The sequence below is a fragment of the Actinokineospora sp. NPDC051303 genome (genome assembly GCF_055586285.1).
Window position 1 is genome coordinate 1 of the sequence record NZ_JBVJIN010000022.1, and the last position, 54238, is coordinate 54238.

48 protein-coding genes and 1 pseudogene are annotated in these 54238 nt (G+C 71.8%); 19 read left to right on the forward strand and 30 right to left on the reverse strand.

The annotated features are described in order from the left end of the window. Positions 1–176 precede the first annotated feature (176 nt). The 3 genes from ACZ6SD_RS18250 to ACZ6SD_RS18260 all read right to left on the reverse strand — a co-directional run bounded on the left by ACZ6SD_RS18250 (position 177) and on the right by ACZ6SD_RS18260 (position 4539). Positions 177–2096 carry an aminotransferase class V-fold PLP-dependent enzyme gene (locus ACZ6SD_RS18250; RefSeq protein WP_465318115.1) on the reverse strand — a complete coding sequence of 640 codons (1920 nt, stop codon included), beginning with the start codon at positions 2094–2096 and terminating at the stop codon, positions 177–179. A gap of 101 nt (positions 2097–2197) precedes the next feature. Further along, entirely contained in the window at positions 2198–3424 is a 1227-nt protein-coding gene (locus tag ACZ6SD_RS18255) for a protein kinase family protein (protein ID WP_465318116.1), read from the reverse strand. A 173-nt stretch (positions 3425–3597) separates the two neighbouring features. Continuing rightward, on the reverse strand, positions 3598–4539 hold the full coding sequence (locus tag ACZ6SD_RS18260) for a DUF389 domain-containing protein (RefSeq protein ID WP_465318117.1): 942 nt from the start codon (positions 4537–4539) through the stop codon (positions 3598–3600). A 295-nt stretch (positions 4540–4834) separates the two neighbouring features. On the opposite strand from ACZ6SD_RS18260, the gene ACZ6SD_RS18265 reads away from it, so the two are divergent. After that, positions 4835–5824 (forward strand): helix-turn-helix domain-containing protein, encoded by a 990-nt coding sequence (locus tag ACZ6SD_RS18265; RefSeq protein ID WP_465318118.1) that lies wholly within the window; start codon positions 4835–4837, stop codon positions 5822–5824. A 39-nt stretch (positions 5825–5863) separates the two neighbouring features. Here the strand turns inward: ACZ6SD_RS18265 and cobA are convergent, their stop codons facing one another. Further along, complete coding sequence (gene cobA / locus ACZ6SD_RS18270) at positions 5864–7081, reverse strand: uroporphyrinogen-III C-methyltransferase (protein ID WP_465318119.1); 1218 nt, start codon at positions 7079–7081, stop codon at positions 5864–5866. A 49-nt stretch (positions 7082–7130) separates the two neighbouring features. Then, entirely contained in the window at positions 7131–7646 is a 516-nt protein-coding gene (locus tag ACZ6SD_RS18275; protein ID WP_465318120.1) for a winged helix-turn-helix domain-containing protein, read from the reverse strand. Positions 7647–7902: 256 nt separating this feature from the next. Here ACZ6SD_RS18275 and ACZ6SD_RS18280 point away from each other — a divergent pair, with 256 nt between their 5' ends. Together ACZ6SD_RS18280 and ACZ6SD_RS18285 are read left to right on the forward strand one after the other, a co-directional pair. Further along, the gene (locus tag ACZ6SD_RS18280) at positions 7903–11481 is read left to right on the forward strand and encodes a carboxypeptidase regulatory-like domain-containing protein (protein WP_465318121.1); all 3579 of its coding nucleotides are present in this window, start codon (positions 7903–7905) and stop codon (positions 11479–11481) included. A 115-nt stretch (positions 11482–11596) separates the two neighbouring features. Then, positions 11597–12229, forward strand: a pseudogene (locus ACZ6SD_RS18285) (caspase family protein); the annotation flags it as partial. On the opposite strand, the gene ACZ6SD_RS18290 reads toward ACZ6SD_RS18285, so the two are convergent. After that, positions 12214–12453, reverse strand: a complete 240-nt coding sequence (locus tag ACZ6SD_RS18290; protein ID WP_465318213.1) for a hypothetical protein — start codon at positions 12451–12453, stop codon at positions 12214–12216. The pseudogene ACZ6SD_RS18285 and the gene ACZ6SD_RS18290 overlap by 16 nt on opposite strands. Positions 12454–12500: 47 nt before the next feature. Between ACZ6SD_RS18290 and ACZ6SD_RS18295 the strand changes: the two genes are divergently transcribed. Continuing rightward, positions 12501–13085: a hypothetical protein gene (locus ACZ6SD_RS18295; RefSeq protein ID WP_465318214.1), complete on the forward strand. Its 585-nt coding sequence runs from the start codon at positions 12501–12503 to the stop codon at positions 13083–13085. 42 nt (positions 13086–13127) lie between these two features. On the opposite strand, the gene ACZ6SD_RS18300 is transcribed toward ACZ6SD_RS18295, so the two are convergent. Beyond that, positions 13128–14546, reverse strand: coding sequence for a DEAD/DEAH box helicase (locus ACZ6SD_RS18300; RefSeq protein WP_465318205.1), 1419 nt, complete (start codon positions 14544–14546; stop codon positions 13128–13130). A gap of 776 nt (positions 14547–15322) precedes the next feature. Here ACZ6SD_RS18300 and ACZ6SD_RS18305 point away from each other — a divergent pair. Further along, entirely contained in the window at positions 15323–15547 is a 225-nt protein-coding gene (locus ACZ6SD_RS18305) for a hypothetical protein (protein WP_465318122.1), read from the forward strand. A gap of 9 nt (positions 15548–15556) precedes the next feature. Here ACZ6SD_RS18305 and ACZ6SD_RS18310 read toward each other — a convergent pair whose 3' ends face one another. The 6 genes from ACZ6SD_RS18310 to ACZ6SD_RS18335 form a co-directional block, all read right to left on the reverse strand. After that, entirely contained in the window at positions 15557–15955 is a 399-nt protein-coding gene (locus ACZ6SD_RS18310; protein WP_465318123.1) for a DUF6292 family protein, read from the reverse strand. A 79-nt stretch (positions 15956–16034) separates the two neighbouring features. Continuing rightward, positions 16035–16946 (reverse strand): hypothetical protein, encoded by a 912-nt coding sequence (locus ACZ6SD_RS18315; protein WP_465318124.1) that lies wholly within the window; start codon positions 16944–16946, stop codon positions 16035–16037. A 50-nt stretch (positions 16947–16996) separates the two neighbouring features. Beyond that, positions 16997–17803: an alpha/beta hydrolase gene (locus ACZ6SD_RS18320; RefSeq protein WP_465318125.1), complete on the reverse strand. Its 807-nt coding sequence runs from the start codon at positions 17801–17803 to the stop codon at positions 16997–16999. 248 nt (positions 17804–18051) lie between these two features. Next, positions 18052–18876 carry a S1 family serine peptidase gene (locus ACZ6SD_RS18325; protein ID WP_465318126.1) on the reverse strand — a complete coding sequence of 275 codons (825 nt, stop codon included), beginning with the start codon at positions 18874–18876 and terminating at the stop codon, positions 18052–18054. Positions 18877–19104: 228 nt separating this feature from the next. Beyond that, complete coding sequence (locus ACZ6SD_RS18330; protein ID WP_465318127.1) at positions 19105–20316, reverse strand: bifunctional cobalt-precorrin-7 (C(5))-methyltransferase/cobalt-precorrin-6B (C(15))-methyltransferase; 1212 nt, start codon at positions 20314–20316, stop codon at positions 19105–19107. Positions 20317–20354: 38 nt separating this feature from the next. Continuing rightward, positions 20355–21422: a cobalt-precorrin-4/precorrin-4 C(11)-methyltransferase gene (locus tag ACZ6SD_RS18335; protein WP_465318128.1), complete on the reverse strand. Its 1068-nt coding sequence runs from the start codon at positions 21420–21422 to the stop codon at positions 20355–20357. Between the two features lie 75 nt (positions 21423–21497). Between ACZ6SD_RS18335 and ACZ6SD_RS18340 the strand changes: the two genes are divergently transcribed. Together ACZ6SD_RS18340 and ACZ6SD_RS18345 are read left to right on the forward strand one after the other, a co-directional pair. After that, the gene (locus tag ACZ6SD_RS18340; protein ID WP_465318129.1) at positions 21498–22661 is read left to right on the forward strand and encodes an 8-amino-7-oxononanoate synthase; all 1164 of its coding nucleotides are present in this window, start codon (positions 21498–21500) and stop codon (positions 22659–22661) included. A gap of 56 nt (positions 22662–22717) precedes the next feature. After that, entirely contained in the window at positions 22718–23542 is an 825-nt protein-coding gene (locus ACZ6SD_RS18345; protein ID WP_465318130.1) for a class I SAM-dependent methyltransferase, read from the forward strand. Positions 23543–23562: 20 nt separating this feature from the next. Here the strand turns inward: ACZ6SD_RS18345 and ACZ6SD_RS18350 are convergent, their stop codons facing one another. Together ACZ6SD_RS18350 and ACZ6SD_RS18355 are read right to left on the reverse strand one after the other, a co-directional pair. Further along, complete coding sequence (locus ACZ6SD_RS18350; protein WP_465318131.1) at positions 23563–24012, reverse strand: GNAT family N-acetyltransferase; 450 nt, start codon at positions 24010–24012, stop codon at positions 23563–23565. 13 nt (positions 24013–24025) lie between these two features. Further along, a complete protein-coding gene (locus ACZ6SD_RS18355; RefSeq protein WP_465318132.1) occupies positions 24026–24841 on the reverse strand; it encodes a S1 family peptidase in 816 nt (271 codons plus the stop codon). Between the two features lie 363 nt (positions 24842–25204). On the opposite strand from ACZ6SD_RS18355, the gene ACZ6SD_RS18360 reads away from it, so the two are divergent. Beyond that, positions 25205–25888, forward strand: coding sequence for a M15 family metallopeptidase (locus ACZ6SD_RS18360; RefSeq protein ID WP_465318133.1), 684 nt, complete (start codon positions 25205–25207; stop codon positions 25886–25888). A gap of 5 nt (positions 25889–25893) precedes the next feature. Continuing rightward, entirely contained in the window at positions 25894–26226 is a 333-nt protein-coding gene (locus ACZ6SD_RS18365; protein ID WP_465318134.1) for a YnfA family protein, read from the forward strand. A 9-nt stretch (positions 26227–26235) separates the two neighbouring features. Here ACZ6SD_RS18365 and ACZ6SD_RS18370 read toward each other — a convergent pair whose 3' ends face one another. Then, a complete protein-coding gene (locus ACZ6SD_RS18370) occupies positions 26236–27336 on the reverse strand; it encodes a M48 family metallopeptidase (protein WP_465318135.1) in 1101 nt (366 codons plus the stop codon). A 168-nt stretch (positions 27337–27504) separates the two neighbouring features. On the opposite strand from ACZ6SD_RS18370, the gene ACZ6SD_RS18375 reads away from it, so the two are divergent. From ACZ6SD_RS18375 to ACZ6SD_RS18385, 3 genes are all read left to right on the forward strand, one after another. Then, positions 27505–28041, forward strand: a complete 537-nt coding sequence (locus tag ACZ6SD_RS18375; protein ID WP_465318136.1) for a YbhB/YbcL family Raf kinase inhibitor-like protein — start codon at positions 27505–27507, stop codon at positions 28039–28041. 142 nt (positions 28042–28183) lie between these two features. Beyond that, a complete protein-coding gene (locus tag ACZ6SD_RS18380; protein ID WP_465318206.1) occupies positions 28184–29587 on the forward strand; it encodes a mycothione reductase in 1404 nt (467 codons plus the stop codon). 372 nt (positions 29588–29959) lie between these two features. Continuing rightward, positions 29960–30637 carry a FadR/GntR family transcriptional regulator gene (locus tag ACZ6SD_RS18385; RefSeq protein ID WP_465318137.1) on the forward strand — a complete coding sequence of 226 codons (678 nt, stop codon included), beginning with the start codon at positions 29960–29962 and terminating at the stop codon, positions 30635–30637. On the opposite strand, the gene ACZ6SD_RS18390 is transcribed toward ACZ6SD_RS18385, so the two are convergent. Next, positions 30630–32177 (reverse strand): cobyric acid synthase, encoded by a 1548-nt coding sequence (locus ACZ6SD_RS18390; RefSeq protein WP_465318138.1) that lies wholly within the window; start codon positions 32175–32177, stop codon positions 30630–30632. The genes ACZ6SD_RS18385 and ACZ6SD_RS18390 overlap by 8 nt on opposite strands. Before the next feature lie 49 nt (positions 32178–32226). On the opposite strand from ACZ6SD_RS18390, the gene ACZ6SD_RS18395 reads away from it, so the two are divergent. Further along, the gene (locus tag ACZ6SD_RS18395) at positions 32227–32937 is read left to right on the forward strand and encodes a hypothetical protein (protein ID WP_465318139.1); all 711 of its coding nucleotides are present in this window, start codon (positions 32227–32229) and stop codon (positions 32935–32937) included. 4 nt (positions 32938–32941) lie between these two features. Here the strand turns inward: ACZ6SD_RS18395 and map are convergent, their stop codons facing one another. From map to dxr, 6 genes are all read right to left on the reverse strand, one after another. Then, positions 32942–33799 (reverse strand): type I methionyl aminopeptidase, encoded by an 858-nt coding sequence (map, locus tag ACZ6SD_RS18400; protein WP_091449588.1) that lies wholly within the window; start codon positions 33797–33799, stop codon positions 32942–32944. Between the two features lie 69 nt (positions 33800–33868). Then, on the reverse strand, positions 33869–35677 hold the full coding sequence (locus ACZ6SD_RS18405; RefSeq protein WP_465318140.1) for a penicillin-binding transpeptidase domain-containing protein: 1809 nt from the start codon (positions 35675–35677) through the stop codon (positions 33869–33871). 44 nt (positions 35678–35721) lie between these two features. Further along, positions 35722–36579, reverse strand: coding sequence for a GNAT family N-acetyltransferase (locus ACZ6SD_RS18410; RefSeq protein ID WP_465318141.1), 858 nt, complete (start codon positions 36577–36579; stop codon positions 35722–35724). A gap of 43 nt (positions 36580–36622) precedes the next feature. Further along, positions 36623–37783, reverse strand: a complete 1161-nt coding sequence (gene ispG / locus ACZ6SD_RS18415; RefSeq protein WP_465318142.1) for a flavodoxin-dependent (E)-4-hydroxy-3-methylbut-2-enyl-diphosphate synthase — start codon at positions 37781–37783, stop codon at positions 36623–36625. Between the two features lie 21 nt (positions 37784–37804). Next, complete coding sequence (locus ACZ6SD_RS18420; protein ID WP_465318143.1) at positions 37805–39028, reverse strand: M50 family metallopeptidase; 1224 nt, start codon at positions 39026–39028, stop codon at positions 37805–37807. Between the two features lie 2 nt (positions 39029–39030). After that, positions 39031–40293 carry a 1-deoxy-D-xylulose-5-phosphate reductoisomerase gene (gene dxr, locus ACZ6SD_RS18425; RefSeq protein WP_465318144.1) on the reverse strand — a complete coding sequence of 421 codons (1263 nt, stop codon included), beginning with the start codon at positions 40291–40293 and terminating at the stop codon, positions 39031–39033. Between the two features lie 182 nt (positions 40294–40475). Between dxr and ACZ6SD_RS18430 the strand changes: the two genes are divergently transcribed. After that, the gene (locus ACZ6SD_RS18430; protein ID WP_091449583.1) at positions 40476–40745 is read left to right on the forward strand and encodes a GlsB/YeaQ/YmgE family stress response membrane protein; all 270 of its coding nucleotides are present in this window, start codon (positions 40476–40478) and stop codon (positions 40743–40745) included. Positions 40746–40856: 111 nt separating this feature from the next. Continuing rightward, positions 40857–41126, forward strand: a complete 270-nt coding sequence (locus ACZ6SD_RS18435; protein WP_465318145.1) for a DUF2631 domain-containing protein — start codon at positions 40857–40859, stop codon at positions 41124–41126. A 342-nt stretch (positions 41127–41468) separates the two neighbouring features. Here ACZ6SD_RS18435 and rlmN read toward each other — a convergent pair whose 3' ends face one another. After that, positions 41469–42572 (reverse strand): dual-specificity RNA methyltransferase RlmN, encoded by a 1104-nt coding sequence (gene rlmN, locus ACZ6SD_RS18440; protein WP_465318146.1) that lies wholly within the window; start codon positions 42570–42572, stop codon positions 41469–41471. Positions 42573–42748: 176 nt separating this feature from the next. On the opposite strand from rlmN, the gene ACZ6SD_RS18445 reads away from it, so the two are divergent. Next, positions 42749–43444, forward strand: a complete 696-nt coding sequence (locus ACZ6SD_RS18445; protein ID WP_465318147.1) for a PadR family transcriptional regulator — start codon at positions 42749–42751, stop codon at positions 43442–43444. A 69-nt stretch (positions 43445–43513) separates the two neighbouring features. Here the strand turns inward: ACZ6SD_RS18445 and ACZ6SD_RS18450 are convergent, their stop codons facing one another. Continuing rightward, positions 43514–44266: a class I SAM-dependent methyltransferase gene (locus ACZ6SD_RS18450; protein ID WP_465318148.1), complete on the reverse strand. Its 753-nt coding sequence runs from the start codon at positions 44264–44266 to the stop codon at positions 43514–43516. A 112-nt stretch (positions 44267–44378) separates the two neighbouring features. Here ACZ6SD_RS18450 and ACZ6SD_RS18455 point away from each other — a divergent pair, with 112 nt between their 5' ends. Continuing rightward, entirely contained in the window at positions 44379–45230 is an 852-nt protein-coding gene (locus tag ACZ6SD_RS18455) for a VOC family protein (RefSeq protein WP_465318149.1), read from the forward strand. 490 nt (positions 45231–45720) lie between these two features. Further along, the gene (locus ACZ6SD_RS18460) at positions 45721–49089 is read left to right on the forward strand and encodes a fibronectin type III domain-containing protein (protein ID WP_465318150.1); all 3369 of its coding nucleotides are present in this window, start codon (positions 45721–45723) and stop codon (positions 49087–49089) included. Between the two features lie 88 nt (positions 49090–49177). Here the strand turns inward: ACZ6SD_RS18460 and ACZ6SD_RS18465 are convergent, their stop codons facing one another. After that, complete coding sequence (locus tag ACZ6SD_RS18465; protein ID WP_465318151.1) at positions 49178–50335, reverse strand: MFS transporter; 1158 nt, start codon at positions 50333–50335, stop codon at positions 49178–49180. A gap of 132 nt (positions 50336–50467) precedes the next feature. Between ACZ6SD_RS18465 and ACZ6SD_RS18470 the strand changes: the two genes are divergently transcribed. Then, the gene (locus ACZ6SD_RS18470) at positions 50468–50923 is read left to right on the forward strand and encodes a MarR family winged helix-turn-helix transcriptional regulator (RefSeq protein ID WP_465318152.1); all 456 of its coding nucleotides are present in this window, start codon (positions 50468–50470) and stop codon (positions 50921–50923) included. A 9-nt stretch (positions 50924–50932) separates the two neighbouring features. On the opposite strand, the gene ACZ6SD_RS18475 is transcribed toward ACZ6SD_RS18470, so the two are convergent. The 4 genes from ACZ6SD_RS18475 to tsf all read right to left on the reverse strand — a co-directional run bounded on the left by ACZ6SD_RS18475 (position 50933) and on the right by tsf (position 54089). After that, positions 50933–51775, reverse strand: coding sequence for a phosphatidate cytidylyltransferase (locus tag ACZ6SD_RS18475; RefSeq protein WP_465318153.1), 843 nt, complete (start codon positions 51773–51775; stop codon positions 50933–50935). A gap of 78 nt (positions 51776–51853) precedes the next feature. Continuing rightward, positions 51854–52411 (reverse strand): ribosome recycling factor, encoded by a 558-nt coding sequence (gene frr / locus ACZ6SD_RS18480; protein ID WP_465318154.1) that lies wholly within the window; start codon positions 52409–52411, stop codon positions 51854–51856. Positions 52412–52455: 44 nt separating this feature from the next. Beyond that, the gene (gene pyrH / locus ACZ6SD_RS18485) at positions 52456–53187 is read right to left on the reverse strand and encodes a UMP kinase (protein ID WP_465318155.1); all 732 of its coding nucleotides are present in this window, start codon (positions 53185–53187) and stop codon (positions 52456–52458) included. 83 nt (positions 53188–53270) lie between these two features. After that, the gene (tsf, locus tag ACZ6SD_RS18490) at positions 53271–54089 is read right to left on the reverse strand and encodes a translation elongation factor Ts (protein ID WP_465318156.1); all 819 of its coding nucleotides are present in this window, start codon (positions 54087–54089) and stop codon (positions 53271–53273) included. Positions 54090–54238 lie beyond the last annotated feature (149 nt).

Consider the following 54238-nt stretch of genomic DNA (forward strand, 5'->3'; position numbering starts at 1 on the left):
ATGCCTTCGGCCTCACACGTGCGGAGCCAGCTTAGCGATCTTCCTTCTCCCCCGAAGAAACCACTCCACCCCATCGAGCACCTGGCAGCGTTGGGCTTCTGTTGGCAGGAACGTGGGTTCGCCGTTTGGCCCATCCCATCGGGTATTTGGCAGGGGCGTGCGTGCGTGCTCTGCGTTCACATGGCGCGGCGTAGGGCGGCGAGGATCAGTTCTACGCGGTCTGGGCGGGCGTTGTGGCCCATGAGGCCGATGCGCCACACGGAACTGGCGAAGGCGCCTGCGCCTGCGCCGATTTCTATGCCGTATTCGGTTAGTAGGATTTGCCGCACCTTTGCTGAGTCGACGCCGTTGGGGACGCGGACTGTGGTCAGTTCTGGGAGGCGGTGGTTCTCGGCGGCGAACAGTTCCAGGCCTAGATCGGTGAGGCCTGCATGCAATCGCTCCCCTGCCGCTCGGTGGCGTTCGTGGACGGCGTCTAGGCCTTCCTCCAAGATCCGGCCGAGAGCGGCGTGTAGAGAGGCGATCAGGGCCACTGGCGCGGTGTGGTGGTAGGTGCGTCCACCTGTGCCGTCTACGTAGGCGCCGATGAGGTTGAGGTCCAGGTACCACGTTGGTGGGCGTTTGACGCGGCGGTCCCAGGCGCGGTCGGAGATGGTGAAGGGGGACAGGCCTGGGGAGACGCCTAGGCATTTTTGGGTGCCGGAGTAGGCGATGTCGACGCCCCAGGCGTCGATCTCGACTGGGATGCCCGCCAAGGAAGTCACGCAGTCGGCCAGTACCAGTGTGCGCTGGTCGCGCTTGTGGACGGCGGTGGCTAGCGCCTTGATGTCGCTGCGGACGCCGGTCGAGGTCTCGGCGTGGACGGCGGCGACTAGGGACGGCTCCGGGTGCGCGGCAAGCATCCGCTCGATGTCGATTGGCTGGCCCCAGTCGTGGTCGACGCGGACGACGTCGGCGCCGTAGCGGGCCGCGACGTCGACCATGCGTTCGCCGAAGAGGCCGTTGACGCCGACGACGACTACATCGCCGGGCCGCGCGAAGTTGGCGAACGCGGCCTCCATGCCGATCGAGCCGGTGCCCGACAGCGGCAGTGTGCGGGCGTTGTCGGTGCCCCATACCCGGCGTAGGCGCGCGCAAGTCTCGTCCAGCACGCGCAGGAACTCCGGGTCCAAGTGCCCCAGCAGCGGCGCGCACAGCGCCGCGGTGGCCTCCGGATACGGGTTGGACGGTCCCGGCCCGAGCAGCACTCGTTCGATCGTCGCCATGCCCCGCACTTTACGGACGCGCGGCACGGGCTCCGTGGACAGCGTGCCGCTGGGCGGGGCCGAGCGCAGCATGAGGCCGATGGCGTAGGGCACCAGGTCGCGGCCGCGCCGCCACAGCCACGGGATGCCCTTCACGATCAGCCACGCGACGTGCGCGAGCGGGCCCGCGCGCAAGCCGCCCTCGCAGACCAGGCTGACCGGGCGCGGGATCTCGCAGCCGCCCTCGGCCAGCAGCCCGGCCAGGCCGTTGGCCAAGATCCGGTGGCCGTACTCCGACGGGTGCAGCCGGTCGACGCTCCACGTGGGCGGCTCGTACGCACCGGGGAGACGGTCGAGGTCCAGACAGGGCGCGCCGGTCGCGGCGACCACAGCGTCGATCACCTCGTTGAGCCGGTCGATCCGGAACCGCAGCGCGCGGCGCAGCGAACCGGGCAGCCGGAAAACGCGGCCGTGGTCGTGGTAGCGGACCAGCACGACGACCGAGCCCGCCTGGTTCAGCGCGGTGACCACATGGGTCAGGTCCGCGCACATCTTGTCCGGGTCGAAGTCCGACCGCAGCGTGTCGTTCATGCCCGCGATCACGATCGCCGCGTCCGGGTGGGCGCGCAGCGCCTCGGGCAGTTGCCGGTCCCGGACACAGGCCAACCGCGCGCCGGTGAACGAGACGTTGTGGACGCGCGCGCCGAGCGCGGCGCCGAGAAGCGGGCCCACGCCGCGCCACCCGCCGCCGGGCAGCGGGTCGCCGACGCCCACCGTGGTCGAGTCCCCGAGAACGGCGAGCGTGCGCGCCGACCAACCCGGAGACGTGGATGTGGTGCGTTGTATCCCCACCGCTGTCACGGCACAACCATGGCGCGTGCGGGCTCATGCGCGGTGAGTTCGCGGTGTCCGGACAGAGTCAGACCGGAGAAAATCCGGTGCTAGCACAGGTGCTAGTCGAACGCAGGGTAGAGCGGGAGCGAACGACTACCGAAACGGACGGTGAGGGCGGCGACAACGGTGTCGGCGTGGTCGGCGACCGCGTCCGCGCCCGCGCGCCGCGCGGACTTCGCCAAGCCCGCCCACCGGGCCACGAGCACGTCGGCCTGGTGCGGCCGGGCGACCGACCCGCCCGAGCCCAACTGCTCGACGTCGGGGACGGTGAGGAACTGCCACGTGGTCAGCCACACCCAGAACAACTGCGCGTCGAGCAGCTTGGGCAGCAGCACCGCGTCGTCGGCGAGATCGGGCCACATGGTCCGCACCTCGGCCCGCCACGCGGCGAGCATCGCGTCGGTCATCCCCGGCGGCAGCGCGTAGGCGCACCAGCAGGACGGGAACGGCACGGTCAGGTAGGCGGCGTCGAACATCATGTTCCGCACGCAGCCGCCCTCGAAGTCGAGGAACCGCACGCCCCGGTTGGTGATGAGGTTGTTGTCCGGGCAGGAGTCGGACGGGCTGAACGCGCGGTGGCGGGCCGCGTCGAGCAGCGCGAGCGTCGCCTTGGCCGCGTCCACCACCTCGTCGGGGGTCTCGACGTCGTAGACGGCGCGCAGCAGACCGGGCAGCGCGGCCATGGCGGCGGGGCCGTCCACGGTCAGCGGGTCCTTGGACGTGGGCGGGCTGAGCCTGCGCAGCAGCGCGTCGAAGTCGGCTTCACGGCCCGCGGTGCTCGCGTGCAGCTTGCCCAGCGACCGCGCCCAGGACAGCAGCGCGCCCTCGGCGGCGCGCGCGTCGGACCCGTGCAGCTTCTCGGCCAGCGTGGGGGCGCGGCCGAGGTCTTCCATGACGAGCAGGTTCGTCCCGCTGTCGTGGGCGAACAGCTCCGGGCACATCCGGTCTTCCGCCGCGAGCGCGGTGAAAAGCTGGTAGCTGACCGCCTCGCGGACCCAACTGTCGCGTGGACTGGTGCCCGGGGGCTGCACATAGCGCTTCACCGCGAGAGTGCGCGGGAGCGAGAACGGACTGGCGGCGACCTTGACTCTGAGCACGATCGATCGCTCGCTGCCGCCGAGGTCTTCCGGCTCGGCGAGGCTGATGCGCGCCCCGAAGCGCTTGCTGAGCACGGACTCCGCGGCCACGACCGTCGCCAGCACCTCTGCCCGCGCGGAGTGGTCGGCGTCGCCGGTGCCGTCCGGATCGCCGGTTTCCGGCGGATCGGCGGCGATCTCCACACTCATCTCCTCTGACCCTACTCCCGATCGTAGGTGGCCCAACCGGGCCCGGTCAGCACTTCGCCCATATGACCGTAGTGCTGTCAGTCGAAACGACGCGACACACCTGGCAAAAACTCACGAGGTCAATCGTGTTTCAGTGTGACGCCCACGGAGAGTCCTCCTCTGGCAGGAAGGAGTCACCCCGCGGACAACGGTCTTCCCGTATCGCCCGAGACCGTTCCGCGACGGCGCAGCAGCAGCACGACGGCGGCGGCCAGCACGATACCTGTCAAGTTGACCGCCAACTGCCCCGCCGAGCCAAGCACTTTCGCCCATTCGCCCAGAATGGCGGCCACGCCGATGTACCCGGCCGCGGGCACGGTGGTGACCGAGATGAACACCCCGACCAGCGCGGCGGACTTCGCCGAGGTCATCGACAGCATCCCCGCCGCGCCCGCGAGCACCGCGACGATCAGCGACCACGGGCCGACCTCGTAGACGAAATCGACCTGGTGGTCGCCCGCGATCGCGCTCGCGTCGAACAGTCCGGCCAGGTTGCCCAGCCAGGTGCCGCCCGCGGTGATGGCGATGGCCAGCGGGAAGCCGACCAGCAGCGCCATCGTCGCCCGGCGGGCCAGGTCCCGGCGACGGCGCACCAGGCCGACGGCGAGCGCGGCGAGCGGCCCGAACTCCGGGCCGACGACCATGGCGCCGACCATCGTGACCGGCGAGTCGGTGATCACGCCGACCGCGGCGAGCAGGCAGGCGATGGTCAGGAACGACAGATAGGTGACGTTGAGCCGGGACTCCTCGCCGGTACGCGCGACCAATTCCTCCCACACCACGGCGTCGGCGGCCTCACCGGGCGCGGCTTCCTCGGCGCGGTCGGCGGCGTCGGACAGCGCGGTGTCGATCTGCTCCAGGGTGATGCCGCCCGCGCGGTCGATCCCCAGCCCGCAGAGCTTGCCCAGGATCTCGTCCGCGGCCTCGCGGGCGAGATCGGCTTCGACCACGTCGCCCACCGGGTCGATGGCCGCGTCGGGGAACACCACCAGGTGCGTCGCGCCCGCGTGGCCGCGCAGCACGGCTAACGCGTCCTCGGTAAGCGTGGTCGGGCAGACGATTCTGAGGTGCAGCACCTATCGCTCCCGGGTCAGGACACTGTGCGCCGGTCAGGCTAGTCACCCGCGCAAGAGGGAACCTCATCAGGCTTGTCCGCGACCCCGGTAAGCCCTCACTGTCCGGGACGGGGGGATAGATCCTTTCGGCCGTCCCTCCTGGACCAAAAGGGGGTATAACGACGGACCCGATCGGGTCATCTTGTGACTGCGGGCAGTGAGGTGGTTACCCATGAATTAACACTACGGCTACCCAGCGGCGTTCTCAGGACGTAATGTGCACGTCAGGGCGTATGGGGTTAGCCAGGGAGTGAACATGGGTAGCGGTATCACCCGCGAGCCAGTTCGTGAACTTCACCAGAACGGGAGTGTTCGCCAGGCGATGACGGCCGGTGGGCCGGAGTCGGCGGCCGCCGACGCGTTCCCCGCCGCGCTGCGGTCCGCGATCCAAGCGAGCGGCCTGAGCCTGGACCGCATCCAGTACCGGCTGCGGGCCCGCGGCGTCTCGATCAGCGTGACGGCGCTGAGCTACTGGCAGTCCGGCAGGCGCAGGCCCGAGCGCGCCGAGTCGCTGGCCGCGCTCGGCCACCTCGAAGACGTCCTCGGCGTGTCCACCGGGTCGCTGATCGCCCTGCTCGGCCCGCCGCGCCCGCGCGGCCGGGTCAACCGGGAATCGTCCCGGCTGACCGTCGAGGCGCTGTGGGGCAACAGCGAGCCCGTCTCGCACCTGCTGCGCCGCATCGACTTCACCACCGACACCGCGCTGGCCAAGCTCAGCCAGCACGACAAGATCGAGATCGCGGGCAACCGGGGCGAGAAGGCCATCTCCATCCGGCAGGTCTTCCGCGCCGAGCGCGACGGGGCCGACCGGACGCTGATGGTCTACGACCTCGAACTGCCGGGCAGGCCGTTCCCCGAGATCACCGCGGGCGACACGTGCCGGATCGGCCGCGTGGCCCAGGACCCGGGGGCGGGCCTGATGGCCGCGGAGATCCTGCTCGACCAGCCGCTCAACCGGGGCGAGACGACGATCGTCGACTACGTCCTGCGCCACCCCGGGCCGCCCTACTCCCGCGGCGACGACAGCTACTGCCGCAAGTTCACCAGCCCGGTCCGCGAGTTCGTGCTCGAACTGCGCTTCGACCCCGCGGCGCTGCCGGTCTACCTGGAGCAGTACACCGTCGACACCGACGAGCAGGTCACAAACCGGCGCAAGCTAGAGCTCAGAGCGGACGGGCGGGCGCACGCGATCGCCCTCGACTTCGGCCCCGGCATCCAGTGCGTGCGCTGGGAGTGGCCGGACTAGCGCGCCCGCGAGCCCGGCCCAGCCCCTCAGCCCAGCCCCTCAGCCCAGTTCCGCCGCCAAACCGGCGACCGGCCCGATGATGGTGACCGCGGGCGGTCGGATGCCCTCGGCGAGGACGTCCTCGGCGACCGAGGCCAGCGTGGAGCGCAGGACGCGCTGGTTGCGGGTGGTGCCCTCCTGCACGACCGCGACCGGGGTCGCGGCGTCCCGGCCGCCCGCGACGAGGGCCGCGGCGAACTGGTCGAGCTTGTCCACGCCCATCATCAGCACGATCGTCCCGCTCAGCTTGGCCAACGCCGACCAGTCGGTGAGCGAGGCCGGGTCGTCCGGGCCGACGTGCCCGGACACGACGACGACCTCGTGCGCCACGCCCCGGTGCGTCACCGGGACGTCGGCGACCGCGGGCACGGCGAAGGCCGAGGTGATGCCCGGCACCACCGTGACCGGGACCCCAGCCCGCACGCAGGCGATCAGCTCCTCGAAGCCGCGGCCGAACAGGTACGGGTCGCCGCCCTTGAGCCGCACCACGAACTTGCCCGCCTTAGCGTGCTCAATCAGGGCGTCGTTGATGGCGTCCTGGCTCGCCGAGCGGCCGTAGGGGATCTTCGCCGCGTCGATGACGGTCACGGTCGCGGGCAGCTCGTCCAGCAGCTCACGCGGGCCGAGACGGTCGGCGACCACGACGTCGGCGCGGGCCAGCAGCCGCCTGCCGCGCACGGTGATCAGCTCCGGGTCGCCGGGGCCGCCGCCCACCAGCGCCACGCCGGGCAGCTCCGGGCCGCGGGCCTGGTCGGCGACCCGGCCCTCGCGCAGCGCGTCGAGCAGGCCGTCGCGGACCGCGGCCGAGCGCTGGTGGTGCCCGCCCGCGAGGACGCCGACCAGCAGGCCCTCGTACTCGCCGCTGGCCGGGGTCACGGCGCTGCCCGCGCTGCCCGCGTCGGCGCGCACGCAGAACACCCGCAGCCGCTCGGCCTCCTCGGCGACCGCGGCGTTGACCTCGGTGACCGAGGTGCAGCAGAGCACGTACCAGGCGTCGGCGAGATCGCCGGACCGGTAGGGCCGCTGATGCCAGGTGATCTCGCCCGCCTCGGCCATCGCCTGCACGGACGGGGTGACCTCGGGCGAGACGACCTCGATCGACGCGCCGGAGCCGACCAGCCGGGGCAGGCGCCGCTGCGCCACGGTTCCACCGCCGACCACGACGACGCGGCGGCCCGCGAGATCGAGGCCGACCAGGTAATGCTGCTCTGCTGCCATGGGGGACAGCATGCCGGGTCAGCGCCGCCGATCAAGTCGGCGGCGTTCGTCAGTGTGACGGAAGTGGCACCCCGCCGACCTCGCCGACGGTCAGGCGGTAGCCGACGCCGCGCACCGACTCCACCCGCACCTCGGACGCGACCTCCCGCAACTGGCGGCGCAAACGCTTCACCGCCGACCCGACCGCCTGGGTGTCGCCCACGTACGGCCGCCCCCAGACGTGCGTGGTCAGCTCGGCGAACGACCAGACCCGCCCCGGGTCCGCGGCGAGGGCGAACAGCAGGTCGAACTCCCGGGAGGACAGCGGGACGCCGCCGCCGCGCCAGGTGGCCTCGCGCAGGTCCGCGTCGAGCCGCAGCTTGCCGTGCTCCACGACGCGGTGCGCGGCGGGCCTCGGCGACGGCGGCGCGGCCAGAGCGGCGCGCAGCGCGCCCGCGTCGGGCAGGTAGAGCACCGCGGCGCGGCCGCCGGTCGCGGCGGCCACGGCGGCCAACTCGTCCGCGCTGGTCCCGACGCACAGGATCAACGGCGAGTCGAACTGCCCGAACACGTCCACGGCGTCCACCGAGCGCCCACCCCCACCAGATCCGGCGATCGTCATCACTAACCGAGACGTCCTCGATAAGGGTTGGCGCGTTACAAGAACGGGGGTCAAGGCAGGGCGAAATCTGCTCCTTGCCCGCTAAAAGCCCCGATACCGCCCGGTGCGACGCCTTCACGCGGCCCACGTGATCCGGCAGCGTCAATGGGAACCGGCAGTCATCGATCGACTACCGAAGGTCACCCGCGCGACACCCCGCCGCGAGATCGGAGCAATCGCCTTGCGTCCCCACCTGCCCCCTCCCCCTCGGCGTGCCGCCCGGCAGACCTGGCTCGCCCTGGTCGCCGCCGTGCTCGGCCTGCTGACCACGCTCACCGTCGCGGCCGCGGCCACCCCCGCGGCGGCGGACCCGAACGCCAAGATCGACGCCTCGGTCGCGCGAACCCTCGCCACCAAGGGCAGCGGTGACTTCTGGGTCTTATTCGGCGAACAGGCAGACCTGTCCGGCCCTTCCCGGATCACCGACTGGGCGGCCAGGGGCCAGGCCGTGCTCGACGCGCTGCGGGCGACCGCCGAGCGCGGCCTGGCCGCGGTGCGCGCGGACCTGGACGCGGCCAAGGCTGACTACGAGCCGTACTTCGTCGCCAACGCGCTGCGCGTGCACAACGGGACAGAGGATCTGGCCCAGGCGCTGGCCGCGCGCGGCGAGGTCGCCGCCCTGCTGGCCCCGCGCACCTACGAGCTGCCCACACCCGCCCCCGGCAAGGAGGAAGCGGAGGTCAACGCGGTCGAGTGGGGGCTCGCGGCGATCAACGCCGACGACGTCTGGTCCGGCTTCGGCGTGCGCGGCGAGGGCGTCGTCGTCGGCAACATCGACTCCGGCGTGCAGTTCGACCACCCCGCGCTGGTCGGCAAGTACCGCGGCAACGCGGGCGGCGGGACGTTCGACCACGCCTACAACTGGTTCGACCCGTCGCGGGTCTGCCCGACCGCCGCGCCCTGCGACAACAACGGCCACGGCACCCACACGATGGGCACGATGGTCGGCGACGACGGCGCGGCCAACCAGATCGGCGTCGCCCCCGGCGCGCGGTGGATCGCGGCGAAGGGCTGCGAGACCAACAGCTGCTCGGACACCGCGCTGCTGGCCTCGGGCCAGTGGATGCTGGCCCCGACCGACGCCTCGGGCGCGAACCCGCGCCCGGACCTGCGCCCGCACGTGGTGAACAACTCCTGGGGCTCGTCCAACGGGGCGGTGATCGACCCGTGGTACCGGGCGACGGTGACCGCGTGGCGCGCGGCGGGCATGTTCCCGTCCTTCTCCACCGGCAACTCCGGGCCGGGCTGCGACACCGCGGGCTCGCCGGGCGACAACGCGGAGTCCTACGCCTCGGGCGCGTTCGACGCCACCGGGGCCATCGCGGGGTTCTCCAGCCGGGGGCCCGGCGAGAACGGCGACGTGAAGCCGAATCTGGCCGCGCCCGGGGTCAACATCCGCTCGTCGGTCCCCGGAGGCGGGTACGCGCCGAACAACGGCACGTCCATGGCCGCGCCGCACACCTCGGGCACGGTCGCGCTGATGTGGTCGGCGGCGCCGTCGCTGGTCGGCGATGTGGCGCTTACCGCAGAACTGTTAGACCTGTCCGCGGTCGACGTGGGCAACCTGTCGTGCGGCGGGACAGTGGCCGACAACAACGTTTTCGGTGAGGGAAAGCTCAACGCGTTCGCCGCGGTGGAGCAGTCCCCGCGCGGGCCGGTGGGCACGCTCGGCGGCACGGTGACCGACGTGGACCTCGGCGGGCCGCTGGCGGGCGCGCGGGTCGCGATCACCGGCCCGACCACCCGGACCACCACGACGGGCCCAACGGGCACGTTCGCCGCGACGCTGCCCGTAGGCGACTACACCGTGGCGGTGACGGCGTTCGGGTATGACGGCGCGAGCACGTCGGTAGCGGTCACCGAGAACGCGACCGTCACCCGGGACCTCGCGCTGCGGGCGGTCCCCCGGCACACGGTGACCGGTGTGGTCCGCGATTCGGGGGGCGCGGCGGTCCCGAACGCGACCGTGCAGGTGCTGGGGACGCCGATTCCGCCCGCGCGGTCCGGGGCGGACGGGGCGTACGCGATCCCGGACGTGCCGGTGGGCGCTTACCGGATCACCGCGTCGGCGGGCGGGTGCACTGACCCGCAAACGGTGGACCTCACCGTTGACGCGGATAAGACACTCGGATTCACCCTGCCCACCCGCCGGGACTCCTTCGGGCACCACTGCGCGGTGGAGACCGCGTCCTATGTGGAGGGTGACACCCTGGTGACGCTGACCGGGGACGACGCGGCGACCAGCATCGCCCTGCCGTTCGGATTCTTCTTCTATGGCAGCACTTACCACTCCGCGTTCGTCACCACCAATGGGCACATCAACTTCCTGGCGCGCAGCACGGCGTTCACCAACGTCGCGCTGCCCGCGCCGGGCGCCCCCAACGCGGCGATCTACCCGTTCTGGGACGACCTGCTCCTCGACGCGAACAGCCGGGTCTACACCAAGACCACCGGCGTCGCGCCGAACCGGGAGTTCGTCGTGGAGTGGCGCAACGCGACCTTCTACCAGGCCACGTCGACCCGCGTGGACTTCGAGGCAGTGCTGTCGGAGAACGGTGAGATCTCGTTGCGGTATCGCGGACTGGACCCGGCGGTCCCCCGCGAGACAGGCGTCTCGGCGACGGTCGGCATCGAAAACCACACCGGCACAGTGGGTTTGCAGTACTCGCTGAACTCGCCGGTGCTGTCGGACGCGAACTCCGTGCGGTTCACACCGCCGCCGAGCGGGCTCGTCGCGGGCGCGATCACCGACGCCAACGACACCCTGCCCGTCGCGGGCGCCACCGTGCGGGCGCTGCGCGGCGAGGTCGAGATCGCCCGGGCCACCACGGGCGCGGACGGCGCTTACCGGCTGCGGCTGCTCGCGGGCGAGTACACGGTCGAGGTGGCGAAGGAGAACTACCTCGGCGCCAGCAAGACGGTGACCGTCGCGCAAGACCTGTCCGAGAACGTGGCCCTCAAAACGCCACGGGCGGAGTTGGACACGACAACGCTGACGTTCCTCGGACAGTCCGGCCAACTGCGGACCTCTATGGTCGCGTTGGCGAGCACAAGCGACCTCGCATTGACTTACCAGCTCGCGGATAACGCGCCGTGGGTGTGGGCGGTGCCGGGGTCGGCGACGCTGAAACCGGGGCAGAGCCAGAACATCACCGTCCGCGTCGACCCGGTGGGCCTGCTGCCCGGCGTGCACGAGGCGGCGGTGACGTTGACGACCAACGCGGGCCGCACACCGACCCTGACCATTCCCGTGCGGCTGGTCGTTCCGGCTTACCGCACTGGCGTTAACGCGGGCGGCGGCGGGTTCACCGACCGCAACAGCGACGGATGGTCGGCCGACCAAGCCTGGACGCCAGGCGGATTCGGCTATCTCAGCGGCGGCCCGGTAATCACGACCAAGAAGGAGATAACGGGCACCGACGACGACCTCTTGTACCAATCGCAACGGGAAAGCGCGGGCGGTTACCGGTTCGACGCACTGCCGGGCGGCACTTACCAGGTGGAGTTGGACTTCGCGGAGTTGCGAGCGGGTCTCGTGCCCGGCAAGCGCGTCTTCGACGTCTCGCTGAACGGCGCGAAAGTGCTCCCGAACCACGACATCGCCGCCCGCGTGGGCACGATGGCGGCCGACCGGCACGAGTTCTGGGTGACGGTCCCCGACGGCGGCTCGATCGCGGTGGAACTGGCGGCGCTGCGCGGGAAACTGCCACCGGTGCTGAACGCGGTGCGCGTCACCCACCGGCCGGATAAAACTGACTAGCCCCAGAGAACCCGGATGCCCTCTTCGCCTGGCGGAGGGGGCATCCGGGTGTAACAGGTCGCTCTCGGCGCGCGGTACTTCCGGTGTCGCCGTCCGCCTCGACCTCGGGAACCAGATGCGCCGCTTCGACCCCGACCGCTCCCGAGCCGTGCTGATCGGCATCGGCGACTACACCCGGTTCCCGGCGCTGTCCGCGGTGCCGAACAACCTGGCGGGCATGACCGAGGCGCTGACCTCCCCCGACCTCGGCGGGATGCCGCGCGAGCACTGCGCCGTGCTCGACTCGACCGCCGACGTCCCGGCGATCGGGCGGGCGCTCGCCACGGCGGCGGACGCGGCCGAGGACATGCTGCTGGTCTACTTCGCCGGGCACGGGATGCGCGGAACGAAGCGCGGCGAACTGTTCCTCACCCTCGCCGACACCGACCCGGCGATTCCGGCGTTCACCGCGCTCGACTACGACTCGGTGCGCGATCTCGTCGTCAAGTCGGCCACGGTGACCGTCGTCATCCTCGACTGCTGCTTTTCCGGGCGCGCGACAGCGCCGTTCATGTCCGGCGAGGAAAGCCTGTTGGGCGAACTGGAGATAGACGGCACGTGCGTGCTTACCGCGTCCCCGGCTAACAAGGTCGCGCTGTCCGGTCCGAAGTACAGCGAGTTCACCGGCGAACTCCTGGCCATCCTGCGGGAAGGCATTCCCGGTGGGGAACCCCTTCTCAGCCTGGAGGCGATCTACACGACCCTGCGCAGACGCATGGCGGCCCGCGGTCTGCCGACGCCGCAATGGCTGCGCACCGCGACCGCGGACCTGCTGGCGCTCGCGCCCAACCGCGCCCACGCGCCGCTGCCTCCCGAGCGCTGGAACACCCGACCGCTGCCGAAAACCGCGCGGATCATCGCCCTCGGCTCGATCACCGGGACGCGGCCAGGGCCGGGCGCGCCGCACTTCACCCACATGCTTCCCGCGGCCACACTGGCGGCGATCAGAGAGGCCGAAACCCCCCGCCGCACGGGAACTCATGGAACAACGCGCCGAAGAGGACGTGCGAAAAGCGGGCGCGGCGGGCTTCGCCGACTTCGTCACTCAGGTCGCGCGCCACTGCCTGGGCGAGAATGTTCCGAAACCGAGGAGATCCGCCGCGCTGATCGCCCAGCACAGCGGATGGTCGTCACTGACCGAACGCATAGACGCGGCCAAGGAGATCGCGGATTTCCGCTCGGTCAGCGCGGACATCATGGCGTTTGTCGACAAGCACTACCGGGAGTTCCCGCAGAAACCCAAGCTGCGCAACCGGCCGCCGGTGTTGTCGGTGAACCGGATGTCGTACTGGTGGGGCGCGTTCGACACGTACCTGAGCCGGATCGCGGCGTTCTGCGAACCACCGCAGCCCGAGAGCGGGGAGCTGGCCGCGCGGCTGCCCCTGCTCGCGGAGCCGCTGGCCGCGGCGGACGCGCTGCGCGCCCGCGTCGCGGAGCTGTTCCGCCGTCGCAGGCAGGACCCTGAGTTCCGCGACAAAGTCACCTTCGAGATGGCCGGGCTCTACCCGATCGTCAACGAGATCGACGTGACCCTGCGGCGCATGGTGGCGGCGGGCCAACTCTGACCGTGCCCGGGAACCTCGGCGTGAAGGTTCCCGGGCAGGAGGTCAGCGGCGCCTGCGGCCCGCGCTGGAGCCCGCGGAGAAGGCGGCGGCTCCGCGCGGGGGCTCGGCGGCGGACGTCGCCGAAGCGCGCGGAGCCGAGGCGGCGGACGTGCGCTTGCCGCCCTTGGACTCGGCCTTGGCGCCCGCCCGGCCGGTGGACTTGGCACGGCCCTGGCCGCGCGCCGGGCGCGGCTCGGTCGCCGGGCGAGCCGGTGGGGCGACCAGGACCCGCTTGCCAGGGGCCAGCTCGGTCAGGACGGGGTGGCCGGGGCGGGCCTTGGTGGTGATCGGGGTGATGCCCGCCTTGCGAGTCAAGTCGCGCACGTCGGCGACCTGCTCGTCGGTCATCAGGGTGACCACGGTGCCGGACGCGCCCGCGCGGGCCGTGCGGCCAGAGCGGTGCAGGTAGGCCTTGTGCTCGACCGGCGGGTCGGCGTGGATGACCAGCGCGACGTCATCGACGTGGATGCCGCGGGCGGCGATGTCGGTGGCCACCAAGGTCGGGGCGCTGCCGTCGGAGAATGCGAGCAGGTTGCGGGTGCGGGCCTGCTGGCCGAGGTCGCCGTGCAGCTCCACCGCGCGCACGCCCGCGGCGACCAGCTGGCGGGTGAGCCGGGTGGCGCCGCGGCGGGTGCGGGTGAAGACCATGCAGCGGCCCGGGGCCGAGGTCAGGTCGACCAGGACCGGGAGACGGGCGTCGCCGCCGACGTGCAGGACGTGGTGGGTCATGGCCGCGACCGGCGACTGGGCCGAGTCGACGCTGTGCGTGACCGGGTCGACCAGGTAGCGGCGGACCAGCACGTCGATGCCGCCGTCGAGGGTGGCGGAGAACAGCAGGCGCTGGCCGGTGCGCGGAGTCTGGTCGAGCAGGCGGCGGACGACCGGCAGGAACCCGAGGTCGGCCATGTGGTCGGCCTCGTCCAGCACGGTGGTCTCCACCGCGTCCAAGTGGACGTTGCCGGACTTGAGGTGGTCCTCCAGCCTGCCGGGGCAGGCCACGAGCAGGTCGACGCCCTCGCGCAGCGCGGTGACCTGCGGGCCGGGGCGGACACCGCCGAACACCGTGGTGGCGCGCAGCCCGAGGGCCTTGGCCAGCGGCGCGGCCGCGTCGTGGATCTGGGTCGCCAGCTCCCGGGTCGGGGCCAGGATCAGCGCGCGGGGACGGCCCGGGGCCCGGCGGCCCGCGCCCTGGACCAGCCGGGCGAGCAGCGGGATGAGGAACGCGTACGTCTTGCCCGAGCCGGTGCGGCCCCGGCCGAGGACGTCGCGGCCCGCCAGCGAGTCGGGCAGGGTCGCGGACTGGATGGGGAACGGCGCAGTGACTCCGACCTCGGCGAGCGCGGCGACCAGCGACGCGGGCACCCCGAGATCATCGAACGACCGGGGCGCGGCAGCGGGCTGTTCGACCGCCTGCTGGGCGATCGGCGGGGTTTCCCGCCGATCCTCGGCACGGCGCGGGGCCTGGCGCTGGGCGGTCTGGCGCTGCGGGGCCTCGTGCCGCGAGGTCTGGCCTCGCCCGGTCTCCCGCTGCGTGGACCGCGGAGCCTGGCGCCGCGCGGTCTCGCGCTCCGGAGTCTGGCGCTCCGCGGTCTGGCGCTGTCCGGCCGCGCGCCGCCCGGACCGCGGGGCCTGGCGCCGCGACGTCTCCCGCTGCGAAGTCTCGCGTTCCGGGGTCTCCCGCTGGGGGGTCGCTGACCGGGGGGCCTCGCGCTGGGCGGTCGAAGAATGCGGGGTGTCGCGCTGAGCGGGCTCGCGGCGCGGGGTGTCCGAGCGCGGGGCCACGAACTGGGGGGTGTCGGGCAGGGTGGTGCTGGGGCGGCCAACCGCCATGGGGTGTCTCCGAACGTCACAGGGTCGTCCTGCCCGGCGCGGTACCAGCCGCGGCGCGTGGGTGGTCGACGAGAAACGGGTCCGAGGCAGAACTGAGCGGACCCTCGCACCACCGATCGTACCTGGTCCGGTCGACCGAGTCCGCGTCCACGCCCGGTGGGGTACTGTCGTGTGGTCGAGCACACGCAGACGACCGGCAGAGGAGCCGGTCCCGGCCCCTCGACCGAGCCGGGCCCCGCGAGACCGACACGGATGCGCTCCGCCTCCCCAACCACCGTGTCAGCCCGGCCATCCCTCCCCCGGCGACGCCTGCCCCGAACGACCCGGGCGGCTGCCGAACACGCTCTACCCTGAAGGAGTTCCTGACGATGTCGAGCGGAATCCGGCCCTTGTCCGGCGCGGCCAACGAGTTCACCCAGGCCCGCTTGGACGCTCTGGACAACCTGACAACGCAGCGCACCCGTGCCGCCCGCACGGTCGCCGGGCACTCGGTCGACGCCGACGACTGCCGCAACCTGCTCACGATGCTCGGTCTGGACGCCAGCGCCGAGGCGTCCGACGCGCGCCCGGTCTACGTCGCCCCGGTGATGTAGGACCCGGATTCAGGCGTAGCGGCTCAGCCGCTCGGCGAGCGCCCAGCGGTCGCCAACGGACTCGGCGACGGGCCGGTTCTCCTCGGAGGACCGGCCCGCTCGCGTCCGGGCGACGAACTCGGCGACGGCCTCCGGCGGGGGCGCCGGGTCGGGGCCGAAGCGACCGAGGACCTCGGGCTCCGCGGACGGCGCGTGCTCCACGGCCAGGGTCCAGCCGCTGCGCTCGTCCCAGATCAGCATCAGGTCGTCGCCACCGTGGCCGGGCAGCGCGACGTAGGCGGTGGCGGTGTCGCTGATCTCACAGGAGACGCCTTCGCCGGGCAGCCGCAGCGCGACGGCGACCGCGCGCAGGTAGCCCTCCAGACCGCGGCGCAGTGCGTAGGTGCTGTCGTCCGGTCCGCTGTTCACCTCGCAGACCGTACGCCACCACGCGCCGACAGCCGCTGGCGGCGCGCGGAAAGCCCCTTGGAAAGTCCGGAGTGGACAGTCAGCCTGCCTTGCGCCACAACCCTTCGATGCCCTCGGCGCGGGACCGGTGGTCCACATACAGCAGCGACTGGAGCACCAGCGTCGCGGGCGAGATCAGCGTCCCGGACAGCACCGCAGCCAAGGCCTCGGCCAGGGCGGCGTCGCCGCTGATGCGGCCGAAGACAGCGCCGACGATCATGCCGAGCAGGCCGAACACGATCCCGGCCAGCAGCAGGATGCCCAGCACCCGCCACCAGCCGACCGCGGCCACCAGCTTGCGGGAGCGCTCCAGCGCGGCGATCGGGTTGCCGTCCTCGACCACGACGATCGACTGCGCGAAGGTGAACGCGATCACCAGGTAGAGCATGGCCACCGCCGCGGGCAGGGCCAGCAGCACGCCGCCGGGGCCACCGGCGAACACGGCGAACCCCGCCACCGCGGCGATCGCGCCGAAGATCACGGCCGTGAGCAGGGTGAGCAGGAACAGGCGCGGCAGCGCGGGCAGCGCGGCGCTCAGCGCGGCCCGCGCCCCGGTGGTGTGGCCGAACACCGCGCGCGGCACGACCACGTTGACCACCGCGACCAGCAGCAGGCCCAGCAGGGCCGCGATGACCATGTGCAGCGCCGCGTCGATCAGCAGCGGGCGGACCTCCGCCCAGTCCACGCGAGAGCCGTCCGCGATGGCGCGGGTGTCCGGCACGTCGCCGAGGACCAGCGTGGACACGAACCAGCGCAGCAGCTCGGTCGCGGTGATCACCGCGAAGCCGACGCCGACCAGCGCGGCCGCGTTGCGCCGCAAGCCCTGCGCCATGCCCGCGACCAGGTCCGGCAGCGCCAGCGGGCGCAGCGGGACGATGCCCAGCTGCAACGCCTCCGGGGCGTCCAGCGGTGTCATGGGCGTGATGTCGGGGCGCTCTGGCTGCTCGCTCATGTGAATCCCCAGTTCGTCGCGACGGCCGGTCCGCGCGCCGGAGCGTGAGGCTACAGGTAACCGCCGACGAACTGGAGCGCCTCGGGCAGCGCACGACGGAAGTACCGGTCGTCGTGGCCGCCGCGCTCGAACGACGTCTTGGCCGCTTTCACCCGCTGTGCCAGCGTCTTCGCGTTGCGCAGGTACGCGCGGTCCTCGGTCCCGCACCACACTCCGACTGGCAGATAAGCGAACTCGTTGACGTGGCGCAGCGGATCGACGCGCTCCCACTGGGCCCGGTCGGTGAACATCTTGGCCGCGGCCGCCGCCGCCCAGCTGTCGAACAGGATGGGGCTGATCGCCGCGACCGCGGTGAACCCGGGCGTCCTGGTCAGGTTGAGCGCGCCCGCGCCGCCCTCGCCGATGCCCACCGCGGAAAACGGGGTCGTGGCGAGCTGGTGGTAGTCGAGCCACTCGGGGAGGTCTTCGTTGAGCATCCGCTGCGGATCGTCGTTGCGGCTGCCGACCCAGTTGCCGCCCTCGACCGCGACCACGGCGAACGGCGGCACACCGTCGCGGACAAGCCCGGTGAGGATGTCGGGCACACCCAGATCGAGGAAGCTCTTAGCCCCGCCTAGGCCGCCGTGCAGCGCGACGCAGACCGGGATCGGCTTCACCGGGACCCCCGCGGGCCGGATGATCACCGCCTCGACCTCGCGGTAGCGCCCGGTCGAAAGGTAGCGCACAGTCGTGACCGGCTGAATCTGCGAGCTGGGAACCTTGGACTGCAACAGGTTCTCCGGCGCGCCGCCAGGTGTCGCCGTGTTCTTGCATCCCGCGACGGCGCCCGCCCCGAGCCCCAGTCCGCCCAACAGCACCGTCCGACGCGACAGGCGAACAGTTTTCGCAGTATTCACAAGTTCTCCGCTCGTCACGGACCCTGGCGGCGATCTTATGAGGTTATAAGAGTCCGTGGGGCGGTCAGCCCGAAACGGTGCTGTCGCAGACGAACTGTTTCGGTGAAGCTAGATCGACAGCACACGCCAGGGCACCGCGACTTGGCGGTTTTTGATCATAAGAAATACGGGATTCGCGGAAAAGTGAGCGAACACCTGATCGAGATCGGCTACCGGACGGGCGGCACGGGCTCCTGGCCGACCAGTTGGGCGTCGAGTTCGGCGGTGAAGGCGCTCAACCGGGTGTAGACCCCGGGCTTGCCCGGCCGCGCGCAGCCCTCGCCCCAGGACACGACGCCGATCAGCTTCCCGCCCGCGACGAGCGGCCCGCCGGAGTCGCCCTGGCAAGTGTCCACGCCGCCCTCCGGCAGGCCCGCGCACACCATCGACGCCGCGATGAACTCGGCCCCGTACGCGGTGGCGCAGGTGGTGTCGGAGGTCAGCGGGACCGCGGCCTTGCGCAGCGTGTCCGAGGCCGGGCCCGCCTCGCTGGTCCGCCCCCAGCCCGCGATCGTGGTCACGGTTCCCTCGGCGTAGAGGGCGGTGTCGGTCGCGGTCGCCACCGGGATCGGGGTGGCCGGGAGCGGCGTCGAGAGGGTCAGGACCGCCACGTCCGCCCTGACCGTTGAGTCTTCGTAGCCGGGATGGACCCAAATCGAGGCGACCTCGGCGGTGACGCCGCCCGACGCGGTCAGGTCGGTGCGCCCGGACACGACGGCGACCTCCCCCGGCTCGGAGCCCCGCACGCAGTGCGCGGCGGTCACGATCTTGGTCGGGGCGGCGACGGAGCCGCCACAGAACGGGAAGCCGTCCGCCGTGGTCAGCGCGACGATGTAGGGGAAGTCGGCGATGTCGGCCGCCTCGCCGCCGACGACCAAGGGCTGGACCGCTGGCGGGTCCTGGTCCGCCTGGGCGGCGGACACCGTCGCCGCGCCTGCGGCGAGAACCGCCGCGGCGATCCCGATGAGACGGGCGAGCCGCCGTGCCTGCGCCATGGGTCTACTCCTTCGCGCCGGACCCGGGACCAGCCTCCCAGGCGTCGCCTCATGGCTACCCGCCAGCCGCGATTGGCCACAACATCCGAAAGAAGTGAGCCGTTCGAGTGAACGATCCGCCGAAAACGCCGCCCGACCTGGGGATCGCGCCCGAATGCCCGCCACCCTACTTTCGGGTGGACTTTTCCGGCCCCGCCGCGATCAGATCGTCCACAGAGGACAGACGGCTTACTTCCGGCTGCCCCAGACCAGGAACGTCGAACTCGCCGGGACGACGCCCATGGTGTCCTCGGACAGTTCGACCAGGTTCGACGTGGTCAGGTGGCAGCCGTCGACGGCGTACCCGGCGTCCGCCAGGGTCTTGCGGGTCTGGCCGAGGCGGTCCAATTCGGGCACCAGCACGACGATCCGCGCCGCGTCGACCCCGGCGCACGCGCGCACGACGTCCGGGCGGGAATCGCCGACGAACACCGAGTCCGGCCGCGGCAGGCTCGCCAGCACCGCGGGCGGGTCCCCATCGGCCAGCCGCACGTCCACGCCGTGCGCGCCCGCGTTGGCCACGATCCGCACACACAGCCCGGAATCCCGCTCGACGGCGATGACCGCCGCGCCCAGGCGGGCCGCTTCGATGCCCACCGCGCCCGACCCGGCGCACACGTCCCAGACCAGCGCGCCCGGGCGCGGGGCGAGCCGGGCCAGCGCCAGCGCGCGCACCTCGGGCGGCACGCCCACGCCCGCGCGAGTGGCGAAAGCGCTTTCCGCCAACGCCCAGCCGTCCTCCGGCGGCACGACCTCGCCGCCCGCGATCCACTGGTCCCGGCCGACCGAGTCCAGGGAAACCAGGCACAGCACCAGATTCGGCTCGCGCCAGATCCGCCGCTCGGCCTCGGTCACGTCCACAATGGACAATTTCTCGGTCGGGCCGCCGAGGTCTTCCAGCACCGCGATGTTGCGCCGCCAGCCGTCCAGCTCCCGGGCCAGTTCGGCCGGGCCGGCGTCCGGGCCGGTGAGCACCGCGACCGCCTTGCGGGCCCGGCAGACGTTGACCGCGTGCCGGAAACCGCTGCCCCGCGCGCTGACGACGGTCAGGTCGTCCCACGGGCGCTTGATCATCGCGGCCATCCGCTGCACGTCGGTGACCGAAGGCCAGGTGACCGTCGGCACGCCCCGGGCGCGCAGCGCGCGCAGGCCGCCGAAGTATCCGGGGTCGCCCTGGATCAGCACCACCGCGGACTCGCCCGCGGTCACCGCCTGGGCCAGAGCGTCCACAGTGGCCTCACCGAACGCGCTGCCCGCCAGCTCAAGCCGTCGCGCGGAGCCCGCGTGCGCGGCCAGCAGCGGGCGCAGTCCCACGACCAGACCGGCGTTGTTCAGGGCTGCCTCGGCGCCCGGGGGCAGCGACTGCCCGTCGACACCGATCACGGTCACGCTTGCCGTCATGGGCGATATGAGATCACGAGCGCCCTCGGCCCGGCAGCTCAGGCCTTCTTGGTCGTCCTGCGGGACGCGGAGCCGCGCGAGGCGCGGGCCGGGTGCTTCTTCGCGGCCGGTTTCGCCGGGGCCCGCTTGGCGGGCTGCTTCGCCTCGGCGACCGGCTCGGCCGCGGGCCGCGCCCCGGTGTCTACGGCGACTTCGGAACCGGTGGCGTCGGTGGCACCGTCAACGCCGTCAACGCCGTCGGCTTCGTCTGAGTCGTCGGGGTCATCGGGGTCGTCGCGGTCGTCGGGCTCCGGCTCGGCCGCGCGCCGCGCCCAGGACCGGCGGCCCTCCCCGCCGGACGAGCGCCAACCGCGGGAGGTCCACCGCTGCGCCGCGGGCTGCTCCGGGTCGCGCGGGGCGTACCCGGCGCGCGGCTTGGCCTGGCACAGCGCGTCACCGACGAGGAACAGCGCGTGCCGCCACAGGTTCGCGCGCTTGACCTCGGCCACCAGCTCGCCGAGCGTGGTGCGCAGCACCGTCTCGTCCGGCCAGGTCACCTTGTAGGCCACCACGACCGGGACCTCCGGGTCGAGTCCGGCCGCGGTCAGCGCCTCGACCAGCTCGGCGGCCCGCGCGGCCGGGGCCTGCACCGCGATGGTGCGGCTCTCGGCGGCGATCTCGCGGACCCGCTCGAAGTCCGCGTCGGTGCCGGTGACCACCAGCGTGTCCGGGCCGCCCGCCTCGACCAGGCCGTTGCCGGTGGCCGCGGCGGCTGCCGACACCGGGGACACCCCGGGAACCACCTCGACGTCGAGGCCGAGCCGGGCGCAGGTCTCCCGCTGCTCGCGCAGCTCCGGGCTCAGCGCGGGATCGCCCGCGACGACTCGCACCGCCCGGTGCCGCCTGCTCGCCAGCCTGCGGTACAGCTCCAGCAGCTCGTCGGGCTCGATTCGGCCCAGATCGACCAGCTCGGCGTCGGCTCTGGTGTGCTCGCGCAGCCAGGTGGCGTCGATGATGCTCGGCGCGTACAGCACGAGGTCGGCTTCGGCGATCCGGCTCGCCCCGCGCAGGGTGATGAGGTCGGCCGCACCAGGTCCAGCTCCCACGAAACTCACGGCGCCACGCATGCCACGACCGTATCGTCAGTCACGTTGGCGACCCGGACCTGGGCGGGTCCGGGCGGCGGTGTCAGACTCCCACGCGTGAACCCGGACGGACCCAGCCCCGCTGACCAGGTCTTCGACTGGCTCGACGCGCACGCGGAAGAACGTCGGCGCGCGGGTCTGAGCAGGCAGCTTCGCCCGCGCAGGCCCGACTCGGACCTGCTCGACCTCGCGGGCAACGACTACCTGGGACTGGCGAAGGACAAGCGGGTCAGCGGCGCCGCGGCGGCGGCCACGCTGCGCTGGGGCGCGGGGTCCACCGGGTCACGGCTGGTCACCGGCAGCACGGAGCTGCACAGCGAGCTTGAGTACGAGCTGGCGCGGTTCTGCGGGACGCAGTCGGCGCTGGTGTTCTCCTCCGGGTTCGCCGCGAACCTCGGCGCGGTCACCGCCCTGTCCGGCAAGAACTGCTCGATCGTGACCGACGCCTACATCCACGCCTCCTTGATCGACGGGTGCAGGCTCTCGCGCGCCGAGGTGGCGGTGACCGCGCACGCCGACCCGGCCGCCGCGGGCCGCGCGCTGGCGACCCGGCGGACCGAGCGCGCGGTGTTCGTCACCGACACGGTGTTCAGTGTGGACGGCGACCTCGCGCCGCTGAACGACCTCGCCGCCGTGTGCCGGGCGAACGGGGCGGCGTTGATCGCCGACGACGCGCACGGCTTCGGGGTGCTCGGCGACGGCGGCCGGGGGGCCGTGCACGCCGCCGGTCTCGCGGGCGCGCCGGACGTGGTGACCACCCTGACCCTGTCGAAGTCGCTGGGCGCCCAGGGCGGCGCCGTGCTCGGGCCGCGGCGGGTCATCCGGCACCTGGTCGACAACGCGCGCAGCTTCATCTTCGACACCGGGCTCGCCCCGGGCAGCGCCGCCGCGGCCCTGGCCGCGCTGACCGTGCTCAAGGAGGAGCCAGAGCGCGCCGGGCGGGTGCTGGAGATCGCCCGGACTCTCGCGGAGCGGCTGCGCGCGGCGGGGCTGGCGGCCAGCGAGCCGGACGCCGCGGTGGTGTCGGTGCGCGCGCCGTCCCCGGACGCCGCCCTGGCCTGGTCGCAGGACTGCCGGGCCGCCGGGGTGTGGGTCGGGTGCTTCCGGCCGCCGTCAGTGCCCGACTCGGTTTCCCGGCTGCGGCTGACCGCGCGGGCGGACCTGACCGAGGGCGAGATCGACCGCGCGGTCGAGGTCGTCACCCGCTGCGCCCCGCGCTGAAACTCGGTCGCCCCGCCTCGCCCACGCGCCCATGATGGGGCGGGGGGGTGGTCGGCATGACCGATGACAGGGCCGATTACATAGCGGTCAACAAGGCCAACTGGGACGAGCGCGCGCCCGCGCACGCGGCGTCGCCGGACTACGGCGTGCGGCGGTTCCGGGACGACCCGGACCACCTCAGCGACGTCGTGCGGTTCGACCGGCCCCGGCTGGGCGACCTGACCGGAGTCCGCGGGGCGCATTTGCAGTGCCACATCGGGACGGACACGCTCTCGCTGGCGCGGCTGGGCGCGCGGATGAGCGGCCTGGACTTCTCCCCCACCGCGCTGCGACAGGCGCGCGAGCTGGCCGGGGACCTGATCGACTACCACGAGGCCGAGGTCTATGACGCGGTCGACGTCCTCGGGGCAGGCTCTTACGACCTGGTCTACACCGGGATCGGCGCGCTGTGCTGGCTGCCGTCTGTCGCGCGGTGGGCGCGGGTGGTCGCCGACCTGCTGCGCCCCGGCGGCCGGGTGTTCCTGCGCGAGGGCCACCCGATGCTGTGGACGCTGGACGAGCACGCCGACCCGCCCGTGCCGAGGTACTCCTACTTCGAGCAGGCCGAGCCGCTGGCGCTGGACGGGGACGAGACCTACGTGGCGACCGACGCGGTGTTCACCCACACCCGCTCCTACAGCTGGAACCACGGGGTGGGCGAGGTGGTGACCGCGCTGCTGGACGCGGGACTGCGGCTCACCCGGCTTGAGGAGCACGACAGCGTGCCGTGGAACGCCCTGCCCGGACACATGGTCGAGGACACGGCGGGGCAGTGGCGGCTGCGGGAGACCCCGGAGCGGCTGGCCGCGACTTACACCGTCGAGGCGGTCAAGGCTGGCTAGCGGTCAAGGCTGTCTAGTGGTCAAGGCTGTCCAGTCCTGGCGGGCCGCCGCATCCGGATGTGGGCGACGCCGTGGTCGTCGAACACCTCGCCCTCGGGCCGGTAGCCGAAGCGGGTGTACATGTCCCGCACCTGGACCTGGGCGGCGAGCACGCTCTCGTCCTCGCCGATGTGCGCCAAGGCCGCCGCCATGAGCCTGCCGCCGAGACCGGAGCCGCGAGCGGGCCGCGCGACGCACACCCGGCCGACGCGGCGCTCGCCGCCGGGAGCGCCGAGGACGCGCAGGTAGGCCAACGGCTCGTCGTCGGGCTGCCACCACAGGTGCAGGGTGTCGGGCAGCAGGTCGTGGCCGTCGAGTTCCTGGTAGAGGCAGTCCTGCTCCAGCATGAACACCTCGACCCGGAGCCTGAGCAGGCGGTAGAGCGTGGCCGCGGGCAGGTCCGGGCCGTGGGCCGAGTGCAGTGCGCTCACATCAGCGTGGATATCACAGGTGCTGGGCGATCAGGTCGGCGTAAGCGGCGACGCGGGTGTAGACGCCGGGATTGCCCGGCTGCGCGCAGCCCTCGCCCCACGACGCGATGCCCACGAGCCTGCCGTCGACAACCAGCGGGCCGCCGGAGTCGCCCTGGCAGGTGTCGACCCCGCCCTGGGCCAGGCCCGCGCACACCATCGACTTCGCCGCGAAGGCCGGGTACACCCGGCCGCAGTCGGCGTCGGCGACCAGCGGGACCTGGGCGCCGAGCAGGAAGCGCGACGGGGAGCCGCCCTCGGCGACCCGCCCCCAGCCCAGGATCGTGGCCGGGGCGCCCGCGGCGTAGAGGCCCGCGCCGTCGGCGGGGGTGGCGATCGGCAGCGGCTGGTACGGCACGGCCCGGTCGAGGGTCAGCACCGCGACGTCGTCGCCGGTGGTCACCTCCTGGTAGCGCGGGTGCGTCCACACCTTGACCACCTTGGCGTCCGCGCCCGCCTGCGACTGCTTGTCCTCCCGGCCCGCGACGACGCGCACGCCCTGCGGGAACGCCTTGGCGCAGTGCGCGGCGGTGACGACCTTGTCCCGGGCGACGAGCGTGCCGCCGCAGAACTGGTGGCCCTGGCTCGTGGTCAGGTAGACCACATAGGGGTGGTCGGCGATGGCGACCCGGCGACCGCCGACGATCTGGGCGCCCTGCTGGCTCGCCGCTGACTGCTGGTTCGCCGCTGTCAGTTGGTTCGCTTCTGCGCCGCCGAAGTGGCCGAGCACAGCCGCGGCGACAGCGACGGCCGCGACGGCGCCGAGAACTCGGCGCGCGTGTCCCCTCATGAAGAAAATCTCCCATCGGTGATGTCCGTGCTCGCCGTGGACACGCTAGGTCAAGCGGGCCCGCGGCGGTCCCCCGACGCTGTCACCCGAAGGGGTGCAGTTGGCCTGGGGCATGCTGGAGCCGTGCGTCGCCTGATTCCCGCCCTCGCTCTTGCCGCCGTCGTGACAGGGTGCGTCACGCCGGAGCAGCAGCGGGCCGCCCAGTCGAGCGCGCCCCCACCCGAGTCCGCGTCAGCGTCGGCTCCCTCGGAAACCTCGGGTCCGCCCGAGCCTCCGGGGTCCGCGGTGTCTCCGGCGCCCACATCTTCCCCGGCGTCGGTTCCCGCGTCGTCGCGGCCTCCGGACCCCGCGCCAGCCTGGGTCGTGGGCGCGACCCCGCTGCCGCTGCGGCCGGACGGATTCGGGAAGGTGCTGCCGACGCCCCCGGCGCTCGCCGAGCGGTCGCTGCCCACCAGGGACCTGCTGCCGCCGCCCGCGGACGGCCGCTACGCCGCGACGGTGAACCCCGTGCCGGACGCGGTCCTAGCGCGCAGCACCTGGCAGCCCCAGTGCCCGGTGGTGCGGGCCGACCTGCGGTACCTGACGATGTCGTTCTGGGGGTTCGACGGCCGCCCGCACACCGGCGAGATGATCGTCAACGCCCGCGTCGCCGAGGACGTCACCCGGGTGTTCGGCACGCTGTTCGCGGCGCGGTTCCCGATCGAGGAGATGCGGGTGACCGCCCTGCCCGAACTGGACCTGCCGCCGACCGGCGACGGCAACAACACCACCGCGTTCGTCTGCCGCCCCGCGCGGAACCTGACGACCTGGTCGGCGCACGCCTCCGGGCTGGCCATCGACGTGAACCCGTTCTGCAACCCCTACGTCAAGGGAAACCTGGTGCTGCCCGAGCTGGCCTCGGCGTACGTGGACCGCGCGCGCCGCAGGCCGGGCATGGTGTTCGCGGGCGACGCCGTCGTGCGCGCGTTCGGCTCGATCGGGTGGAGCTGGGGCGGCACGTGGACCTCCCCAGTGGACATCCAGCACTTCACCGCGACGGGCAGGTGAGCGCGGTGACCGTGGCGAAGTCGGTGGCGCTGTTCGTGGTCGCCGCGCTGGCCGAGATCGGCGGGGCCTGGCTGGTCTGGCAGGGCGTCCGCGAGAACCGGGGCTGGCTGTGGGTGCTCGGCGGTGTGCTGGCGCTGGGCGCCTACGGCTTCGTCGCCACCCTGCAACCGGACGCGCACTTCGGGCGCATCCTGGCCGCGTACGGCGGCGTGTTCGTCGCCGGGTCGCTGCTGTGGGCGATGGCCGTGGACGGCTTCCGGCCCGACCGGTGGGACGTCGCGGGCGCGCTCGTCTGCCTGGCGGGGGTCGCCCTGATCATGTACGCCCCCCGCCCGTGACCGGTCCGGTCAGTTCTTCGCGGCTCCGGCGTCGTCCGGGCGCGGCGCGTCAGCATTACCGCCACCGCCGCCGAACCGGCTGAACACCTTGCCCGCCGCCCCGGACAGCGCCTCGCCGACGTCGTTGAGGACCCGGGCCAGCGGGTCGGTGGACGCGGCGAAGGACTCCTTGTACGACTTGGCCGCCGACCTCATGTCGTCGCTGAACGTGCTGCCGGGGGCCTCGTCGTCGCGGCGCTGGTAGTCGCCCGCCAGGATCGCCCGGTACTCCGCCGAGGCCGCCCAGCGCTGCAACTGCGCCGCCCGCACCACCGCGAACGGGTGGCTCATCCCCTCGACGGCGCGCAGCTTGTGGATGCTGTCGCGGATGTCGTCCACGTCCTCGTACTCCTTGGCCTGCTGGAGGAAGGACGGAATGTCGATCTGGGTCAGGTCGGTGCCGCCCGCGAGGTAGACGTGGGCGCGCAGCGCGGCGGCCGGGTCCTGCCCGCACAGCAGGCCCGCGCGGTCGCAGGTGAGCTCCGCCTTGCGGAACCACTCGCGCAGGGCGGCGATGGCCGCGCGCAGCGCCAGCGCGCCCGCCGGGATGAACGCGACGGTCATCTGCAGGTGCACCAGCCGCAGCAGCAGCGTGCGCAGGACCGCGTGGCCGGAGAGCACGTGGCCCATCTCGTGGCCGACGACGAACCGCAGGCTCTCGCTGTCCAGCGCCTCGACCAGCCCGGTGGTCAGCACGATGAACGGCTCATCGATGCCGACGGTCATCGCGTTGGCGTTCGGGTCGCGCTGGACGAAGACGTTCGGCACGGTGTCCAGGTCGAGGACCTCGGCGCACTCCAGCCGCAGGCGGTCGATCTTCGGGTACTGCTTCTCGCCGACCCGGATGGCCGAGGCCAGCGCCAGCAGCCGCTCGCCCCGCTCACTGAACAGGCCGGACACCGCCTTGAGCACCTCGGCGACCCCGGGGGCCGCGCGCAGCGCCGCCATCGCGCCCCGGTCGGCCGGGTGCTCGTAGGCGCGCGGGCTGATCCGCGGGAAGCGAACCCGCGTGGACGACCGCGAGACCTCGCCGTCGGAACCGGGGCTGGGGCTGTCGGCGCTGTCGGTCACATTTCCTCCCAGAAAGTGGTCCAGCCCCACAGTAGGCGGATTCACCGCGGGAGGTGGCCGGTTCGTCCACAGCCGCTCGATGAGCCTCGGGCCGCGGTCACCACTAGGTTCACGGCCGGGGCTAGATTCGCTCCCGGAAGATCACCGGCAAGTTGTGGAGGACCGTCCATGAGCCTGGACCGCCCGGTCGCGCCCGACCCGTACGCCCTGCTGCCCAAGACCGGCGAGTTCACCGTCACCTCGACCGACGTGCGCGACGGGGAGAAGCTGGACCTCAAGCACGTCCACGACTCCGCAGGCGGGGAGAACCGCTCGCCGCGGCTGACGTGGAGCGGCGCGCCCGAGGGCACCAAGAGCTACGTGGTGACCTGCTTCGACCCGGACGCGCCGATCCCCGGCGGCTTCTGGCACTGGGTCGTGGTGAACATCCCCGCCGACGTCAGCGAGCTGGAGACCGGCGCGGGCGAGGCCGACAACACCCTGCCCGCTGGCGCGTTCCACGTCCGCACCGACTTCGGCTCCCACGCCTACGGCGGCGCCGCGCCGCCGCAGGGCGACCAGGACCACCGGTACTACTTCGTGGTGCACGCCGTCGACGTGGAGAAGCTGGACGTGGACGAGACCGCGAGCCCGGCCGTAGTGAGCTTCAACCTGGCGTTCCACACCCTGGCACGCGCGATCATCACCCCGACCTACGCGCACTGAGCCCGCGCGGCGGGCGGGAGGGCCGACCCCACCCGCGGCCCTCCCGCCCAAGTCCGGCGTGTGGCGTATGTAGTGCAAGAGCAACCAAGTCGCCGCCGGATACGTGGAATGCCAAGCGGGTGGGATGGGGTTGGATGTGATCGTGGCCCACTACGACCTGGTGATCATCGGAACCGGCTCCGGCAACTCCCTGCTCGACCCGCGGTTCGCGGGCTGGCGGGTGGCGATGGTCGAGCGGGGCGTGTTCGGCGGGACCTGCCTGAACGTGGGCTGCATCCCCACCAAGATGTTCGTGCACGCCGCCGACCTGGCCTCGGTTCCCGCCGCGGCCGCCCGGCTGGGGGTGCACGAGACGCTGGACGCGGTGGACTGGCCCGCGATCCGCGACCGGATCTTCGGGCGGATCGACCCGATCGCCGACAGCGGCCGCAAGTACCGGATGGCGCACCCGGACAACGCGAACGTCGACGTCTACCTCGGCGCGGCGCGGTTCGTCGGCGAGCGGCGGCTGGAGATCACCCCGAACGACGGCTCCCCGGCCGAGACGATCACCGCGGAGCGAATCGTCCTCGCCGCGGGCGGGCGCGCGGTCGTGCCCGAGATCGAGGGCATCCACGACGTGGCCTTCCACACCAGCGACACCGTGATGCGGCTCGACGAGCTGCCCCGGCGGTTGGTGATCCTGGGCAGCGGGTTTATCGCCGCCGAGTTCGCGCACGTGTTCTCGGCGTTCGGGGTCGAGGTGACCGTGGTCGCGCGCTCCGGCGCGCTGCTGCGCGGGGAGGACCGCGACATCAGCCTGCGGTTCACCCAGCTCGCCCAACAGCGCTGGGACGTGCGGCTGGACCGCAAGGCGGTGCTGGCCGAGCGCGCGGGCAACGGGGTGCGGCTACACCTGGAGGGCCCGGACGGCGCGGAGACCGTCGAGGGCGACCTGCTGCTCGTCGCGGTCGGCCGGACCCCGAACGCCGACCTGCTCGCGGTCGACGCTGGCGGGATCGCGGTCGCGCCGACCGGGCACGTGCTGGTGGACGAGTTCCAGCGCACCAGCGCCGAGGGCGTGTGGGCGCTGGGCGACATCAGCTCGCCGTGGGAGCTCAAGCACGTCGCCAACCACGAGGCGCGGGTCGTCCAGCACAACCTGCTCAACCCCGGCAAGCTGACGGCGGCCGACCACCGGTTCGTGCCGCACGCGGTGTTCACCGCGCCGCAGATCGCCTCGGTGGGGCTGACCGAGCAGGAGGCCGAGCGCGGCGACGCCCCCTGGGTCGCCGCGACCGAGGCCTACGGCGGCGTCGCGTACGGCTGGGCGATGGAGGACACCACCGGGTTCGCCAAGATCCTCGCCGACCCGGCGACCGGCCGGATTCTGGGCGCGCACATCATCGGCCCGCAGGCGCCCACGCTGCTCCAGCCGATCATCCAGGCGATGAGCTTCGGCCTGGACGCCCGCTCGATGGCCCGCGGGCAGTACTGGATCCACCCCGGCCTGCCCGAGGTCGTGGAGAACGCCCTGCTCAACCTGCCGCTGGACCCGACCGACTAGGGCCGCGGTCCGGCCCCAGCCCGCCGCCGGTGGCACGAGCCACGCGCGGAGGGCCTGCCACGCCGGTGGAGATTCGGTCGTCGGCCTGCGCGGATGCGAGACTGGTGATCGCGGGACGCGGACACACGGCGGCAAGGGCGGCGCCGGGGCCCGTCGCGGCGCGTCCGCCAGGGCCGCGGTCCGGACCCGCGGGCGGGACTGTGGCTGGTGCGGCAGCGTGGCCGTGGCACTCTCTTGGTCGCCGCAGTGATCGCCACCGTGGCAGTCATGGCGTCCGTGGCGCCGCCGGGTTCGGCTTCGAGGCCGGGTCACGGCGGACCGCCAGGGACGCTGGTGTCCCCACGTAGGATGTTTGGATGAAAGGATGGCGCTGTGCCGTTGGCCACTACCCGGCGATCCGGCCTCGTCGACCAGGTGATCGAGCAGATGCGCTCGGCCATCGCCAACGGCGAGTGGAAGGTCGGCGAGCGCATCCCGACCGAACCCGAGCTCGTCAGCGCCCTCGGCGTCGGGCGCAACACCGTCCGTGAGGCGGTCCGGGCCCTCGCGCACGCCGGGCTGCTGGAGGTGCGCCAAGGCGACGGCACCTTCGTCCGCGCCACCAGCGAGTTCTCCGGCGCCGTGCGCAGGCTCGCGGGCACCGAGCTGCGCGACGTCCTGCAAGTCCGGCGGACCCTGGAGGTCGAGGGCGCGCGGCTGGCCGCGGCGAACCGCACCGAGACGGAGCTGGACGAGCTGACCGCGCTGCTCGCCGAGCGCGACCGGTTCATGGAGGCCAAGAATTACGAGGCGGGGGTCGACAAGGACGCCGCTTTCCACCTCGCGGTCGTCAAGTGCTCGCACAACCCGCTGCTGGCCGAGCTGTACCAGGGCCTGACCGAGGTCGTCCGCGCGTCTGTCGCCACCACGGTAAACAGCGACCCGAGCACGGCTATCAGCATCGACCACCAGGGCCTGGTCAACGCTATCCGCGAGCAGGACACCCAGCGGGCGGCGGCCGAGGCGGCCGGGTTCCTCGACGAGCTGATCGCCGACCTCGACCTCAAGTAGTCGCGGCGGTCTCAAGGGCGGGCGCGCCCGGCGGCAGCGTCGGCAGGCCCGCCGGGGCGCCGCGGTCGATCAACCGCCGGACCGCGTCAGTGTCGATGTGGTCGGCGACCAGGTCGCCCAGCAGGTCGAGCTGGGCGGCCCTGGCCGCGGCGAACGAGACGTCCCTGGCTGGCCGGAACCCGACCCGCCCGGACCGCTCGGCGGCCCAGCGCAGCAGCGCGCGGCGGACGCCGTCGTTCTCCAACAGGCCGTGCCAGTGGGTGCCGAGCACCGCGCCCGCCACGGCGCCCTCCACCGCCCCGTCCGGCAGCGTCACCAGGCCGGGCAGGTCGCCGCGCCGGACGACCTGGCCGTGGTGGATCTCATAGCCCGTCGCGGGCTCGCCGAACGCCGTCCCGTGCGGGCGGCTCAGCGTCTTCTCCTCCGCGAAGGCCACGTCCACGTCGAGCAGCCCCAGCCCGTCGACCGCCCCGGCGCCGGACTCGACCCGGTCATCGATGCGCGCGCCGAGCATCTGGAAACCGCCGCATACCCCGAGCACCGGCAGGCCCCGGGCCGCGTGCGCGGCCACCGCGTCGGCGAGGCCGGTCTCCCGCAGCCAGCCCAGGTCGGCCACGGTCGACTTCGAGCCGGGCAGCACCACCAGGTCCGCGTCCGCCAGCCGCGACGGCTCGGTGACGAACCGGACCGACACCCCCGGCTCGCACGCCAGCGCCTCCACGTCGGTCGCGTTGGAGATCCGCGGCAGCCGCACCACGGCCACCCGCAGCCACTGCTCGCCGACCGGCGGCAAGGGCCGTCCCACGACGCCGTCAGCCGCGTAAGACAGCGAGTCTTCCGCGTCCAGCCACAACTCTTCGCGCCACGGCAGAACGCCGAGGACGTCTCGGCCGGTAAGACCGCGCAGTTGGCGCAGACCGGGTTCCAGCAGCGCCGGGTCGCCGCGGAACTTGTTGATCACGAACCCGGAGACCAGCGCCTGGTCGGCCGCGTCGAGCAAGGCGAGCGTGCCGAACAGGTGCGCGAAGACCCCGCCCCGGTCGATGTCGCCCACCACCAGCACCGGCAGCCCCGCCGCGCGGGCCAGCCCCATGTTCGCGATGTCGTTCGCCCGCAGGTTGATCTCGGTCGGCGAGCCCGCGCCCTCGCACACCACGACCTCGAAATCCGCGCGCAGCCCGGCCAGGGTCGCCAGCACGGTCTCCATCAGCTCCGCCTTGCGCTCCCGGTACGACAGCGCGCTGGCCACCCCCACCGGGCGGCCCAGCACCACGACCTGCGAGCTGCGGTCGGAGCCCGGCTTGAGCAGCACCGGGTTGAACCGCACGCTCGGCGCCAGCCCGCACGCCGCGGCCTGCACCGCCTGCGCCCGGCCGATCTCACCGCCGTCCGCGGTGACCATCGAGTTGTTGGACATGTTCTGCGCCTTGAACGGCGCCACCCGCACGCCATCGCGGGCCAGCCAGCGGCACAGGCCCGCCACCAAGACGCTCTTGCCCGCGTCCGAGGTCGTGCCCGCGACCAGCAGCGCTCCCGACATTCGCCAGTCCCCTCCCCTGATCGCCACGCGGGCTGTCATCATCCCGGTCATGCCCGCCGCACCCGTCACCGCCGTCCTGGTGCACAGCCCGTTCCTCGGCCCAGCCAGCCTGCGCCCGCTCGCCGACGAACTCGCCGCCCTCGGGCATCCCACCCTCGTCCTGGACCTGCTGCCCAGCGTGGTCACCCCGCCGGTCCACCAGCGCCTGATCGGCGCGTTCGCCGACGCCATGTCCGACGCCATGTCCGACGTCGCCGTGACCGGCCCGCTGATGCTCGTCGGCCACAGCGGGGCCGGGCCGCTGCTGCCCGCCTTCGCCGACGAACTCGAAGACGTGCGCGGCCTGCTCTACCTCGACGCCGGTCTGCCCACCCCGGGCAAGAGCTGGCGCGACAGCGCGCCCCCGGAGCTGTACACGCGGCTGCGCGAACGCAGCCGCGACGGCCAGTTGCCGCGCTGGCACCACTGGTTCGACACCGACCCGCTGCCCGAACTCGTCGCCGACGCCGCGCTGCGCGCCGAGATCGCCGACGAGGCCCCCGAGGTGCCGCTGGCGTTCCTCAAGGAGCCCCGCCCCAGCGTCGAGTGGGACGGGCCTGCCGGGTACGTCGCCCTCTCGGCCGCCTACCGCGACGACCTCGCCGCGGCCCGCGCGCTGGGCTGGCCCGCGCGCGAACTCGACACCCACCACCTGGCCTGCGCGACCGACCCGAAGCCGGTCGCCGTCGCGGTGCTGGAGGTGCTGCTCAGCCTGGCGTGAGCGCTCAGGGCAGGGTCAGGATCTCCGCGCCGGTCTCGGTCACCAGCAAGGTGTGCTCGAACTGGGCGGTCCACTTCTTGTCCTTGGTGGTGGCCGTCCAGTCGTCGTCCCACATGTCGTAGTCGATGGTCCCGAGGGTGATCATCGGCTCGATGGTGAAGGTCATGCCGGGCTCGATGACGGTCTTGTCGTTGAGGTCCTCGTAGTGCAGCACCACGAGGCCGCTGTGGAACGCGCGGCCGATGCCGTGGCCGGTGAACGCGCGCACGACGCCGTAGTCGAACCGCTTGGCGTACTTCTCGATCACGCGGCCGATGACGTTGAACTCGCGGCCGGGGCGCACCGCGTTGATCGCCCGCATGGTCGCCTCGTGGGTGCGCTCGACCAGCAGCCGGGCCTCCTCGCTGACCTCGCCCGCGAGGAAGGTGGCGTTGGTGTCGCCGTGCACACCGCCGATGTAGGCGGTGACGTCGATGTTGACGATGTCGCCGTCCTCGATCACCGTCGAGTCCGGGATGCCGTGGCAGATGACCTCGTTGAGCGAGACGCAGCAGGACTTCGGGAAGCCCCGGTAGCCCAACGTCGACGGGTAGGCGCGGTGGTCGATCAGGAACTCGTGGACGACCGCGTCGACGTCGTCGGTGGTCGCGCCCGGCTTGGCGGCCTTACCGCCCTCCTGGAGCGCCTGCGCGGCGATCTTCCCCGCCACCCGCATGGCCTCGACGACCTCCGGCGGCTGCACCCACGGGTCGGTGCTGCGCGCGGGCGCGGGACGGTCCACGTACTCGGGACGGACGATGGTGGACGGCACGACCCGGCGGGGAGACTGCTTGCCGGGTGTCAACGGGGCGCGGACGGACATGCCTTCCACCCTAGGCCCTGCCTCGAAGTGCCTGCACACGCCAGCGCTTCGCGACAGGGCCCCCTCCGGTCACCCGAGGGCGGCCAGGAACCTCCCGGCGGCCTGCACCGCCGTGCCGGACTGTCCGACATCGGTGAGCAGCACCGCGAACGCGAGGTCGCCGCGGTACCCGACGAACCACCCGTGCGAGCGGGTGCCGTCGCCGAACTGGGCGGTCCCGGTCTTGCCGCGCACGTCGCCGTAGGCCTGCAACGTGCCCGCGGTGCCGCCCGCGACCACCTCGGCCATCATCGCGCGCACCGACTCCAGCACGGCCCCGGGAACGGGTTCGGGACTGCTGTCGGCCTTGGTCTCCACGCCGCGCACCAGCACCGGCTTGGGCACGCTGCCCGCGGCGACCCCGGCCACCACCACGGCCATGCCGAACGGGCTGGCCACGACCTTGCCCTGGCCGAAGCCGTCCTCGGCGCGCTCGACCTTGTTCGCCGCGGGCGGCACCGACCCGGTGATGGTGGTCGCGCCGGGCATCACGTAGTCGATTCCGAGGCCGAGCCGCTTGGCCATGCCGGTCAGCTCGTCGGGCGCCATGGTGACGGCGAGGTCGGCGAAGGTGGTGTTGCAGGAGAACGCGAACGCGCTGCGCAGCGGGACGACGCCCTTGTCGAACTTGCCGCTGTTGGGGATCTCCCGGCCGTCGACCACGGTGGTGGGCGGGCAGCCCAGCGGCGTCTCCGCGGTGGCCTTCCCGGACGCCAGCGCCGCGGCGGCCGTGACGATCTTGAAGGTCGAGCCCGGCGGGTAGCGGCCGGTCAGCGCGAGCTGCCCCTGCTTGTCGGCTGGCTCGTTCTGCGCGACGGCCAGCACCTCGCCGCTGGAAGGCTCGATGGCCACGATCATCGACGGCGTCTGCTCGCCCGCGATCGCGCCCTGCGCCGCGTCCTGCACCCGCTTGCTCAGCGCGACCTGCACCGCCTTCGCGGGCTGCGCGGGCTTGGCGAACAGCTCCTCGCCCTCGGCGCCCGCGCTGTCGACGGTGTGCACCCGCCAGCCCGCCTTGCCCTCCACCTGGTCCTCGACCAGCTTGCGGATGCCCGGCATCAGCGTCGGCGCCAGCTTGCGGTCGGCGGCCAGCAGCCGCGACTGCGCGGTGAACCGGACGCCCTGAAGCTCGTAGATCAGAGAGCGCACCTTCTGGTAGTCCGCGTCGCGGAGAGCGACCACCTGGTAAGGCTGCCCGTTCGCCTTGGCCGCGCCGTCGAGGATGCTCTGCGCGGTGATCGAGGCGTCGATGCCCGACAGCGCCTGGGCGAGCTGTCCGGCGATGGCGTTCGCGTCACCGGCCTTCGCTGGCTCGAACAGCACCGAGACCACCCGCTCCGGCTGGAGCACCGGCACGCCCTCGCGGTCGAGCACCGGCGCCAGCGCGGCCTCGACGTCGCGCACGGCCAGCGTCTGCCCCACCCCGAGCTTCGGGTGCAGCACCGCGGGCTCCCAGTGCACCTTCCAGACGTCGTCCTCGGCGCGCAGGTCGAACGCGCTGTCGTAGGTCCACAGCCTGCCGCGGCCGAGGTCCCAGGTGATCTGGAACGTCGCCTTCGCGTTGGGCTGGCCCTCGGCGGACTCGACCCGGCTCACCTGGGCGCTGACCGTCGACGGCTTGAGCGCGCCGCGCACCTTGTCCATCAGCGCCTTCGCCGACTCCGCCGAGTCGGTCTGCCCCGCGGCCGTGCCGGTGTCGCCGCCCGCGAACGCCGCGACGAACTGGGCCGCGGCGTCCTCCGGCGTCGGGTCGGAGCCAAACATCCCGCAGGCGGACAGGGGAAGGAAAGTCACCAGCGCGGCGATCAGCGCCGCGGGACGACGAAGGGAGGCACGCACGGCCGCAGTATGCCCGCAGAACGGCGGTCGGGGGCGGAATCCGATCAGAACAGCACAGTCGCGTACTGCCCGACCTGGCTGAACCCGACCCGCTCATAGGCGGCCCGAGCGGGGGCGTTGTAGGCGTTGACGTACAGGCTCGCGGTGCGGCCCATCGACGTGACCAGCCGGTGCACCACCGCCGCCGTGCCCGCCGCGCCCAAGCCGTGCCCGCGCCGGTCCGGGTGCACCCACACGCCCTGGATCTGGCCCACGGTGCTCGACATCGCGCCGATCTCGGCCTTGAACACCACGTCCCCGCCCTCGAACCGGGCGAACGCCCGACCGGCGGCGATCAGCTCGGCCACCCGGGCGCGGTAGCTCGCGCCGCCGTCGCCGAGCCGGGGATCGATGCCGACCTCCTCGATGAACATCTTCACCGCCGCGGGCAGGTAGCGGTCGAGCTCGTCCGGGCGCACCGGCCGCACCAGCGAGTCCGGGGCGACCAGCGGCGCGGTCGAGACCGCCATCAGCGGCTGGTCGTCGCGCACCTCGCGGGCCGGGCCCCAGTCGGTCTCCAACTCCGCCCACAGCCCCAGCACCTGCTCGGCCGGGCCGACCATGGACGAGCACATCCGCCTGCGGCGCAACGCCCGGTCGGCGAACGCGCGCAACGCCGACCTCTTACCACGGAGAGGAATCAGATTCGGCCCCGCGAAACAGAGCGCGTCAAGCCTGCCGACGGTCCGCAACCCCCGAAGGTCGCAGCCCCACACCTCACCGCCCAGCCGCCACGGATCCAATCCGACCGACTCGATCCTCGACGCCACCATGCAGGACGCCACGGGATCGGCGGTGAGCACGGCGCGCACCGCCTGACCATCCCGTTCGTCGAGCAGCCGCGCTCCTGCAAGCCGCAACACGCCCCTAGGGTGCCAGATCACCCCGCCGTTGGGGAATCGAAAGTCAACTCACCGTGACGATCGGGGCCGCGGGCGCGCCCTCTTCGGGCGCCTCCATGTCTTCGGCGATGCGGAGGGCTTCTTCGATGAGGGTTTCCACGATCTGGTGTTCGGGGACGGTCTTGATGACCTTGCCCTTGACGAAGATCTGGCCCTTGCCGTTGCCGGAAGCCACACCCAGGTCGGCTTCGCGGGCCTCGCCGGGGCCGTTGACGACGCAGCCCATGACCGCCACCCGCAGCGGGACCTCCATGCCCTCCAGCCCGGCGGTGACCTGCTCGGCCAAGGTGTAGACGTCGACCTGGGCGCGGCCGCAGGACGGGCAGGAGACGATCTCCAGCTTGCGGGGGCGCAGGTTGAGCGACTGGAGGATCTGCGCGCCGACCTTGACCTCTTCCACCGGCGGGGCCGAGAGCGACACGCGGATGGTGTCGCCGATGCCCTGGCGCAGCAGGGCGCCGAACGCGACGGCGGACTTGATCGTGCCCTGGAACGCCGGACCGGCCTCGGTCACGCCCAGGTGCAGCGGGTAGTCGCACTGCTCGGCCAGCAGCTCGTAGGCGCGGACCATGACCACCGGGTCGTTGTGCTTGACGCTGATCTTGATGTCGTGGAAGTCGTGCTCGGCGAACAGCGACGCCTCCCACAGGGCCGACTCGGCCAGCGCCTCCGGGGTCGCCTTGCCGTGCTTGGCCAGCAGGCGCGGGTCCAGCGAACCGGCGTTGACCCCGATCCGGATCGGCGTCCCGCGGTCCTTCGCGGCCTGAGCGATCTGCTTGACCTGGTCGTCGAACTTGCGGATGTTGCCCGGGTTCACCCGCACCGCGGCGCACCCGGCCTCGATGGCGGCGAAGACGTACTTGGGCTGGAAGTGGATGTCGGCGATCACCGGGATCTGCGACTTCGCCGCGATCGCCGCCAGCGCCTCCGCGTCGTCCTGCGACGGGCACGCCACCCGCACGATGTCGCAGCCCGCCGCGGTCAGCTCCGCGATCTGCTGCAACGTCGCGTTCACGTCCGCGGTGACCGTCGTGGTCATCGACTGGACCGAGATCGGGTGCTCGCTGCCCACGCCCACCGACCCCACCCGCAACTGCCTCGTCTTGCGGCGCTCGCCGAGCACCGGCGGCGGCAGCGTCGGCATGCCGAGCATCACGTCGGGCATCTACTCAAACCTCTCAGAAAGTCAACGACCAATGCGAATGGGGTTCACGATGTCCGCCGTCACGGTGAGCAGCACGACCGCGCCGCCGAGGACGACGAGCACCATGGTGACGCCCGCCAGTTTGTTGTAGTCCACCGGGCCGCCCGGCGCCTTCCCGCGGACCTTGCGCAGGGCGTCGCGGACCTTCTCGTACAGCACGATGGCGATGTGGCCGCCGTCGAGCGGGAGCAGCGGCAGCAGGTTGAACACGCCGACGAAGAAGTTCAGCGCGGCCAGCATGAGCACGAAGACTTCCCACAGGCCCTGCTCGGCGGCGTCCGCGCCGATGACGCTGGCACCGACGACGCTGACCGGGCGCTCCGGGTCGTTTTCCGCGCCGCCGATAGCGCGCACCACCGCCGGGATCTTCTCCGGGAAGCGCATCAACCCTTCCCAGGTCTTGACGAACATCTCGCCGGTGAAGGAGACCGTGCCGCCGACTGCGGACAGCGCGCCGAACTGCACCATGCCGCCGGGGGCGATCCCGACCGCGCCGACCTCCACGACCTTGTTGTCGTCGCGCTCGGGCACCGACCCGACGGCGGCGCGCTGGACCCGGGCCACGTCGACGGTGACCGTGCGCCGCTCCTCGCCGCGCTGGACGACGAAGGTGTTCTCGCCGCGCAGGTCGCGGACCTTGGTGACCAGTTCCGTCCAGGTCGACACCGGCTGCCCGTTGACGGCCACGATCTCGTCGCCCTCGGTGATCCCCGCAGCGGCGGCGGGCGAAGGGTCGTTCGGGGAGCACGGGGTGAGCTTGAAGGTCTTGGGGTCCTGGCTGGCCGCCGCGCAGTCGGTGCCGCCGACCAGCGGGCGGTCGGTGTAGTTCGGCAGGCCGAGGGTGACGGCCATCAGGTAGAGGATGATGAAGCCGAGGATGAAGTGGGTGATGGAGCCCGCCGAGAGCACCACGACGCGCTTCCACACCGCGTGCCGCCACATCGCCCTCGGCGCCTCGTCCGGGGTCACCGGGTCCAACGCGGTCATGCCCGCGATGTCGCAGAACCCGCCCGCGGGGATCGCCTTGAGCCCGTACTCGGTCTCGCCCCTGCGGAACGAGAACAGCGTCGGGCCGAAGCCGATGAAGTACCGCCGCACCTTCATGCCGAACGCCTTCGCGGTCAGCATGTGCCCCGCCTCGTGCAGTGCGACGGACACGCAGATGCCCAGCGCGAAGAGCACGAGGTACAGGAGCCAAACGACCACGGTCAGTTCCTTCCCGGCCCGGCGGAGTCCCGCGAGCCAGTTGTCACCGCGAGGAGTTCTCGCGCTCGGACTCGGGCCCAGTGCTCCGCTGCGAGCACTTCCTCGACGTCCCGCGGCTCGCCGTGCCAGGCGCCTGCGTCGTCGAGTACCCGCCCAATAGTGTCCACAATGGCTGTGAAGGTGGTGTCGCCTCGCAGGAACGCGGCAACGGCCTCCTCGTTCGCGGCGTTGAGCACCGCGGGCAGGCAGCCGCCGGTCTCCCCGGCCGCGCGGGCCAGCCGCACCGCGGGGAACGTGTCCTCGTCCAGCGGCTCGAACGTCCACTGGGTCGCGGTGCTCCAGTCGCACGCCCGGGCCGCGCCGGGCACCCGCTCCGGCCAGGCCAGGGCCAGCGCGATGGGCAGCCGCATGTCCGGCGGGCTCGCCTGCGCCAGCGTCGAGCCGTCGGTGAAAGTGACCATGGAGTGCACCACCGACTGCGGGTGCACCACCACGTCGATGCGGTCGTAGGGCACGTCGAACAGCAGCCGCGCCTCGATCAGCTCCAGCGCCTTGTTGACCAGCGTCGCCGAGTTGACCGTGATGACCGGACCCATCGCCCAGGTCGGGTGCGCGAGCGCGTCCTTGGCGGTGACCTGGACCAACTCGGCGCGGACCTTGCCGCGGAACGGGCCGCCCGACGCGGTCAGGACCAGCCGGTCGACCTCGTCGCCGCGGCCGCCGCGCAGCGCCTGCGCCATCGCCGAGTGCTCCGAGTCCACCGGCACCAGCTGCCCTGGCTTGGCCGCGGCCAGCACCAGGGGACCGCCCGCGATCAGGGACTCCTTGTTGGCCAGCGCCAGCGTCGCCCCGACCTTGAGCGCGGCGAGCGTCGGCACCAGCCCCCGCGAACCGGTGACGGCGTTGAGCACGACATCGGCCGGGACCGCCTCGATCAAGTCGGTGACCGCGTCCGGCCCGGCGAACACCCTCGGCAGCCGGAACTGCCCCTGCGCGTAGCCCGCCTTCTGCGCGGCGGCATACAGCGCGAGTTGGAGATCCTCGGCCGCGGTCGCCCTGGTCACCGCGACGGCGGACACGCCGAAGCGCAACGCCTGCTCGGCGAGCAGAGCCGGGTCCGCGCCCCCCGCCGCAAGTCCCGCGACGGTGAACCGATCAGGATTCGCGGCGACCACGTCGAGGGCCTGAGTCCCCACGGAACCAGTGGAGCCGAGCACCAGCAGTGAGCGCCGACGGCTGTCGCCGGGGGCTGTGAAGTCAGTCATCACCGCCATTGTCCCCGACGTCGCGAGCCGCCCCGCAGCCGCCGGGGCCGCGGGCTGGGCTGTTCGGCCCAACCGGGGAAAAAGTTCCCGCGCGCAGGAGTGAAACAGGGCAGCTCAGGGAATGTCCTCAGCAGCGCGAAGACCCCCACGAGAGAGGCGGGGGTCATGAGGAAGGAGCTTCGATGGGCATTATCGGCTGGATCGTTCTCGGTTTGGTCGCCGGACTCATCGCCAAGGCCATCATGCCTGGTAACGACCCGGGCGGCGTCATCGTGACCATCTTGATCGGCATTGTCGGCGCCATTCTCGGCGGCTTCATCGGCAATGCGATCTTCGGTGGCGGATTGGGCAACTTCTTCGACCTGCGAACCTGGCTGCTGGCCATTCTCGGCTCGATCATCTTGCTCGCCATCTACCGAGCGGTCACCGGGCGGGGCAGGGCCCGAGTCTGACAAGCGAGACCTGTCACACCGAGGGCGCCGTGGACACCACGGCGCCCTCGGCATGAGCGGGATGTGAAACCATGTGGCCGCGCCCGACGACCCAACGCCTGAGGAGGACACGTGGCGAGCACCGAGCTCGAAAAGCGGAAGGCCACCGCGCCAGGAGCCGTGAGCCCGCAGGACGAGCCGTCGGCCGAGTGGGGCTGGCACGGCTCCTTCCCCAAGGGGACGCTGATCGCGGGGGTCTTCGTCGGGCTGGCCATGTTCGTTCTGCTGATCGGGAACCACACGGGGGCCACGGAGGATCTGTGGCTGATCGGGATCGGGGCGGGGCTGCTGCTCGGCGTGGGCTGGAAGATCCACAAGAACCGGACGGCTTGGCGTAAGTAGGGTTCTGCGCTGTTGGGGGCTGGGTTCCGGGGTCTGCTCGATGGGGTGGAGTGGTTTCTTTGGGGCCCCTACGAAGGAAGATCCCGTCGTGGGAAAGACGGGTGGGGAGCCTTCGGCCCCACGACCACGGCGAGTTTAGGGATCTTCCTTCTCCCCCAAAGAAACCACTCCACCCCATCGAGCACTGGGCGAGCGTAGGTGCGGCCTGGCAGGGCTGGCGGGTTTGCTGCCCTGCTCCACCCATCTGACACCAGGCGGGCTCGGGCGCGGCCTGGACTGGTTGGGGGCGCGTGTGCTCCCTGACTCATCGGGGTATTGGTGAGCCTTCTGTGGGCTTGGGGGTCAGCCCTCGGCGGCTAGTTGGCCGCAGGCCGCCGCGATCTCCTGGCCTCGGGTGTCGCGCACGGTGCAGGAGACGCCTTGGGCGTTGACGCGGCGTACGAACTCTCGTTCGACGGGTTTGGGGCTGGCGTCCCACTTGCTGCCGGGGGTGGGGTTCAGGGGGATGACGTTCACGTGGGCCAGTTGGCCTAGGTGCTTGCGCAGGAGCTTGCCCAGGAGGTCCGCGCGCCAGGGGTGGTCGTTGACGTCGCGGATGAGGGCGTATTCGATTGATACGCGCCTGCCGGTTTTGTCGGCGTAGGTGCGGGCCGCTTCGAGGACTTCGGCGACCTTCCAGCGGGTGTTGACTGGGACCAGGGTGTCGCGTAGGTCGTCGTCGGGGGTGTGCAGAGATACAGCTAGGCGGACGCTGAGGTTTTCTTCCGCCATTTTGTGGATCGCGGGGACCAGGCCGACCGTGGAGACGGTGACCGAGCGCTGGGAGATACCCAGGCCATCCGGGGCGGGGTCGCAGATGCGGTGGACGGCGTCGATGACGCGGCGGTAGTTCGCCAGGGGCTCGCCCATGCCCATGAAGACGATGTTGGACAGCCTGCCGGGCTCGCCGAGGGCGCCGTCGCGGAGGTCGGCGGCGGCGCTGCGGACCTGGTCGACGATCTCGGCCGTGGACAGGTTCCGTTGTAGGCCGCCCTGGCCGGTGGCGCAGAACGGGCAGGCCATGCCGCAGCCCGCCTGGCTGGACACGCACAGCGTCACGCGGTCCGGGTAGCGCATGAGGACGCTCTCCAAGAGCGTGCCGTCGTGCGCCTTCCACAGGGTCTTGCGGGTGGAGCCGTCGTCGCAGGCGACGTGGCGGACGACCGACAGCAGTGGGGGCAGCAGCTCGTCGGCGAGGCGGTCGCGGGTGGCGGCCGGGATGTCGGTCATCGCGGCGCGGTCGGCGGTGAGCCTGCCGAAGTAGTGGGTGGAGAGCTGGTTCGCCCGGAACGCCTTCTCCCCCAGCTCGGTCACCGCGGCCCGGCGCTGCTCCGCGGTGAGGTCGGCGAGGTGCCGGGGCGGCAGGCCGCGGCGAGGGGCGTCGAAGACGAGCGGGAGTGAAGTCATAACCGCCCCATTCTCCCACGGCCGCGAGGGTGCTCCCGCCCACTCCACCACCACACCCACGGTCGGTTCCGACTATGAACTTTTTCGACTATCGCTGTTGCATCGCGATACGTTCCGATATATCGTTGACCTATCGCGAGCGACCGCTTGCGACACCGAAGACCTAGGAGTGAAGAATGCGTGTCTCACCTGAGCACCGGCGCGGACCTTGGCGCCGACACGACCGACAGCACCACGGCAGGCCCGGCTTCGCGGGCCACGACAGCGAGTTCCACCCGCGCGAGTTCCACCCGGAGGACCCCATGACCCCGCCCTTCCCGCAGGTGCCGCCCTTCGGCTTCGGCAGGCACGGGCACGGACCCGGGCCCAGCCGGGGATTCCGGGGCCACGGCGGCCAGCGCGGCGGCGGCAGGCAGCGCCGCGGCGACGTGCGCGCCGCCCTGCTCACACTGCTGACCGAACGGCCTATGCACGGCTACGAGATGATCCAGGAGATCGCCGCGCGCAGCGGCGGGTTCTGGAAGCCGAGCCCCGGCTCGGTCTACCCCACGCTGCAACTGCTCGCCGACGAGGGACTCGTCCGCGGCATCGACGGCGAAGGCGGCAAGCGCCTGTTCGAGCTGACCGAGGACGGCACTGCCGCCGCGGCCCGGCACAGCGGCGCGCCGCCGTGGGAGCAGGCCGCCGCCGACGCCGACCCCAGCGAGGTCGACCTGCGCACGGCCATGGGCCAGCTCGCGGGCGCGGCGATGACCGTCTCGCAGGCCGCCAGCCCCCAGCAGAAGGCGCGCGCGGTCGACATCCTCAACGAGGCGAGGCGCGCGCTGTACGCCCTGCTCGGCGAGGCGAACACGGCGAGCGACGATGACTGAGTGGTGACCCGCCGCGCCCAGGGCCCGGGCGCGGCGGGTCGCGCCAGCGGCCGCAGCCCACGATCAAGCTCAGCCGACGATCAGGCCGGTCGGCTTGCGCCGCACCAGCACCCGGTAGCCGACCGGGAACTCCAGCCCAGGCACGTGGGCGATGGCCCGCGCGGCGACCGGCGCGGAGAACTCGATGCGCAGCACCGCCTCCAGCGTCGCGCGGTCCTCGAACCGCCAGACGGTGGACACCCGGTGCCGGTCGAACCCCTTCAACTCGAAGAACCGGTCGACCTCGGCGGAGTCGTAGGTGGGCAGATCCGCCCGCATCCAGCGCCCGTAGGGCGGCCGGGCGGCGTCCAAGTCCACGATCACCAGCGTGCCGCCGGGGCGCAGCGCCCGGTCGGCCTCGCGCAGCCCCGGCTCGCAGCCGGGGCCGAAGAAGTAGGCGGTGCGCGCGTGCACCACGTCGAAGCTCGCGTCGGCCACCGGCAGCGCCTGCGCCGACCCGAGCCGGACCGCGACGCCGGGCAGCCCGGCGACCCGGGCCTGGCCCCGCTCGACCAGCGGCGGGTGCGGCTCGACGCCGAGCACCGAGGCCGCCCGCTCGGCGAAGCGCGGCAGGTGGAAGCCGTCGCCACAGCCGATGTCGAGGACGTCGCCGGTCCAGTCGGCCACCCCGTCCAGCAGCCGCCAGACCGCCCCGTCGACATCCTGGGCGCGGTTCTCCGCCTCGTACAGGTCGGGCCAGTGCCAGATGTTGGGACTGGGCAGCACCTCCGCCGCGCGCAGCGAGGTGATCAGCCGCTCCCGCGCTCTCGACACCAGCCCCATACCCGCCAGCAAAGCACAGGCCATGCCCCCGTCGCCGCCGGGTGAAACGCGGCGTAGATCACCACCGGGCGGTGGCTGACGAGACCACCCGATCGGGTTAACGTCGGTCCCTATGACACCGTCGGACGCGATCAGCGGCTTAGCCGGGCTCCCGGAGGGAACGCCGGGCAAACCGTGCTGGGTGGAACTGGCCACCCCCGATCCGCTGGGGAGCTGCGAGTTCTACCGGGGTCTGTTCGGCTGGACCTACCGGGAAGGCGACGACGGCTATCGGACGGCCTACGTGGACGACGTCCCCGTCGCGGGCCTCTACACCCCGCAGGGCGGGCAGCCGAGCCTGTGGACCCTGTACCTGACCGTCCACGACACCGGCAACACCGCCGAGCGCGTGCGCCATCTCGGCGGCCGGGTCCTCACCGAGCCCCGCGAGATCCCCGGCCAGGGCGGGCTGCTGATCGCCGCCGACCCCAGCGGCGGCCCGATCGGGTTCTGGCGGCAGGACCGGGGCTGGCACCTGGGCACCGGGTTCCCCGGCGCGTTCACCTGGGCGGAGCTGAACACCTGGGACGGCGCCGCGGCCGACGAGTTCTTCCACGCGCTGTTCGGGTTCGACCAGACCCAGATCGGCGACGGCGAGATCCTCGACTACACGAGTTGGCGAGTGCGCGGCGAGGAGGTCCTGGGCAGGCTGCGGATGGGGCCCGAGTTCCCGGCGGACCAGCGGCCGCACTGGATGGTGTTCTTCGAGGTGTCCCCCGAGGTGGGCGCCGACGCGACCGCAGCGGCGGCGAGCGGGCTCGGCGGCCGGGTGAGCGTGGCTCCCTTCGACACGCCGTTCGGGCGCGCCGCGGTGCTCCAGGACGTGACCGGCGCGGTGTTCACCGTGCTCGACCGATCACTGTCGGTGACGGTCGTGCCGGAAGAGGAGATCGGCGCGGAGGTCGACGACCCGTACGCCGACTAACCAACATTCCGCCCACCAGGTTAATTAATGACTTCTCCGGCGACGACACCGCGAAACAGTACGGTCACCCTTTCGACACGGCACTAAAGCCCCAATTTCGCGGAAAATGAGAATAGCGGCCGATAAAATGTGGCTCCTGTGACAAGAGCCACGTTCCCCCGGCTGTCCAGCTAGGCCGTTCGGCGTAGCGCCAGACTGTCCCGGGAAGCGACTTTCCGCCGCTCTGACCAGTCGTTATACCGCCATCAGCAGGGTTGCGCCGCTGACAATCGATCATGGCCAAGGTTGGCCGGGAATGACAAGTTTCAGGGCTGCCAAAACGATACGAAGAAAACTCTTGTCCCCGGGTTCGCCGAGTGGTTGATTTAGCCTTCCGTAGCGTGCTTGTAACACACCTTTCCGCGCAGTGCCGAATTGGGGCTGACGGCCGACGAGCCGTAGCCCGTGTTCGGCGCGCCCGGGTGGGTGATCGTCAGGGAGGAAGAGTCTCTTGAGACCCAGAAGACCAACCAGAAGGCTGACCACCGGGGTCGCCGTTCTGGGCACCGCGGCGATGGTGGCCGCAGGCATCATGATCGGTTCGGGTACCAGCTCCGCCGCCCAGGGTGAGCTGACCCAGAGCTACAGCTGTCCCTTCCCGCTGATCGGCAACCAGAACGTCAGCGTGAACATCAAGACCACGCAGCCTTCGACGATCACCACGGGCAAGTTCACCCCCCAGATCGAGATCACGGCTGTCTCGAACGCGGGCGCGACCGCCACCCAGGGCCTGCGGCTCATCGGCGCCGAGCGCATCAAGGGCACCGCCCGGGCCACCTCGGTCGTGAAGCTGCCCGGCAGCCAGGGCGACCTGACCGTCCAGGTCCCGACCAGCGTCCCCGAGCAGGCCATCCCGCCGGTCGGCAACGACCTCGTGGTCAACGCCGTCGGCAGCGCCCCGGCACTGCGGTTCGACCAGGCGGGCACCGCCACCCTCGCGGTGACCGACCTGGTGCTGGAGATGACGCCGCTCAAGGCGGACGGCTCCCCCACCGACCTGGGCACGTTCACCGCGGACTGCACGCCGACCCCGGGCCAGGACACCATCCTGCAGACCTACGAGGTGACCGGCCCGACCGTGGCGCCGGAAGCCACCGTCGGCGTGGGCAACGTCCCGCCGCTCAAGCAGGTCTACTCCTGCCCGTTCCCGCTGATCGGCAACCAGACGGTCACGGTGGACATCAACACCAACGCGCTGCCCACCAAGGTCAAGGCAGGCGAGTTCACCCCGCCGATCGCCATCACCGCGGTGTCCAACGCGGGTGCGACCGCCACCCAGGGCCTGCGGCTCGTGGGCGCCGAGACCATCCAGGGCACGGCGCTGGCCACCTCGCTGGTGAGCGCCCCGCAGGGCCACCTCGCCGTCGGCGTGCCGACCGCGGTGCCGAACCAGCCGATCCCGCCGACGGGCAACGACCTGGTCGTCAACGCGAAGGGCGCCGCCCCCGCGCTGCAGTTCACCAAGCCGGGCACCGCGACCCTGTCGGTGCACGACCTGGTGCTGACCATGACCCCGCTGCGCGCCAACGGCACCCCCACTGACCTGGGCACCTTCACCGCGGACTGCACCCCGACCACGGGTCAGAACAACGTCCTGCACACCTTCACCGTCGAGGACATCCCGGACACCGTCGCGCCCGCGAAGGTGACCGGCGTCGCCGTCGGCGAGACCACCGAGACCAGCATCGCGCTCTCGTGGGCCCCGTCCACCGACAACGTCGGCGTCACCGGCTACGAGGTCCGCTACGGCAACGGCCAGACCAAGGCCGCCACCGGCACCACGGCGACCATCGACGGCCTGACCGCCAACACCGAGTACAGCTTCACCGTCGTGGCCAAGGACGCCGCGGGCAACATCTCGCCCGCCAGCGACCCGGTCACCGGCAAGACCAACGCAGGCGTGGACCGGGAGAAGCCGACCACGCCCGGCAACCTGCAGTCGGCCAACGTCACGCAGAACAGCGTCGACCTGACCTGGGCCGCCGCCAGCGACAACGTGGGCGTCACCGGCTACGAGGTCCGCTACGGCAACGGCCAGACCAAGAGCGTCACCGGCACCACGGCGACCATCGACGGCCTGACCGCGAAGACCGAGTACAGCTTCACCGTCGTGGCCAAGGACGCCGCGGGCAACGTCTCCGACGCCAGCGCCCCGCTGGCCGTCACCACCCTGGAAGCGCCGGACACCGAGGCCCCCTCGGCGCCCGCGAACCTGAGCAGCACCGGCGCCTCCGCATCCAGCATCGGCCTGAAGTGGGACGCCGCCAGCGACAACGTGGCCGTCACCGGCTACGAGGTCCGCTACGGCAACGGCCAGACCAAGGCCGTCACCGAGCCCTCGGCGACCATCGATGGCCTGGCTGAGAGCACCGAGTACACCTTCACCGTCGTCGCCAAGGACGCCGCGGGCAACACCTCGGCCGCCAGCGCCCCGCTGACGGTCAAGACCACCGCGGGCCCGGACACCGCCAAGCCCAGCGTTCCCACGGGCCTGGCCGTCACCGGCGTCACCCAGTCCAGTGTCTCCCTTGAGTGGGTCGCCTCGACCGACAACGTGGGCGTCACCGGCTACGACGTGCTCTACGGCAACGGCCAGACCAAGAGCGTCGAGGGCACCTCGACGACGATCGACGGCCTTGAGCCCGGCACCGACTACAGCTTCACGGTCGTGGCCAAGGACGCCGCGGGCAACAAGTCCGACCCGAGCGCGGCGGCCAACACCCGCACCGAGCCCAAGCCGGACACCGAGAAGCCGACCGCGCCGAGCAACGTCCGCTCGACCGACGTGACCGAGACCAGCGTCGCGCTGGCCTGGGACGCGTCGTCCGACGACACCGGCGTCACCGGCTACGAGGTGTTCAACGGCGCCACCTCGGTGGCCACCGTCACCGGCACCTCGGCCACGGTGAACGGCCTCACCGCCGACACCGAGTACACCTTCACCGTCAAGGCGAAGGACGCCGCGGGCAACGTCTCCGACCCGAGCGCGGGCTTCACCGTCCGCACCGACAAGGAGGCCGACACCACCAAGCCGACCGCCCCCACCAACCTGACGGCTACCGGCACCACGGACAGCAGCGTCTCGCTGGTGTGGGACGCGGCGACCGACAACGTCGGCGTCACCGGCTACCAGGTGTTCAACGGCGCCGCTCCGGTGGCCAGCGGCGCGGGCACGGCGGCGACGATCGCGGGCCTGAACCCCGACACCGAGTACACCTTCACCGTCGTGGCCAAGGACGCCGCGGGCAACGTCTCCGAGGCCAGCGCCCCGCTGACGGTCAAGACCAAGCCGCGCGAGATCCCGGACGTCATCAAGTACGCGTACGACCTCAGCGGCAAGACCGTCCTCAAGAAGCTCCCGGGCACCATCAACCTGGTGGGCGGCGTCGACGCGTCGGTCAACCCGGCCACCGGCGCGTTCGAGGCGGACCTGGCGCTGCGGCCGACCCAGGGCAACTTCCGCATCTGGGGCTTCTTCCCGGTCAGCGCGAAGATCGAGTTCCTCCCGGTCGGCAAGACCACCGGCGCCCTCGCGGGCGGCGTGCTCAAGTCGACCTCCAACGTGAACGTCAAGCTGTCGAGGCTCACCCTCCTCGGCTTCCCGATCGCGACGGGCTCGACCTGCCAGACCAAGACCCCGGTCAACGTTCCGCTGCAGTCCAAGCCGGGCTTCGACCCGGTGGTGGGCGGCAAGCTGACCGGCACCTACACCCTGCCCCCCGTGCAGGGCTGCGGTTCGGTGACCAGCGCGCTCAGCGACCTGACCGCCGGTCCCGGCAACACCATCGAGGTGAACCTGAAGGCCCGGCCGACCAGCTGACCTTCGCCAGGTAAACCCTGACCTCGTGGCCCCCGCCGCTCTCCGCGGCGGGGGCCACTTGGCTTTTTCCGACTGCTTTCCGCAGCCGCTACACCGGCACGGGCGCGCGGCGGCTCGCCCGGTCGGCAGCCACCAGCACGCCGAGACCGGCGAGGGTGAGCGCGGCGCCCGCCCAGACCGGCGAGGTGTACCCGAGGCCCGCGCTGATCGTCACGCCGCCCAGCCACGCGCCCAGGGCGTTGCCGATGTTGAACGCGGCGATGTTCGCCCCGGAGGCCAGGGTCGGCGCCTGGCCGGCGTAGCGCATGATCCGCATCTGCAGGCCGGAGACGGTGGCGAACCCGGTCGCGCCCATCAGCAGCATCGACACGACGGTGAGCGTCTGGCTTCCCGCGGTAAGGGCGAAGAACGCGAGGACAACGGTAAGAGCCACCAGCACCGTGGTCAGGGTTCGCGAGACCGACCGGTCGGCGGCCCGGCCGCCCAGGACGTTGCCCGCGAACTGGCCCACGCCGAAGATCAACAACAGCCACGGCACCGTCGCCGCGGCGAACCCGGACACCTCCGTGAGCGTGTACGCGATGTAGGTGAACGCGCCGAACATCCCGCCGAACCCGAGGACCGTGACCGCCAGGGAGAACCAGACCTGCGGCTGGGCGAACGCGCTCAACTCGCCCCGCAGCCCGGCCCCGCCCGCGGCCACCGTGCCGGGCACCAGCACCGCCACCCCGGCCAGCGCGACGACGCCGATGACGGTGATCGCCCAGAAGGTGGAGCGCCAGCCGAGCTGCTGGCCGAGCAGCGTGCCCAGCGGAACGCCCAGCACGTTCGCCATGGTCAGGCCGGTGAACATCAGCGCGATCGCGCCGCCTCGCTTCTCCGGGGCGACCAGGTCGGCGGCGACCACCGCGCCGATGCCGAAGAACGCGCCGTGGCACAGCGCCGCGATCACCCGGCCGAGCATCATGCTCCAGTAGTCGGGCGCCACCGCGGACAGCAGGTTGCCGACGATGAACAGCACCATCAGCCCGAGCAGCACTCGTTTGCGCGGTAGGCGGGTCACAGCCGCGGTGAGCAGGATCGCGCCCACCGCGACGCTGAGCGCGTAGCCGGAGATCAGCCAGCCCGCGGTGGACTCGGAGACCGCGAACTCCCCGGCCACCTCGGGCAGCAGACCCATGATCACGAACTCGGTGAGCCCGATCCCGAATCCCCCGATGGCGAGGGCGAGCAGGCCAAGAGGCATGCCGATTCCATCCCTTCCACTTCGAGACAACAAGCGTCTGCAACTATCAGCGGACGCAAGATAGATAGTTGCAGACGCGGGATATCAGCGCAAACTGCTAGACTGTGGGACAGGCGACAGGGAGGAACCGGCGTGGGCATCTCCGACGACGCGGTGCAGGTGCGCGCGCAGGGCTGGCGGACACTGGCCGCGCTGCACGGGATGATCGACGCCGCGCTGGAACGCGCGCTGCAAGCCGGGCACGACCTGTCGGTGGTCGAGTACACGGTGCTCGACGCGCTGTCGCGGCAAGACGGCTGGCACATGCGGATGCAGCAGCTCGCGCGGGCGGCCGCGCTGTCCGGCAGCGCCACGACGCGCCTGGTGAACCGCCTGGAAGACCGGGGCCTGCTGAGCAGGTACCTGTGCCGGGACGACCGGCGGGGGATCTACACCGAACTCACCGAGGCTGGTTTCGCGCTGCTCGACGCCGCCCGGCCGACGCATGACCGCGTGCTGGAGGCGACCCTGGCCGAGGCGGAGCGGACACCGGAGCTGGCGCCGCTCGTCGCGGCGCTGCACCGGGTGCCAGCGGAGAGTCCGAGCTAAGAGTTCTCGCTACGCGGCCGGGACGAACAGGCCGAGCAGCAGGTACGACACCACGGCCGAGGGCAGCAGCGAGTCCATCCGGTCCATCAGCCCGCCGTGGCCGGGCAGCAACGTGCCCATGTCCTTGATGCCCAGGTCGCGCTTCATCACCGACTCGACCAGGTCGCCCAGGGTCGCCACGCACACCAGGGCCATCCCGAACAGCACGCCCTGCCACCACTGGCCGTCGAGAATGAGCGAGACGGTCAGCGCGCCCGCGATGACACCGGCGACCAGCGAACCGGAGAAGCCCTCCCAGGACTTCTTCGGGCTGATCGTCGGTGCCATCGGGTGCTTGCCGAACAGGACGCCCGCGATGTAGCCGCCGGTGTCGGAGCTGACGACCAGGATGAGGAAGCACAGCACCCGGTTGGCGCCGTCGTACGGCAGCACGAGCATCGCGGCGAACGAGGCGAACAACGGCACATACGCCGCGGTGAACACCGACGCGCTGGCGTCACGCAGGTAGCCCTCGACACCACCGCGCAACCGCCACAGCAGGCACGCCAGGATCGTCACCACGAACGCGGCGAGCACCCCGTCCCGGCCGAATGGCCACGACAGCCACACCATCGCCTGGCCGCCCAGCAGCACCGGCCAGCGCGCCACCTCGATGCCAGCGCCGCGCCGCAGCGCCCCGGTCAGCTCCCAGGTCGCGACCGCGACCGCGACCGCGACGATGCCGACGAACACGTGCCGAGCGGTCAGCAGGGCCAGCAGCACGCCGCCCCCGAGCAGAACGCCCACTCCGATCGCCGCGGGCAGGTCACGCCCGGCGCGCGAGGTCGCCACCGGCGCGCCGTCACTCGTCACCAGGGGTTCCCCGACAGATCCATGCTCCAGCTCCCCAACGGGCCCGGCCACCATATGCGTTCCTCTTGCGAGCCGAGGTCAGACCTCTAGCAGCTCGGCTTCCTTGTGCTTGACCAGCTCATCGACCGCGGCAACGTACTTGTCGGTCAGGTTCTGCAGTTCCTTCTCCGCGCGCGTGACGTCGTCCTCGCCGGACTCGCCGTCCTTGACCAGGCGGTCAAGTTCTTCCTTGGCCTTGCGGCGCACGTTGCGGATCGAAATCTTGGCGTCCTCGCCCTTGGTCTTGGCGACCTTCACCATCTCCCGGCGGCGCTCCTCGGAGAGCTGCGGGATGACCACGCGGATGATCGAGCCGTCGTTGCTCGGGTTCACCCCGAGATCGGAATCCCGGATGGCCTTCTCGATGGCGTTGAGCTGGGTGGCGTCGTAGGGCTTGACGACCGCCATCCGCGCCTCGGGGATCGCCACGCTCGCCAACTGGTTCAGCGGGGTCATCGCGCCGTAGTACTCGACGCTGATCCGGGAGAACATGGCGGGCGACGCGCGGCCGGTGCGGACCGCGGCAAGCTCGTCCTTGGCCACCGACACCGCTTTTTCCATCTTCTCCTCGGCATCGAGGAGTGTCTCGTCGATCAAGGGTGCTCCTTGTTCCTTCGCCCCGGCGGACCCGCTCCGCCGGGTCACGCTGTGGGCGTACTGACCAGCGTGCCGATCCTCTCACCACGCACGGCGCGGGCGATGTTCCCCTCCGTCAGGAGGTTGAACACGATGATCGGCATGTTGTTGTCCATGCACAGGCTGAACGCGGTCGCGTCCGCCACCTTGAGGTCGCGCTCCAGCACCTCGCGGTGGGTGATGTCGGTGAACATCTTCGCCTCCGGGTTCACCCGGGGGTCGGAGTCGTAGACGCCGTCCACCGCCTTGGCCATCAGCACGACGTCGCAGCCGATCTCCAGCGCCCGCTGGGCGGCGGCGGTGTCGGTGGAGAAGTAGGGCATGCCCACCCCGCAGCCGAAGATGACCACGCGGCCCTTCTCCAGGTGCCGCTCCGCGCGGCGCGGGATGTAGGGCTCGGCGACCTGGCCCATGGTGATGGCGGTCTGCACGCGGGTGTCGATGCCTTCCTTCTCCAGGAAGTCCTGCAGCGCCAAGCAGTTCATCACGGTGCCGAGCATGGCCATGTAGTCGGCGCGGTCGCGGTCCATGCCGCGCTGGCTCAGCTCCGCGCCGCGGAAGAAGTTGCCGCCGCCGATGACGATGGAGGTCTGCACGCCGCCGCGGACCACGTCGGCGATCTGGCGGGCGACGGCGAAGACCACGTTCGGGTCGACGCCGACCTCGCCGCCGCCGAACATCTCGCCGCCGAGTTTGAGCAGCACCCGACGGAAGCTGCCGTGAGCGTTCTGAGTCACCGTAGACCCCTCCTCGTGACTATGCCCCGCCCTCGGAAAGCCGAAGGCGGGGCATAACCCTCATCACTGTGTCCCGGCGCGGGTCAGGACTGGCCGACCTCGAACCGCGCGAAACGGGTCACGGTCACACCGGCCTCGTCCAGAACGGCCTTGACGGTCTTCTTCGAGTCCAGCACCGAGGACTGCTCCAGCAGGACGACGTCCTTGTAGAAGCCGTTGACGCGGCCCTCGACGATCTTGGGCAGCGCCGCCTCCGGCTTGCCTTCCTCGCGGGCGGTCTCCTCGGCGATGCGCCGCTCGTTCGCCACGATGTCGGCCGGGACCTCGTCGCGGGTGACGTAGCGCGGCTTCATCGCGGCGATCTGCATGGCGGCGGCGCGGGCCGCCTCCTCGCCGTTCTCGCCGGTGTACTCGACCAGCACGCCCACGGCGGGCGGCAGGTCGGAGGAGCGGCGGTGCAGGTAGGTGCTGACGGTGCCGGTGAAGGCCACCGCGCGACGCAGCTCCAGCTTCTCGCCGATCTTGGCCGAGAGCGCCTGCACGGCGCCATCGACGGTGCCGCCGTCGAGGGGGGCCGCCTTGAGCGCGTCCAGCTCCACGGCTCCGGTCGCCTTGACCACACCGGTGATCTTGTTGGCCAGCTCCTGGAACTCGTCGTTCTTGGCGACGAAGTCGGTCTCGCAGTTCAGCTCGACCATGACGCCGCTGTCGGCGGCGACCAAGCCCTGCGCGGTGGCGCGCTCGGCGCGCTTGCCCACGTCCTTGGCGCCCTTGATGCGCAGGATCTCGACGGCCTTCTCGAAGTCGCCGTCGGCCTCCTCCAGCGCCTTCTTACAGTCCATCATGCCGGAACCGGTCAGGTCCCGGAGCTTCTTGACGTCGGCCGCGGTGAAGTTCGACATCGTGCGTTTTCCGTCCTTCTTCGGGTATACGCGCGTGGTTGCTTGGGTGCCGGGGGGGGGGGGGGGGGGGGGGGGGGGGGGGGGGGGGGGGGGGGGGGGGGGGGCGGGGGGGGGGGGGGGGGTGGCTGTGCCCCCTCGTCTCCCTCCCC

What these genes read in the sequence shown, in the direction of transcription:
- ACZ6SD_RS18335 (WP_465318128.1), bottom strand. Translation starts at nt 21,422, where the DNA reads ATGCGTGGCGCCGTGAGTTTCGTGGGAGCTGGACCTGGTGCGGCCGAC.
- ACZ6SD_RS18450 (WP_465318148.1), bottom strand. Translation starts at nt 44,266, where the DNA reads ATGGGGCTGGTGTCGAGAGCGCGGGAGCGGCTGATCACCTCGCTGCGC.
- ACZ6SD_RS18330 (WP_465318127.1), bottom strand. Translation starts at nt 20,316, where the DNA reads ATGACGGCAAGCGTGACCGTGATCGGTGTCGACGGGCAGTCGCTGCCC.
- cobA (WP_465318119.1), bottom strand. Translation starts at nt 7,081, where the DNA reads ATGGCAGCAGAGCAGCATTACCTGGTCGGCCTCGATCTCGCGGGCCGC.
- rlmN (WP_465318146.1), bottom strand. Translation starts at nt 42,572, where the DNA reads ATGACTTCACTCCCGCTCGTCTTCGACGCCCCTCGCCGCGGCCTGCCG.
- ACZ6SD_RS18295 (WP_465318214.1), top strand. Translation starts at nt 12,501, where the DNA reads ATGGAACAACGCGCCGAAGAGGACGTGCGAAAAGCGGGCGCGGCGGGC.
- ACZ6SD_RS18265 (WP_465318118.1), top strand. Translation starts at nt 4,835, where the DNA reads ATGGGTAGCGGTATCACCCGCGAGCCAGTTCGTGAACTTCACCAGAAC.
- ACZ6SD_RS18390 (WP_465318138.1), bottom strand. Translation starts at nt 32,177, where the DNA reads ATGTCGGGAGCGCTGCTGGTCGCGGGCACGACCTCGGACGCGGGCAAG.
- ACZ6SD_RS18395 (WP_465318139.1), top strand. Translation starts at nt 32,227, where the DNA reads ATGCCCGCCGCACCCGTCACCGCCGTCCTGGTGCACAGCCCGTTCCTC.
- ACZ6SD_RS18325 (WP_465318126.1), bottom strand. Translation starts at nt 18,876, where the DNA reads ATGGCGCAGGCACGGCGGCTCGCCCGTCTCATCGGGATCGCCGCGGCG.
- ACZ6SD_RS18375 (WP_465318136.1), top strand. Translation starts at nt 27,505, where the DNA reads ATGAGCCTGGACCGCCCGGTCGCGCCCGACCCGTACGCCCTGCTGCCC.
- dxr (WP_465318144.1), bottom strand. Translation starts at nt 40,293, where the DNA reads ATGACTGACTTCACAGCCCCCGGCGACAGCCGTCGGCGCTCACTGCTG.
- ACZ6SD_RS18465 (WP_465318151.1), bottom strand. Translation starts at nt 50,335, where the DNA reads ATGCCTCTTGGCCTGCTCGCCCTCGCCATCGGGGGATTCGGGATCGGG.
- tsf (WP_465318156.1), bottom strand. Translation starts at nt 54,089, where the DNA reads ATGTCGAACTTCACCGCGGCCGACGTCAAGAAGCTCCGGGACCTGACC.
- ACZ6SD_RS18345 (WP_465318130.1), top strand. Translation starts at nt 22,718, where the DNA reads ATGACCGATGACAGGGCCGATTACATAGCGGTCAACAAGGCCAACTGG.
- ACZ6SD_RS18430 (WP_091449583.1), top strand. Translation starts at nt 40,476, where the DNA reads ATGGGCATTATCGGCTGGATCGTTCTCGGTTTGGTCGCCGGACTCATC.
- map (WP_091449588.1), bottom strand. Translation starts at nt 33,799, where the DNA reads ATGTCCGTCCGCGCCCCGTTGACACCCGGCAAGCAGTCTCCCCGCCGG.
- ACZ6SD_RS18255 (WP_465318116.1), bottom strand. Translation starts at nt 3,424, where the DNA reads ATGAGTGTGGAGATCGCCGCCGATCCGCCGGAAACCGGCGATCCGGAC.
- ACZ6SD_RS18315 (WP_465318124.1), bottom strand. Translation starts at nt 16,946, where the DNA reads ATGAGCGAGCAGCCAGAGCGCCCCGACATCACGCCCATGACACCGCTG.
- ACZ6SD_RS18355 (WP_465318132.1), bottom strand. Translation starts at nt 24,841, where the DNA reads ATGAGGGGACACGCGCGCCGAGTTCTCGGCGCCGTCGCGGCCGTCGCT.
- ACZ6SD_RS18305 (WP_465318122.1), top strand. Translation starts at nt 15,323, where the DNA reads ATGTCGAGCGGAATCCGGCCCTTGTCCGGCGCGGCCAACGAGTTCACC.
- ACZ6SD_RS18445 (WP_465318147.1), top strand. Translation starts at nt 42,749, where the DNA reads ATGCGTGTCTCACCTGAGCACCGGCGCGGACCTTGGCGCCGACACGAC.
- ispG (WP_465318142.1), bottom strand. Translation starts at nt 37,783, where the DNA reads ATGCCCGACGTGATGCTCGGCATGCCGACGCTGCCGCCGCCGGTGCTC.
- ACZ6SD_RS18455 (WP_465318149.1), top strand. Translation starts at nt 44,379, where the DNA reads ATGACACCGTCGGACGCGATCAGCGGCTTAGCCGGGCTCCCGGAGGGA.